This window comes from Bradyrhizobium sp. DOA1, assembly GCF_001593325.1.
GTDB lineage: Bacteria > Pseudomonadota > Alphaproteobacteria > Rhizobiales > Xanthobacteraceae > Bradyrhizobium.
Genome location: NZ_JXJM01000001.1, coordinates 5,299,532 through 5,356,865 on the forward strand (window position 1 = coordinate 5,299,532; position 57,334 = coordinate 5,356,865).

Here is a 57,334-nt window from a genome sequence, read left to right on the forward strand (position 1 = left end):
CTTCCATGAAGGCTTCGCAGAGCGGATCGCGCCAGTCCATCGTCGTGACGGTGAGGCTGCCCTCGCGGCCGCGATAAGCTTCCTCGCCCTCGCCGACCCGCTTCTCCAGCCGCCGGAAATAGGGCAGCACGTCGGCATAGCCCCAGCCGCGATTACCCATCTGCGCCCAGGTGTCGAAATCCATGCGCTGGCCGCGGTTGTAGATGTGGCCGTTGATCGAGGACGAGCCGCCGAGCGTCTTGCCGCGCGGCGCATAGATGCTGCGCCCGCCGGTCCAGGGCCCCGGCTCCTGCTGGTAGGCCCAGTTGATGCTCTTCATGTGGAAGGTCTTGATGAAGCCCGCCGGCAGATGAATGTAGGGATGCCAGTCGGAAGGCCCCGCCTCGAGCACGCAGACGCTCACATTCGGATCCTCGCTCAGCCGGCTGGCGAGCACGCAACCGGCGGAGCCCGCGCCGACGATCACATAATCAAATCTGTCCATGGTGCCTCGGCGCCTCTCAGCGCGGCTTGTCGTTGAGTTGAAATTCCAGATGTGCCTGCACCGTCGGCCATTCGGCGGCGGTGATGCTGTAGACCACGGTGTCGCGCAGCGTGCCGTTCGGCGCGATCTGGTGGCTGCGCAGAATTCCGTCCTGCTTGGCACCCAGGCGCTCGATGGCGCGGCGGCTCTGGTGGTTGAAGAAATGCGTGCGGAACTCGACCGCGATGCAGTTCAGCGTCTCGAAGGCGTGCCGCAGCAGCATGAGCTTGCACTGCGTGTTGAGCGGGCCGCGCTGCGCGCTCTTGCCGTACCAGGTCGAGCCGATCTCGACGCGGCGGTTGGCGGCATCGATGTTCATGTAGGTCGTCATTCCGACGATGGTGCCGGCGGCATCGAACACGGTGAACGGCAGCATCGAGCCGGCGGCCTGCAGGCCGAGGCGGCGATCGATCTCCTTGGCCATGTTCTCCGGCGAGGGGATCGCGGTGTACCAGAGCTTCGACAGCTCGCCGTCCTTGACGGCCTCGACCAGCCCCTCGCGATGATCATGCGCCAGCGGCTCCAGACGGGCGTGCTGTCCGCGCAGGGTGATGGGATCAGGCCAGGGCATTCGAGATACTCTCCGTTGTCATTGGGCAGCGAGGCATTCCAGGTGCCAGATCCTCATCCTGAGGAGCACGGAACGCGCGTCTCGAAGGATGAAGGCCCGGCTGGTGGCCTCGCCCTTCGAGACGCGCGCTCAGGGCGCGCTCCTCAGGGTGAGGGTCTGGCGGTTACTATGCCTCGCTCGCAATGACGGTAACTAGCACCGTTTATTTGTTTAGGAAATTGAGCGGCAAACCGCCGCGCGGCCAATCCATGGCAATCAGCTCGCCCTTGCCCGATAGCGTGATATAGGCGGTCTTCAGCTCGGGGCCGCCGAAGGCGATGTTGGTGGTGACGCGGTCGCCGGTCGGCACCTGCTCCACCAGGGTGCCGTCGGGCGCGATCACCGAGATGCAGCCGGAGACGAGGGTGGCGACGCAGACATTGCCATTCGCTTCTACGGCCAGCGAGTCGAACATCTGGTAGCCGCCGAGGCCGCAGATCGGCTTGCCGCGCTCGCCGCGATAGATCACCTCGCGCGGCTTCAGCGTTCCCGGCGCGGAGAGCTCATAGGCCCAGAGCCGGCCCGTCGGCGTCTCCGCGATGTAGACGGTGTTCTCGTCCGGCGAGAGCCCGATGCCGTTCGCGGGCAGGATGCCGTGCACGATTTCGACGATCTCCTTCATGCCGGGCTTGAGATAATACATGCCGCCGACGTCCATCTCGCGCGCGCGGCGCTTGCCGAGGTCGGAGAACCAGAGGCCACCGTGCTTGTCGAAGACGAGATCGTTCGGGCCGCGCAGATCGTGCGCGCCGCATTTGCTCACGACGGTCTCGACCTTGCCGGATTGCAAATCGACGCGCTGGATCGCGCCGCCGAGATAATCCTCCGGCTGCGGGCCCGGCATGATCATCTTGCCGGCCGGAAGCCAGGAGAAGCCGCCATTGTTGCAGATGTAGATCTTGCCGTCGGACCCCAGGGCTGCGCCATTGGGACCGCCCGGCACCTTCGCGACGATCTCCTTGCGACCGTCGGGGTAAACGCGCGTCAGGCGCTGGCCGCGGATTTCCACCAGCACGACCGAGCCGTCCGGCATCACGACCGGCCCTTCGGGAAATTCGAGGTCGGTGGCGAGAACACGAACGTTGGACATGGTGGGACCCTCCCGGCTGCTTGTTATGACTTGCACGGGATGTCCGGCATGGGCCCCGCAGGCAAGCTTTGCCTGCGGTTATGACAAAGTCACCGGGGCTTGCCAAGCAAGCGGGATGGTATGCCAGCCTTGCGGAAGCTCTACTCCCTCACCGGCAGCCAGATCTCGAATCCGCCATTGCCGGTTGCAGGATCGAACCTCTCATCGTAGCGCTCGAAGTTCGGCGCATCCGCAGCTTTGAGGCCAGATGCCGGCAGCCACTGATTCCAGATTGTGCTCACGGTGCGTCGGATCGACGCGACGTGATCCGTGTGCGTAAAGACGGCATAGCGCTGCTCGGGGATGCGGATGCGGCTGAAGCGGCGCGGCAGGTCCGAGAAATCGTTGACCTCGGCACCGGCGATGTAGTCGAAATTACCGGCATCATCGCCGTTGCAGCAGATGCCATAGGCGACGTTGCCGACGCGCGCGGGAACGTCGGCAATCTCCCGATGGAAGCGTTGCCACAGACCTGGGATCATGGCGCCGTTGTCACAGGCGATGCGCTCGCCGGGACCGGCGACGAGGAAGGCCTTTGCGGTTTCGAAACGCGGCGGGGCAAGATGGTCGAGCATGGTGGAGTCCATGAGGATCGGCTCCTGAAGCTTGAGATGGCTTACGCACGTTGCCGCCCTCACCGCTTCGGGCGTGGTGCCGAACTGGTCGCGGAACGCGCGGGTGAAGGCTTCGTGCGAGCCGTAATCGGCCTCCAGCGCCAGCGACAGGATGTCGGGTGCACCCTTTGCCAGACTGCGCGCAGCTTCCGTCAGCCGCCGCGCGCGCACGTAACGCATCACCGGGAGGCCGGTGGCTGCGGCAAACGCACGCACGATGTGGAACCGCGACACGCCGGATATCTCGGCGATCTCGTCGAGCGTCATCGGCTCGGCCAAATGGCTCTCGATATACCAGAGCGCGCGCTGGGCTGGATTCACGATGGTCGTCCTCGTTCGAAGCGCGGCAAGGGTGCGCCGGTCATTCCCCCTTCGCTTGATCGGCGTTGCTATCCCCGCAACAGGATAGTCTGGGAATGGCCACTGGCAACGTCCTTGCGTTCACGGCTACACTCCGCGAGTTTCTGAACCGCTCACAAGAAAGCACGGAGGAACCGCGTCATGGACATCACCGATGTGCGGGCGCACCATATCCGCATCCCCTATGACGCCGGCGTCGCGAGCTTCCGCCAAGGCGCGTCCGCCATCAGCGCGCTCGACATGGTGCTGGTCGAGGTCACGACCGATTCCGGGCTGACCGGCTGGGGCGATGCTTTCGCCTATGTCTGCCCGCGCACCACGCGCAGCGCCGTCGAGGAGATGATCGCGCCGCAGGCGCGCGGGCTGACGGTGCCGGATGCGGCCGGCATCCCGGCGGCCATGGAGCAGATCCAGCGCAATCTGCATCTGTTCGGCCGCTACGGCATCACCATGTTCGCGATATCAGGGCTCGACATCGCGCTGTGGGACCTGGCTGCGAAAATCAAGGGTGTTCCGTTGCATCGCTTGCTCGGCGAGACCAGGCGCCCAGCCATCCCGGCCTATGCGAGCCTGTTGCGGATCGGCTCGCCCGACAACATCGCGAACGAATGCAGGAAGGCTCTCGCGCTCGGCTATGGCGCCATCAAGCTGCATGAGACCACGGCCCCTGCGGTGTTCGCCGCGCGCGAGGCGATCGGGCCCAACATTCCGCTGATGGTCGACATGAACTGCCCGCTCACAGCCGCGCAGGCGATCGCCTTCGCGCAGACTTGCGCGGATGCGCAGCCGATGTTCCTGGAGGAGCCGGTGTGGCCGCCGGAGGATTTTGTTGCGCTCGCCGACGTCCGCAGCAGCGGCGGGCTCGGCATTGCCGCCGGCGAGAACGCCTGCACGGAATATCAATTCCGCCAGATGCTGGATGCGGGCGCGGTCAGCCACGCCCAGCCATCGGTCACCAAGGTCGGCGGCATCACGGAGTTCTTGAAGGTCGCGGCGCTGGCCGATCAGTTCGGCGTCAATATCGTTCCGCATTCCCCTTACTTTGGTCCCGGCCTGCTGGCGACGCTGCATTTGCTGGCAACGCGCGACGACGGGCTCGTCGAGATGTTCTATCTGAAACGCGAGGCCTGCCTCTGGGGCGGCCACGCCGATGTCGATGCGACCGGCCATGTCGCGGTGCCCACGGGTCCCGGGCTTGGCTACGAGCCCGACCGCGGCGTGATGGAGCGATACCGCGTGACGTGACAGGCGCGCTTACTTGGAATCCTTGGCCGGCGGCGCGTCCTGCTTCTTCTTCTGATCCTCGGCCGTCTTGGTCTGAGCAGACTGGAGATCGGCGAGCGTCTTCTGCAGACCGGCCAGCGTCGTCTTCAACGCGTCGATCTGGCGATTGGCTGCATCCAGCTTCTGCTGCTGATCGAGCGTGAGCTTGGTGATGGTCTTCTGGAGGAAATCGACATTGCTCTGAAGGCAGCTGGTGCGCCGCTCCATGGTCTTCTCGACGGTGCATATCTCGATACCGGGCACGTCCTGCGCGCGGACCGGCACGATCGCCAGCGTGGCGAGCAGCAACATCGCGAAACAGACGCCGGCGCTTCGGTACAGCATGCAGGTTCCTCGTCAGATCGATCACGGCAATGTGCGCTGTTTAAGCGCAGCAGCGTGAGGCTACCACACTCGTACCGCATTCTCGCGTTGAGCTTGCACCTGTTCCCTGGGACGGGAACGATGATCGGCACGCGAAAGATGTGGGCGCTCTTTCCGCGGCTTTGTTCAGGGGAGATTTTTGGAATGGCAACGCGCGATAGACGTCTGGCGGAATTCGACGGCGCCGGAGAACCGCCACCGGGTCTTGCGGTCGAAGTGCTGTGCGAAGACCACAGCGGCACGTATCAGCTGCCGTTCGCCTGCCGTTATGTCGAGGGACGCTGGCGGAACAACGAGGCCGGAATTGCGGTCGAAGCGACCGTCATCGGCTGGCGCCTGCCGCGCATGAAGCATTCGGGCGCAGCCTGAGGCATCGTATCTGTTTCAAAATGCGACGGGGCCGCGCTCAGCTTTAACCTTCGGAACGCGGCCCGAACGAATCACGTCCGAATCAGCCGCCAAGCTTCGTACGCACCTGTTCACGGCTAGATGTCGCCGGCCGGCCAACCAGTTCGCACAATATCTACTCAGCGCGGGATTCGGTTTGGGCTGATGCTTGGCGACAAAGGTTAACGGCATCAACGACATGAGCCGGACTCGCCGCCTGTCCTGGGGATGACGGTGCCCAGGCGCCGAAACAGGCAGGCGGCCGCAACGGCTGCCTAATATTCGACCTCGAGCTCCTCGATCTCGGCCGGCTCTTCCCGCGCGGCCGCGATCCATTCCTGCATCTCGGGCATGGCCATGATGGTGTCGGCATAGGCCTTCAGCGGCGGCGCGAGCTTGACGTCATAGGTGACGAAGCGCGTCACCACAGGCGCGTACATCGCATCCGCCATGGTGCGCTTCTCGCCGAACAGGAAGGGGCCGCCCGACTTTTCCAGGCAATCACGCCAGATGAACCAGACGCGATCGATGTCGGCCTGCGCGCGCGACCAGATCTTGAAGCCGGGAAAGTGCCCCTTCAGATTGACCGGAAGCGAGGCGCGCAACGTGGTGAAGCCGGAATGGATTTCGCCCGAGATCGAGCGGCAATGCGCGCGCTGGATGCGGTCATCAGGCAATAGACCGGCGTCCGGCATCGCCTCGTTGAGATATTCGGCGATCGCCAGCGTATCCCAGATCACGGCGCCCTCGTGCCGCAGGCACGGCACCAGGATAGAGGACGACAACAGAAGGATTTCGGCGCGGGCGGATGCGTCGTCGGGCGCCGTGACGATCTCCTCGAAATCAAGCCCGGAGAACTTCGTCAGCAGCCAGCCACGCAGCGACCAGGACGAATAATTCTTGCTGCTGATGGTCAGTGTCGCCTTCGCCATTTGGCCCTTCCCTGAACCCGACGCCTGCTCGACCCTCGGCGCGCGCCTACAAGCTGTGCTTTCGGCAAATTGAAGAGCAAGCGATGTGCCAATTCCAGGGGCGTCCGGCTCCCGCTTGGCTTCGATATTGCATAATGCCAGGGGGACAGGTGGGCATTTCAGTATGATGTCGATGTATTATCAGGCCTTTCAGAACCATATGGACCTCACCGCGCCCTGGCGGGCCGGCGCTTCATCCGCGCTCAGATTCCTCAATTTGGTGCCGCAGGGCGCGTCGGACCAGGTTGTCGGCCGGCTCTCGGCGGCGCTGGAGCTGATCTCGCGCTCCACCCTCACCTACGACCGTCCGGCCTACGGCATCGACAGCGTCATGGTGGGCAACCGCGAGATCGCGGTCACCGAGGAGATCGCCTATGCGACGCCGTTCGGCTCGCTGCTGCACTTCAGGAAAGACGGCGTCGGCGAGCAGCCACGCATGCTGCTGGTGGCGCCGATGTCCGGCCATTTCGCGACGCTTCTGCGCGGCACCGTGAAGACGCTGCTCCAGGACCACGACGTCTACATCACCGACTGGCACAATCCGCGCGACATTCCGCGCAGCGAAGGCCGCTTTGGGCTCGACGACTACACTGAGCATCTGATTGATTTCCTCGGCCAGCTCGGCCCTCGCCCGCACATGGTGGCGATCTGCCAGCCCTCGGTCTCGGCGCTCGCGGCCGCCGCGGTCATGTGCGAGGACAACCATCCCTCGCGCCCGGCGACGCTGACGCTGATGGCCGGACCGATCGACACACGGATACAGCCGACCAGGGTCAACGAGTTCGCCAAGAGCAAGCCGATCGAATGGTTCGAGCGCAATCTGATCAATTACGTGCCGGTGCAATGCCGCGGCGCCTTGCGCAAGGTCTATCCCGGCTTCGTGCAGCTCACGGCGTTCGTCTCGATGAATCTCGAGCGCCACATCAAGCAGCACATGGATCTCGCCAACCACATCGCCAAGGGCGAGAAGGAGAAGGCGGCGACGATCAAGACCTTCTACGACGAATATTTCGCGGTGATGGATTTGCCGGCCGAGTTCTACATCGAGACCGTGCGAGACGTATTCCAGGAGCACCTGCTCCCGCAAGGCAGACTGATGCATCGCGGCCGACCGGTGAACACCAAGGCCGTGAGCCGCATGGGGCTGATGACGGTCGAGGGCGAGAAGGACGACATCTGCGCGATCGGCCAGACCCTCGCCGCGCAGGACCTCTGCACCGGCGTGCGCGCCTATCGCCGCGTCCACCACATGCAGGCCGGCGTCGGCCATTACGGCGTGTTCTCGGGTAAGCGCTGGAACAACGAGATCTATCCGCTGCTGCGGGATTTCGTGCACGTCAATTCGTGACTGACATCCCCTTGTTTCCGAGCGGACAAAAGGGCGAAACGGCGCATGCCTAATGCTCTTGCGCGAGCAGCTCTTTTGCTTCCACGAATTCAGGAAGATTCTGCTCCATCTCGAATGCAGCCAGCACGGGAGCGAGCAATTCGGATACCGCGCCTGCACGGCCGTTTGTCTTGTGCAGGCGGGCAAGTCCAAGAGCGCTGCGCAGCTCGAAGGTCTTCGTCTGCTGTTGTCGCGCGATCTCCAGCCCTCGCCTGAGGTCGTCTTCGGCACTGGATTCGCCCGAAGATGCTTGGCGCGACAGGAGGTTGCTGCGGATACGATGCAGTTCGGCATCAAGCCAATGCTGGCCGGTCTGTTCGGTCCGGGCGATCAATTCGTTCAGGATTTCCAGTCCGGTTTCGACTTGGCCCATCTCTGCATTCGCCACGGCGACATGCATCCCCCAGAACGGCTCGCAGAGGTAGCAATCGTTCTCCTGCAGCAAGGTCCAGCCGTGACGCATGTCCGCCAGTCCGGCCATTCGATCCCCGGCACGCCACTTGGCCAGGCCATTCAGGTAGGTGCCCGCAGCCACGTACAGTGGCATCGTGTGGTCGCGCGCGAGACCGAGTGCCAGGATCGTCTCCGTCTGCTCCAACATGCCCCCGCATACCCCGTCGAACACAGCGCGATGAACCAGCGCGTTAGCCCGGGAAAGCGCCCGCTTTTCTCCCGAAGCCCCCACCGCTTCGGCAGCGAGCTTGCGCGCGCGCGCGATCATACCGAGCGGCCACAGCACCAGAGCAAGGAATCTCATGATCACGAACGGCAGATCCAGCGTCGAAGCCCGGAATGTCGCGGGATCCGGCTCGACACTGTAGATCGCCAGCGCCTGCTCGAGATGCGTCCTCGCGTTCAGATAGTCGCCCCCGAACCAGCAGGTGACGCCCCCCGTCCAATGGGCGACAACGGCGGCCACGGGTGAGTCCGGTCGTTGGTCAGCTGCGCTCCTGATGGCATCCGCCAGCTCCCGCATCGGAGCGAGTTCGCCGTGCGTCAAGCAGGCGTTGAAGAGTCCGGAATGAACAGGCGCGAGTTCAATGGGATCATCGATGTCGGCTGCGAACTGGCGCGCCCGCGTCCATGCCGCGATCGTTTCGGGAGCGCTGTGCCCGAGGCTGCCCCTCAGTGCACGGCCATACGAGATTTGAAGATGCAGCCTGCTCGTCATTCGGCGGGGCTCGTCAGGCAGCTCGTCAGCGGTCGAAATGGCCTTGCCTAGATGCGCGATCGCCTCGGAATAGGCCGAGCGTTTCAGTGCCTGCTGGCCCGCCTTGCGCCACCATTCGAAAGCGACCTCGCTCAGCCCCGCTTCGGTGAAGTGGTGCGCCAGAACTTCCGGCTCGGTCTCGGCGACGACTGGAAACCTCTCGCGCAGGACCTCGCCGATTCGCGTGTGCAGCAGCTGCCGTTTGCTCTTGAGCAGACTCTCATAGGCCGCTTCCTGAACAAGGGCATGCTTGAAATTGTAATTTGCCTCCGGCGGCGCTCCGCGGCGAAGCAGCAGTTCGGCCTCTTCAAGTTGTCCTAGCGCAGCGCTCAGCGTCAGATCATCGCGTCCCGCCACGTATTTCAGCAGTGCGTATGAGAAGTCGCGGCCAATGGCGGCGCCTATCTGTGCCACCTCCTTGACCGGAGCGAGCCGGTCGAGCCGTGCCATCAGTGAATCCTGCAGCGTGGCGGGAATAGCTAGCGGCGGGAGCGGACTGGTCAGGCGATAGCGCCCGGCATCTTCGATGAGCAGGCCGGACTCCAGCACCATCTTGGTCAACTCCTCGACGAATAGCGGCACGCCATCCGTCTTGTCGATGATCTGCTGCATCATCTCGCCTGGCAGCTGGCGACCAACGACCACCTGTTCGACCAGCGCGCGCGTATCCTGCCGATCCAGCCGGTCGAGCCGCAACAGACTGACATTCGCAAGGCCCGACCAGGAGGGCTCGAACTCAGGCCGGGAGGTCATGAGCACGAGTATCGGCAGGGCCCTGATCCGATCGACCGCGAGATCGAACAGTTCAAGTGTCGTGGCATCGGCCCAATGCATATCCTCGCAGATAATCAGCAGAGGTTGATCGCGTGCCAATCCCTCAAGCTGATCGAGCAGGACAGCAAATGTCTGTCGACGCTGCTGTGCCGGGCTCAGAGCGAGCGGCGGACAGCGGTTTCCGGGTGGAATCGAAAGGAGCGCCGCAATGAGCTGTGTTGCTGGAACGACCTGCTGTGTTCCGAGCACTAGCATCGCCTCGAGCTTGTCGAGCTTTTGCTCGGGCATGTCGTCCGAACGGATACCGGCGGCGCGTTCGAGCTGCGCGACAAACGGATGAAGCGCACTGTTGGTATGGTAAGGCGAACACTGATATCGCACCCGGCGGTGCGCCCCCAATGCGGGGCTTTCAGAGAGCGTTGCGACTATCCGCGACTTGCCGATGCCCGCTTCACCAGAAATCAATACCATCCGACCCTGGCCCTGCCAGGCCTCCCGTTGGCGCGAGAGAATGAATTCGATCTCGTTCTTGCGGCCGACAAAGCCGATCGAGCGCGCGGCGCGGACTGCCTCGAAGCGGCTCTCGGATGCGGTCGCACCTTCCACCGCCCAGACTGCAATGGGTTCTGCTATTCCCTTGACCTCCCGGCGACCGAGATTGCGAAGAGTGAAGAGATCGCCAAGCAGCCGGCGCGTCGACGAAGCAACGACGACGACCCCCGGCTCCGCCAAACTCTGGAGGCGAGCAGCGAGATTTGGTGTATCGCCGATGGTTGCGTGCTCCTCAGACGCATCTCCACTGATGAGGTCGCCGACCACCACAAGTCCGGTCGCGATTGCGATCCGCAGTTCAGCCCGTTCGCCAGCGCCCGTCTTGAGCTGGCGAATCGCCGCGATAATATCCAGGCCCGCGAGCACCGCGCGTTCCGCATCGTCTTCGTGGGCACGGGGATAACCGAAATAGACGAGTATTCCGTCACCGACGAACCGAGCTATTCTGCCATCATAGGCAGTAACAACGCTCGCGCAGGCAGCGCGGTAGGCCCGGATCACCTCCCACATATCCTCGGGATCGAGCCGCGCCGAGAGCGCGGTCGAGCCGACCAAATCGCAAAACATGACGGTGAGGTGGCGCCGCTCGGCGTCATGAGGGGGCGCAGGCGATGCGATCAACGCGGCCGGATCGAGGTTGGCGATGGCACGCAGCATTTTGCGGCGATGACCGAGCAAGACTCCGAGCTTGTCAAAGTCCTCGTCCATCAGTTCGGGGAGGACGCCCACGTCGATCCCATTTTGGGCAAAACGCTCGGCGTATTGTCCAAGCCCCAACTTCTCGAGCCACTCCGCAATCTGCATGGCTCCACCGATCTTGTGGCTAGCGGTTAGCAGAATGTTGGACCACGGCCGCGCGGAAACAGTATCTCAACATCACCACGATGGCACGTCTTGTCTGTTGTGTGAAAACTTAGGTTACTAGGTACCGGCACGGTGCGCACCAGAACACTTGTCGATGCGAACGACTGCACTACCAAACATCGCAGACGCGCAACGTTGGACGGCTGAGGTTGCGATGAGTCGGCATTGCGCACTCCAGACCCGAAGCCGAACCAGCACGGCGGCTTGTGCTCACGTGAGCGTGCTTCCTTCATTGCTCGTTCGTGGGTGCATCGTTGCTGCGAGCCATCGTGCCCGCCGCAACTTGAAGCGAAGAACCCACCACCCAACAGCCGGCAACAAAGCCTATCAGGCCGTTGGGCAGGTTTTGATCAAGGACAAGGATGCTGACGGACAGAGTAGCCGCAATGGCCGCGCCGAAGGTTCCGGCCGCACTCATGATCTCAGCCGGCTCGGAGCCGTTCCATTCTTCCGAGATGCTCGATGACGAATTCCGTGCGACTTTGCCGGACAAATCAATACCGACATAATAGCTCAGAGCTCCATAGACCATTGTTATCAGCACAATCCAGCCGCTTTCAAACAGCCCACCTTTCTGGCGCAGCAGGGTCGCACCCACATAGAGGCCGCAAGAGGCCCCAACGGCTCCCAGCCCAATTCTTTCAAGAATATGTGCCGACTTGATCAGACTGGAACGGGCGATCCGAATACTGCCGAGGCGCCTTGCTAAGGAAAAGATGTTGGAAGTTGCGCTGCTTATCTTCATTGGGGGCTCCTCCTGAGTAAGTAGCAGCCGGCCGCTCTCGAATAGAGCTGCCAGGACGCGTTTCTCGATGCCCTTGATTCCAATTTCTGAAAAAGCTGTGCTGAGTGATGGGCTGGCTTGCTCGTGAGCAAGACGAGGAGCCAATCCAAAGCTGCGAGCACGCGGCTGCGCAGGCATTGCATCTCACCCGCGTTCGTCAATTTGATCCGGGTGGGGCAATTTCTTGCGGGAGTGGTAGTTCAGAAAGAGAGTGATCGAGTATGAAGCGGTTCACATACCACTTTTTCCTGACGCTGCACCCGGTCACGATTTCCGGAGGACGCGCGAAACTCGCAGGTCAGGCCGATCACTTTTCGCCTCACACCTGCACCACGTGGCCAGGCGCCATCCAGGATCTGCCCCTGGTGACGACGCAGCCGCGCTAGAAGGTCTTCCGCCTCAACTCATCCTGCGCCGCAACGTCGTCGAAGGCGTCTCACCGAATTTCTCGCGGTAGGCACCGGCCATGCGGCCGAGATGTGTGAAGCCGAGATCGAAGGCGATCTCGGTGATGGAAGCATCGGGCGCAGCTTTCGCGAGGCGGGCGTTCAGAGCGGCGAGGCGCATATCGAGCAGCATCTGCGAGATCGACACGCCGAAGTGACGGCGGAAGCCGAGTTGGAGCGCGCGGATGCCGATGCCGGCTTCGCAGGCGAGCTGCGCGAGGTCGAGCGGCTCGCCCGCATTGTCCGCCAGATGGTCACGCGCGGTGCGGAGCGCGCGCGGCAGACGCTCGGCCCGCCCTGAGAACATTTGAATCGCATCCGACAGGCCATGGCGTTGGCCGTTGAGCAGGTGATCGAGCAGCACCTCGCGCCAGTCGGCCATCGCAACCGGCGACAGCCGGCCCGAGGGACCGAGACGCTCGGCCAGCGTCATCAGCTCGGCAAGGCGCATCCGTAAGGCCCGCCCGGACGGCGCGTCCAAATCGATCACCGGATCGAATTCGACTCTGCCTGCCGCCCTGCCCGACAGCGCCGCGGCGCGCTGCTCGACCATGCGGCGATCGAGCAGCAGGATCGCCTGCGCACAATCGCGCCACATCATCCGGGTCGGGATCGTCGGCGACAGCAGCGAGGCCGTCCGTTCCGGCGCGGCATCGAGCTCGCGGGCCCCGGCACGAATGCGGGCGCTGCCCGCGAGCGGGACCTGGACCAGGAAGAAGCGATCGAGACAGCCGGGGTCGATGCTGACCGATCCGCCATAGGCGACGTAGTTGATGGAAAAGCCTGCGAATGCCGCGCAATTGTGCCGCGCCGAGAAGCCGTCCGCGCGCGCTTGTGTCGGCTTGAGATCATGCGGGCAGAAGATGCGCCCGATTGCTTCGGCCGCCTCGTCGACATCATCGGTCGTGACGCGGGCAAAGGCCGCGAGCCGTTCGGCGGCGGGGACCCTCGCGCTCATTTCCAGCACGGCTGCGGACATCGTCGACCACGCTTCGCGTCACGGAATTGCTTTAAGCCTATAATAGTTCGCACGACGCGAAAAGGGCCGCGCCCGCAAAATCGTCTTGTTGCATGGCAATAGCGCGGTGCGGATTCGTTTAGCGGATAGACAGGGACCCGTCCCCGGGCCGATGCTCCGTCCTCGCCGGAATCCACGAGGAGGCGCGCATGACTGCACTCGAAAAGGGTATCACCGCGAACGGCACGGGCTATGGCGGCAAGACCTGGAATATCCTGGGCCAGGTCTATTTCCCCAAGGCCGTCACCGATTCCACCTTCGCATTCGAGACCAACAGCGATCCCGGCCAGTTCGTGCCGGTGCACATCCACCCGACCCAGGACGAGTTCATCCTGGTGCAGGAGGGCACGCTCGACCTCAAGCTCGACGGCAAATGGGTCAAGGCCCATGCCGGCGATCTCGTGCGCATGCCCCGCGGCATCCCGCACGGCTATTTCAACAAGTCCGACAAGCCGTGCCGCGCGCTGTTCTGGGTCTCGCCGATGCAGAAGCTGGAGGCGCTGTTCAACCAGCTCCACAATCTGACCGACCCTGCCGAAGTGGTGCGCATCTCGGCACTGCACGAGGTCGATTTCCTGCCGCCCGAGGCCAACGAGTAGGCGTCCGGCCTCTTCGTCTACCTTCACCTGTTGGCAGCTCGGTCGGCCGCGCCTTGCGGTCGAACGTCGCTGCTTGCGCGCGAAACATCTCGATTGCGAGCAACCCCATGGTCAACCCAAAACATGTCTGCGTGATCGGCGGCGGCGTCTCCGGCCTTGCTGCCGCCAAGGCGTTCTCCGCCCGCGGCCACCGCGTCACCATCGTCGAGCGCAGCGGCGATCTCGGCGGCGTCTGGGAGCCGGCGCGCTCCTATCCGGACGTGCAGACACAGAGCCCGAAGGAGCTCTACCGCTACACCGACCGCGCCATGCCCGATGCCTATCCGGAATGGCCGACCGGCCCGCAGGTCCATGCCTATCTCGCCGATTACGCCATGAGTTTTGGCCTCGACCGCATGCTGCGTTTCAATACGGCGGTCGCCGGCATGGCGCGGCGCGCCGACGGCAAGCCGGGCTGGACGCTCGCGCTGACCGGCAAGGACGGCGCGACCACGAACGAGGACTTCGATTTCGTCGCGGTCTGCACCGGCCAGTTCAACGAGCCGCGCGAGCTGCATTGCCCCGGCGAGGACGGCTTTCTGGCCCGGGGAGGCCAGATCCTGCATTCGTCGACATACAACGATGCCGCCCTGGCGAACGGGCGCCGCGTCGTCGTCCTCGGCGGCTCGAAATCGGCGACCGACATCGCGGTCAACGCGGTGAAGGCGGGCGCACGCGAGGTGACGATCGTGATGCGCGAGCCGGTCTGGCGCATCCCCTACTTCATCGGCGGGCTCGTGAACTTCAAGCGCATCCTCTACATCCGCGCGCAGGAAGAGATGTTTCCGGGCTGGGGCATCGGCCCGATGGCGCGGCTCGCGCATCGCCTGGCCGCACCGCTGGTCTGGGCGAATTGGCGCGGGCTGGAGAGCCTGCTGAAGACGCAACTCAAGCTTGGCCGCTGCAACATGGTGCCGAAGGAGCGGATCGAGGACGGCGTCAACTGCTCGGTGCCGATCGCAACGCCGGGCTTCTATCCGATGGTCGCCGACGGCCGCATCAAGGCGGTGTTCGGCACGTTCGATCGTTATGACGGCGACAGCATCGTGATGAGCGGTGGCGAGCGCATCAAGGCGGACGTCGCTGTGCTCGCGATCGGCTACAAGCTCGGCGTGCCGTTCCTGCCTGCGGCCTACCAGCAGAAGCTGGTCGATGCCGACGGCCAGTACCGGCTCTATCGTCTGATCGCCAACCCCGATCTGCCCGAGCTTGGCTTCGTCGGCTTCAACTCGTCGTTCTGCACCGTGCTCTGCGCCGACCTCGCCGCCAACTGGCTGGTACGCTATGCCGACGGCCGGCTCGCCAATCAGCCGACGGCGCAGCAGATGCGCGACAACATCGAGATGATGCTGCACTTCAAGCGCGTCGAACGGCCGGCCGCGGGCGTCTATGGCGGACTGTGCGTCGCGCCCTACCACTACCGCCATTTCGATGAGCTGATGGCCGACATCGGCGCGAAGAACCAGAAGCGCGGCGGGCTCGCCGGTCGCTTCGCACCGCCCGACGCGGACGCCTATGCCAAGTTCCTGGCCACGGCGCCGGACTACCGGGCAGCGTGAGGAGATCGCGGCTGAACGGGATTTGCATCTCGCCAGCCTGCGGCTTCGATGTTTACGATCTCCCAGGCCAGCGAATCGATGGGAACCGGCCATGGGATTGAGACGCCTTGCCGCCGCAGCATTTGCGGTGCTCGCCTTGCTCGTCATGGCACCCGCCTTCGGGCAGACTGGGCTTACGTCCCAGCAAGCGGCTGCGGTCGCTGCCTATGATCGCGCGCTCGCCGATTTCAAATCCATCCTGGCCGAGCGACGGCGTCAGATCGATGCGAAAGAGCGCTTGCCGAACCTACCCGGACAAGCGCTCTACCTGGCGCGCGTTGCCGTGATCAGCACCTACAAGGATCTCACGGACGCCATTCCTTCCCGAATTGGAAAGCCCAACAAGTTCGAGATACCTCCGGCCTATTTCGACGCCGCCATCGAGCCGCTGATCGACGAATATGCCGCATTGTTCGAGATCATGGAGGCGCCGCCCGCCGGCGCGCAGAAATCGCCGACGCCGTTCAAGGATGTCGTCGATCTCGCCGTCGCGATTGCACGCGCCAAGGGGCTGGCATCGCATCACGCGGAAATCGCTGGGCGCATCAGTCTCGGGCTGTTCTATGCGGAAACCAACGGCAAGCAGAACGTCCGCAATGCGCGCTCGAACACCTATATGGGCAGCTTCCAGACCGGCCCCTCCGAAGACCGCAACGGCCGGAAGAAATGGGACAAGATCAAAGGCGACATCGCGGCGATCGATCCCGAACTGAGCGCGCGCGACGACAAGGAAGAGGCGCGGGCCCGCGGCACCGATCATCGTTTCAACCACTGGACCAATGTGCGCGACGGGCTGATGAACGCGCATGCTGAAATTTTCCCCGAGATCCCGGGGATCGTGAAGACGCTGCCCGACCCGATCGACCAGATGAAACTGTTCCAGCTGATCCAGATCGTTCCGACCCCGACGCGGTCGGCGCTCAAATCGGGCGATCTCCTGAACTACAGGGTGTCCAGTCCCACGGTCATGAAGTATTTGCGCAACAACAGCATCTTCGCGTTCGGACAGGCCGACCGGGCAAGGACCTCGGCGAGCTTCCGCGAGATTCTCGCGGCGATGTGGCTGTTCAACCGCAAGTTCGAGAAAGCGATGGCGAAATATTCGGAGATCAAGGCGCGCTGAGGGATCGGTTGCAACTGCTACCGGACGTTGTAAGCTCTCGACCTCATCGGCGGCACGGAGCTTCCATGCGCCTCCTCATTCTCGGCGGCAGCCAGTTTCTCGGCCGGGCGATCGCAAGCCATGCCTGCGCTGCCGGTCACGACGTGACCTGTGCAGCCCGCGGGCTTGCCGGGCCAATTGCGGCAGGCGCGCGCTTCGTGCGAATCGATCGCGACGTCGCGGACGGTCTCACGCCACTGACCGGCGAGACGTTCGATGCCGTGGTCGACGTCTTGCGTCACCCCGGCCAGGTCCGCCGCGCGGTCGCAGCGCTGAAGCGGCCGGGTGTGCATTGGACTTTCGTGTCAACCGTCAGCGTCTATGCCGACAATCGCATATCGGGACAACGCGCCGACACGGCGCCGCTGCGCGAGCCCGCTTCGGCGGACATCGCGCACAGCACCGATGCCATCTATGGCGCGGCCAAGGTTGCTTGCGAGCAGGCCATCGGCGGCGATGCCTTCATATGCCGTGCCGGCCTGATCGCCGGTCCGGAGGACCCGACCGGGCGCTTTGCTTACTGGCCAGCGCGGCTCGCGCGCGGCGGCGAGGTGCTGGCGCCTGGATCGCCGGAGGACGCCGTCCAGCTCATCGATGTGCGTGACCTCGCGCAATGGATCGTGCATGCCGCAGAGGTTCGTCTCACCGGCATCTATGACGGGATCGGACCGGTGCGCAGGCGCGGTGAGTTCCTGGCCGAGTGCGCCTCGGCGCTGGACGCATCCTGCACGTTCACCTGGGTCGATCGCGCTTTCCTGGAAGCGCATGACGTGCGGCGATGGGCGGGTCCGCGATCACTGCCGCTCTGGCTGCCGCTGCCCGACTTCGCCGGCTTTCTGACACGAGATACCTCGCCGGCGCGCGAGGCCGGATTGACTGCTCGGCCGTTCGCGGCCACGGCGCGGGATACGCTTCATTGGCTCCGCGCCAGCAACGGGCCGGTGGTCGGTCTCAGCGCCGATGAGGAAGGCGCGGTGCTTTCCGCGTGGCACGCACGCGGCGTGACTGCCACCGCAATCTAGCCGGCCCGTAAGCTACTCCGTCCGGATCGGAGAATCCTTCAACCCGTTATTGTCATAGGCCTTGCGCAGCATGCCATTGGCCGTTGCCTCCGTCATGAATTTGGTGACGTAGGCCAAGGCCTGGCTGTGGCCGAGCGGGACGGCGACGGCGGTCACCGTTTTCTTGAAGGTTTCGTCCAGCACCTTCGTGCCCGGAATCTTCTGCGCCATCTTGTTGAGCTGGTCGCGCGACAGCGCGAAGGCATCAATGTCGCCGCTCTTCAGCAGGCCGAAAATTTCATCATAGGTCTGATAGCCCGTGACCTTCGCATGCTTCAGATGCGCGATGGCGCCGCGCATGGTGGTGGTGGCATTGACGGCCGCGACCTTGATGCCGGGCTGATCGAGCGCGGCGAAACTGGTGATGCTCGACCCCGGCTTGACGATGTAAGTGGCATCGGCGACCTCGTAGATCGGGCCGAACGACATCTTGGTCTCGCGCTCGGGGTCCTTCGGGAGCCAGGTGACGTCCCACGTCCCTTTTGACGCGGCATCGGTGATCTGACCGGAATTCTGGTGCACGACATATTCGACGGGTACGCCGAGTTGTGCCGCCATGACCTTGCCGAGGTCGACCGGAACGCCGGCATAGCCGGCGTCGGTCCTGGTCGACCAGAACGCTCCGCCCGCCGGGCTGATCGCGATCGCGACACGCAACTTGCCGGTCGGCGCGATCTCGTCTTTCAGGCCATCGGCTAGCGCGGGCATGGCGACCGCCGCTGCGAGAACGAGGCCGGCGAGGGCCGACCGGAATGGCGTTGGCATGTCATGCTCTCCGCACCTTTTCTTCTTTTGACCCATCACGTCGATCACACGGCCTTTGACACAATTCTGGTCGATCGTGCGCCCAGTGAAAAGCCCTTTGTCCTGACGAATCCGTCAAAGGGCACACCACCGTTTGCAGTGCAAGGCCCGTGACTGCCATGGCTATGGTGTTCCACGGCCGGGCATTTGTTGGTAGCCTGCCGCACCGACAGAGAGCAATCGGGGGCCACCGAATGACGCGCGCGAATCCCGCATCTTCCGCACGACGTAAGAAAGCGTGGAGCCATGTCGGGCGGGGCTTGGCGGCGGCATCCATCGTCGTTGCGCTCGCCGGCTGCGAGGACAAGAACACGTTCGTGGCTCCGCCGCCGCCCAAGGTGGACGTTGCAACGCCGGTGCAGCGTGCGGTGACGCGCTACATCGAGGCGACCGGCAACACCGCGCCGATCAAGAGCGTCGACCTCGTCGCGCGGGTGCAAGGCTTTCTGCAATCGATCGACTACCAAGACGGCAGCTTCGTCAAGCAGGGCACCCAGCTCTTCACGATCGAGCCGGAGACCTACAAGCTCAAGCTCGAGCAGGCGCAGGCGGCCGAGGCCGGCGCGCAGGCCTCGCTCAAGCAGGCCGAAGCCGATTTCAAACGGCAGGTCGAGCTGGTGCAGCGCCAAGCGGTTTCGCAGGCTACGCTCGACACCTCGACGTCGACCCGCGACAACGCTCAAGCCAGTCTTCAGCAGGCCCAGGTCAATACCAGGCTCGCCGCAGTCAACTACGGCTACACCAAGGTGACGGCGCCGTTCGACGGCATCGTCAGCGCCCACCTGGTCTCGATCGGCGAGCTCGTCGGCGTCTCCTCCCCGACCCAGCTCGCAACCATCGTCGCGTTGGATCCGATCTATGTGAACTTCACCGTCAACGAGCAGGACGTGCTGCGCATCCGCGCCGAGGCGGCACGCAGGGGACTGACGCCCGCAGACATGAAGCAATTTCCAATTCAGATCGGCCTGCAGACCGACACCGGCTATCCGCATGAGGGGCATCTCGACTACGTCTCGCCGACCCTCAATCAATCGACCGGCACGCTGGCGGTGCGCGGACTCGTTCCCAACGACAAGCGGGTGCTGCTCCCCGGCTATTTCGTCCGCGTTCGCGTGCCTTTCGACCAGGAGAAGAGCGCGCTCCTCGTCCCCGACACCGCGCTCGGCAGCGACCAGGGCGGCCGCTATCTCCTCGTCGTGAACGCCGACAACACCGTCGAGCAGCGCAAGGTGCAGATCGGCCCCGTCGACAACGGCCTGCGCGTGATCGAGAGCGGCCTGAAGCCGGAGGACCGCGTGATCATCGCCGGGCTGCTGCGGGTGATCCCGGGCCAGAAGATCGACCCGCAGGTGACGAAGATCGAGCAGCCCCAGGCGTCTGCCAAGTGAGGGAGCGCCAGCCATGATCTCGAAATTCTTCATCGAGCGGCCGGTCCTCTCGAACGTCATCGCGCTGCTGATGATCCTGATCGGCGGCGTCGCGCTGTTCAATCTCGCGATTGCGCAATATCCCGACGTGGTGCCGCCGACCGTGCAGGTGACGACGCGCTATCCCGGCGCCAGCGCCAAGACCGTGATCGACACCGTGGCGCTGCCGATCGAGCAACAGGTCAACGGCGTCGAGGACATGCTCTACATGCAGTCCTACAGCGGCTCGGACGGCACCTACACCCTGACCGTGACCTTCAAGATCGGCACCGACCTCAACTTCGCGCAGGTATTGGTGCAGAACCGCGTCTCCAGCGCGCTGTCGCAACTGCCGGCCTCGGTGCAGAACCAGGGCGTCACCGTGCAGAAGCGATCGACCTCGATCCTGTTGTTCGTGACCCTGACCTCGCCGGACTCCAGATACGACAGCCTGTATCTGAGCAACTACGCCACCATCAACATCCGCGACGAGCTCTCGCGCCTGCCCGGTGTCGGCAACGTCACCGTGTTCGGCGCCGGTCAATATTCGATGCGGGTGTGGCTCGACCCGAACAAGCTGCAGGCCCGGGGGCTGGTACCGCAGGACGTCATCAACGCAATCCAGCAGCAGAGCCAGCAGGTCTCCGCCGGCCAGGTCGGCGCGCCGCCGACGCCGCCGGGCCAGGCGTTCCAATATACGCTCAACGTCAACGGACGGCTCGAGGACACCGGCCAGTTCGAGAACATCATCGTCAAAACTGGCACCAGCGGCGACGTCACGCGCGTGCGCGACGTCGGCTGGGTCGAGCTGGGCGCGCAGACCTACAGCCAGATCTTCTCCCTCAACAAGCAGCCGGCGGTCGGCATCGGCGTGTTCCAGTCGCCCGGCGCCAACGCGCTCCAGGTCGAGCAGGCCGTCGAGAGGAAGATGGCGGAGCTCGCCAAGCGCTTCCCCGAGGGCATCAAATACGACACCCCGTTCGACACCACCAAGTTCGTGGAGGCCTCGGTGCACGAGGTCTACATGACGCTGATCGAGGCCGGCCTGCTCGTCCTGGTCGTGATCCTGGTGTTCCTGCAGGATTGGCGCGCGATGCTGGTGCCGGCAACGACGGTGCCTGTGACGATCATCGGCGCGTTCGCCGCGATGGCAGCGCTCGGCTTCACCATCAACATGTCGACGCTGTTCGCGATCGTGCTGGCGATCGGCATCGTGGTCGACGACGCCATCGTCGTGGTGGAAGGCGCCGCCCACAACATCGAGCAGGGCATGAACGGCCACGACGCCGCGATCAAGGCGATGGACCAGCTGTTCGCGCCGATCGTGGGCATCACGCTGGTGCTGATCTCGGTGTTCCTGCCGGCTTCGTTCCTCGCCGGACTGACCGGGCGTATCTATTCGCAATTCGCGCTGGTGATCGCCGCGACCGCGCTTCTGTCCGCGATCAACGCGGCGACGCTGAAGCCGACGCAATGCGCGCTCTGGCTGCGGCCGGCGGTGCCGCCGGAGCAGCGCAATTTCTTCTACCGCGGCTTCAACGCCGTCTATAACCGCGTCGAGCGCGGCTACACGCGGTTGATCACCTTTCTCGTCAAGCACGCCACTGTCTCCGTCGCGTTTGCGCTGCTGATCATCGCAGCCAGTGGCTATGGCCTGTCGCGGGTGCCGACCGGCTTCCTGCCGATCGAGGACCAGGGCTATCTGATCGCCGCCGTGCAGCTGCCCGACGGCGCCGCGCTGGAGCGGACGCAAGCCGTGCTCGACAAAGCGAGCGGGCTGATCAAGGACACGCCCGGCGTGGCGCAGGTCATCACCATCGCCGGCATCTCCGCACTCGATAACAGCGCCAGCCTTGCCAATGCCGGCGTCGCCTACATCATCCTGAAGGACTGGGACGCGCGCAAAGGACCCGGCGAGGATCTGCGCTCGCTGGTCTTTGGGCTGAACGACAAGCTCGGGACCATCATGGAGGCACGCACGATCGTGCTGCCGCCGCCGCCGATCCAGGGCATCGGCAACGCCGCCGGGTTCTCGATGCAGGTCGAGCTGCGCGACGGCAACAGCGATTTCGCCAAGCTGCAGGCGATCACGAGCGCGATGGTCAGCAACGCCGGGAGCCAGAGCGCGCTCCAGCGCGTGCAATCCTCGTTCCGCTCGTCGGTGCCGCAGTTCAACGTCGAGATCGACCGCGTCAAGACCCAGACCCTGCACGTCACGACCGATCAGGTGTTCTCGGCGCTGTCGACCTATCTCGGCTCGTCCTACGTCAACCAGTTCAACAAGTTCGGCCGCGTGTTCCAGGTCTACACCCAGGCCGATCCGGCCTTCCGCGTCACCGAGGGCGACATCGCCAACATGCAGGTGCGCAACTCGAACGGCGACATGATCCCGATCGGCACTATCGCCAAGATCACGCCGGCCACGGGACCGTCGCTGATCAGCCTCTACAATCTCTATCCGTCCTCGACCGTGATTGGCCTGCCGGCGCAGGGCTATTCATCGGGCCAGTCGCTGAAGCTGATGGAGGACATCGCGGACAAGACGCTGCCGCCGGGTACCGGCTATGAATGGACCGCGATGTCCTATCAGGAGAAGGCGGTCTCCAATCAGATCTATTGGGTGTTCGGCCTTGCCATGCTGCTGGTCTATCTCGTACTCGCCGGCCAGTACGAGAGCTGGTACGCGCCGATCTCGGTGATCCTCGCGGTGCCGCTGTCGCTGCTCGGGCCCATGCTGATCCTCAGCGCGCTCAAGATCGACAACAACCTCTATTGCCAGATCGGCCTGATCCTCTTGATCGCGCTGTCGGCGAAGAACGCGATCCTGATCGTCGAGGTCGGGCTCGAGCTGCACGGCCGCGACGGCAAGCCAATCCTGGAGTCCGCGATCGAGGCGGCGCGCGCCCGCTTCCGGCCAATCCTGATGACCTCGTTTGCCTTCATTCTCGGCGTGGTGCCGCTGGTGCTCGCGACCGGCGCCGGCGCCAGCGCGCGCAAGTCGATCGGCATCACCGTGTTCTCGGGCATGCTGGCCTCCACCTGCCTCGCGGTGCTGTTCGTGCCGGCCTTCTTCGTGGTGGTGCAACGTTTCGAGAACTGGCGCGCGAGCAAGAAGGCGCAGCCGGTGGCGGAGGCGAAGCCGTGATTATTCCGCAGCCTCAAAACAAGATGCGAAAACAACCCCATGCACAGTAGGGATGATGTTGAAATCGCTCGGAAAATTTTGGACTAGCCGAACCGGTTGCTTCGTCGGGCAAAACAGAGGCAGAATGGCATGATGGGCGGTATGCGTGTCTTGCCGCCGCAGCAACGCCTACACGTTGCAGCTTGTCCGGGACACGAGACCGGCGTCCTCACGCCGCCTGCGGCGTCCTGATCTCGCGGGGCAGGATCAGTGCAGCGGCGATGGCGAGCAGGCAGAGGGCGGCGAAGGCGTGCAGCATGGTGACGAAGCCGCCCTGCTCGTAGAGCCAGGCGACCAGGCCGACCGAAGCGCCGGCCGCGGTGAAGCCGACGAAATAGCGCACCGCATAGGCGCGCGAGCGCCACTCCTCCGTGGTGTATTTACCGACCATGGCGTCGTTGACCGTGACCTGCCCGAACGCCCCCATGACGATGCCGATCGAAACCACGATCAGCGGCAGGTTGGACAGGCTCGCGGCCAGATACAGGAACGGCGCCAGCATGAAGGACAGCGGCAGCGCCACCGTCTTCAGCGAATAGCGGTCGAGCAGCAGGCCGATCGTGTATTGCGTCATCGCGCCGAACACGTAAACGCCGGCCGCGATGACGCCTAACAGCGCCGGGCTCCTGGTGAGGTCCGCAAGTCGCTCCGCGAACAGCTTTGGCAGCGCCACGGTGACGGCGTTGAACGTGGTCGAGATCGCGATCACGACGATCAGCAGCGATAGAATCACGCGCCACATGTCCTGCTTGGCGACGCGGGCCTGGGCCGCCGCCTGCTTCGAGCCCTTGCGATCCTCGTGCACGACCATCATCGCGAAGGCGATACCGATCAGGATGGTGACGATGCCGGGGACGATGAAGGCGGCGCGCCAGCCGAAATATTGGCCGATCACCCCGGTGACCAGCGCGGACGAAGCGACCCCGAGATTGCCCCAGACGCCGTTGACGCCCATCTCGCGCCCGAGCCTGTCGGCGTAGGACACGATCATCGCGGTGCCGACCGGATGATAGATCGAGGCGAAGATGCCGATCGCCAGTAGCGCGGCGCCGAGCTGTGCTGGGGTCTGCACGAAGCCGACCGCAACCATGGAGGCGCCGATGCCGAGGAAGAAGATCAGCATCATGTGGCGGCGGCTCCAGCGGTCGCCGAGCCAGCCGGTCAGCAGCGAGCCTGCGCCGAAGGCGACGAAGCCCGGCGTCGCGTAAGGCAGGAGTTCCGAATAGGCCATGCCGAGGGCCGGCCCCATGATGATGACCGCGGCTGCAAAGATCAGCATCGAATAATGGTCGATGAAATGGCCGGCATTGACGAAACTGATGACCCGGCTTGGGCTGTTCATACGAATCCTCTCCTGCTCCGAAATGAGTTATATGTCTTGCCCATGACGGGGTGCCGCCAATGACTGTCTTGGAAACGCCAATCCTGCGGGAGGTCCGGAGCAACCACCGCTCCCCCGCAGGCGTGCATCTGGTCGCGCGCGATTACCCCAAAGGCATGCGGATCGACCCGCATCTGCACCGCGAGGCGCAGCTGATCTATGCGGCGAAGGGCACGATGCAGGTGACGACACCCGGGGGACGCTGGCTGGTGCCGCCGGACCGCGCGGTCTGGGTACCCGCCGGGCTCGAGCATGCCATTGACCTGCTCGCCGATATCGAGATGCGGACGCTCTATTTCGACCTGGCCTGGCTCAAGCGCGAAAAGCGCTATGACGGCCTGACCAGGGAGTTCGTGGTGCGGGTGTCGCCGCTGCTCAATCAGGCGATCCTCGCGCTGTTCGACGCGCGCAATACCGAGGAGCGCACCGAGCTGCTGGTTCGACTCGTGATGCTGGAACTGCACCAAGCGGAGGATTCCGCGACCTTCGTGCCGCTGCCGCGTGAAGCGCGCTGCAGGCGCGCCGCGATGATCGTGCTCGATGACCCCACAGGCCTGCACGACATCGACACGCTGGCGCGTGAGGTCGGAACGTCCGCGCGGACCTTGTCGCGGCTGTTCTCGACCGAGACGCAGCTGAGCTTCAAGAGCTGGTGCCAGCGCGCGAGGATTGCGGCCGCGATCCAGCTGATATCGACGGATGCAACCGTGTCAGTGAAGCAGCTTGCGACATCGCTCGGCTATGCCAGCGTGCCGGCGTTTTCGGCCGCGTTCCGCCAGGTGACGGGGCGCACGCCGACGGAGTTTGCAACACACTCGGTGTCATCGCCCGACTTGATCGGGCGATCCAGTACTCCGAGGCGGCGCGGCTAACCCCGAGAAGCCGCGGCGTACTGGATGCCCCGGTCAAGCCGGGGCATGACAGCGCACCGTCGGATGCATGGCGCCACTAAAGATACAAAGTTTACCTGCTTGATTGTGATCGGCTTCCCCCTAAATCCCGTGTAAGCTTCCCGCATCGCACAAACCTGATACGAAAGCCCAGATGGCCAATGCCTTCTTCTCCGACCTGCTCGCCACCATCTCCGAGCGCGGCCGCACGCTGCTGCGTCGCGGAGATTCCGCCGATACCAGGCGGGATGCCGACGGACTGATCGAGCTCTGCGATGCGCTGCTGTCAGGCCGGGGCGAAGCCTCCGGCACGGCGATGGCGCGTGAGGTGCTCGACATCTACCGGGAGCTCGACCCGGCCGGACGCCGCGCCTTCTTCGAAGGGCTGGTGCGCGATTTCGGCCCCGACCGGGAACGGCTGTCGAGGGCGATCGAGAAATGGCGCGCCAGGCCGACCGACGAGGACGCGAGCTCGTTGCACTTCGCCTCCGAGCCGCGGCGGCAGGAGCTGATCCGTCGCCTCAACCGCGCGCCCGGCGGCACCGGCGATCTCGTCAACATGCGCGCCGACCTGCTCGGCATGATGAACGGGCATACCGATCTCGCCGCGCTCGATCGCGACGTCTCGCATCTTCTCTCTTCGTGGTTCAACAGGGGGTTTCTCGTGCTGCGCAGGATCGACTGGTCGACCCCGGCCAACATCCTCGAAAAGATCATCCGTTACGAAGCCGTGCACGAGATCTCCGACTGGGACGATCTGCGCCGCCGCATCGATCCGGTCGATCGCCGCTGCTACGCCTTCTTCCACCCCGCAATGGTCGACGAGCCCCTGATCTTCGTCGAAGTGGCGTTGACCGAGACCATCCCCGGCGCGATCCAGCCCCTGCTCGCGGTCGACCGCCAGCATCTGCCGATCGAGCGCGCACGCACCGCCGTATTCTATTCGATCTCCAACACCCAGCGCGGCCTTGGCGGCATCTCCTTCGGCAGCTTCCTGATCAAGCAGGTGGTGGAAGAGCTGCGCCGCGAAACGCCGAAGCTCGACACCTTCGTGACGCTGTCACCGGTGCCCGGCTTCATGGCCTGGGTGAAGCAGGACAAGGATTTGCCGCTCTCGGACGAGGACCGCGAGGGGCTGAAGCGTCTCGACGATCCCAAATGGTTCGAGAGCCCCGAGACGACCGCGCTGCTGCGCGGCGTGATCGAGCCGCTCGCGGCGCACTATTTTCTCAAGGCGCGCACGCCGAAGGGCAAGCTGATCGACTCCGTCGCCCGCTTCCATCTCGGCAACGGCGCGCGGCTGGAGCGCATCAACTGGCTCGGCGATCTCTCGCCCAAGGGCGTGCGCGAATCCGCCGGCGTCATGGTCAACTATCTCTACCGCCTCGACGACATCGAGAAGAACCACGAAGCCTACGCCAATGACGGCGAGGTCGTGGCGTCGAGCGCGGTGAAGAAGCTGCTCAAGGGCGAAGGACGGCGGTTGCTGGATATGCGGCTGTCGTAGAAGGCAGCGCTAGTGGCCTGCGCTGATCCATAGCCACAACCTCAGTCGTCGTCCCGGACAAGCGAAGCGCAGGTCCGGGACCCATAACCACAGGGAGACGTGGTTACGGGGACTCGGAGTTTCCAGTTCGCGCCACGACTCCTCCTGGGGTTATGGGTCCCCGCCTTCGCGGGGACGACAGTGGAGAGTTGGGGACGCCGTCGCGTCCCACTGCCAGCCCGCCCTACTCCGCCAGCGCCTTCATCTCCTTGTAGAGATCGGACTTGCCTTCGAAGCCGATGCCGGGGAGATCGGGCATGGTGATGTGGCCGTTCTCGACGCGCACGCCGTCGGGGAAGCCGCCATAGGGTTGGAAAAGGTCGGGATAGCTTTCGTTGCCGCCCAAACCTAGGCCGGCAGCGATGTTGAGCGACATCTGGTGGCCGCCGTGCGGGATGCAGCGGCTGGGCGACCAGCCGTAGGTCTTCAGCACCTGAAGCGTGCGCTGGTATTCGCACAGGCCATAGGACAGCGCGCAGTCGAATTGCAGCCAGTCGCGATCGGGGCGCATGCCGCCGTAGCGGATCAGATTGCGGGCGTCCTGGTGGCTGAACAGGTTTTCGCCCGTTGCCATCGGGCCAGGATAGAACTCGGCGAGCGCAGCCTGCAGTGCGTAGTCGAGGGGATCGCCGACCTCCTCATACCAGAACAAGGGATAGTCGCGCAGCATCTTGGCATAGGCGATTCCGGTCTCGAGATCGAAGCGGCCGTTGGCGTCCACCGCGAGCTGCGCATCCTTGCCGATCTCCTTCAGCACCGCCTCGATGCGGGTGCGGTCCTCCTCGATCGGCGCGCCGCCGATCTTCATCTTGACGACATTGTAGCCGCGGTCGAGATAGCCGCGCATCTCGCCGCGCAGCATCGAGAGATCCTTGCCGGGATAATAATAGCCGCCGGCGGCGTAGACGAAGACGCGCGGGTTGGCGGTGACGCCGTGGCGCTCCGCGAGCAGACGGAACAGCGGCTTGCCGGCGATCTTCGCCACCGCGTCCCACACCGCCATGTCGATGGTGCCGACCGCGACCGAGCGCTCGCCATGACCGCCCGGCTTCTCGTTGGTCATCATCGCGGCCCAGACCTTGTCGGGATCGAGATTGTCGCCGGCAGCATTCAGCAGCGACTTCGGTTCGGCTCCCGTGATGCGCGCGGCAAAGCGCTCGCGGATCAGGCCGCCCTGACCGTAGCGGCCGTTGGAGTTGAAGCCGTAGCCGACGACGCGCTTACCGTCGCGCACGACGTCGGTGACGACCGCGACGAGGCTGGTCGTCATCTTGGTGAAGTCGATATAGGCGTTGCGGATCGGGGACGAGATCGGCTTGGTGATCTCGCGGACGTCGACGATGCGGACGGACATGGGATTTGGCTTTCTGGTTGACCCTCTCCACTCGTCATGGCCGGGCTTGACCCGGCCATCCACGCCTTTGCTACGGAGCGAGTTCGGAGACGTGGATGCCCGGGTCAAGCCCGGGCATGACGACGGAGGGTGTGGTGCGTCCCGAAGCGGAATAGCTACTTCTTATCCCTGAAATACGGCTCGACCGGGCCATGCACCTTGATGGTCAGCGGGTTGCCGTGGCGGTCCTTGGCGTTGCCTGCGGTGACGCGGACCCAGCCTTCGCTGATGCAATATTCCTCGACATTGGTCTTCTCGATGCCCTTGAAGCGGATGCCGACGTCGCGCGACAGGATGTCCGCGTTGTAATAGGGGCTGTTCGGATCGACCGACAGTCGATCAGGGAATTCGTCGCTCATGATTGTCTCGCTCACAACAGTGTTTCGATCTGGTTGCGCAATCCTTCGGGCCGCGCGGTCGGCGCGTAGCGCGCGATCACCTTGCCGGCACGGTCCACCAGGAATTTGGTGAAATTCCATTTGATGGCGGCGCCGAGAAGCCCGGATTGCTGGCGTTTCAGGTACTCATACAACGGATGCGCATTGGCGCCGTTGACGTCGATCTTTGCGAATAGCGGGAAGGTGACGTCGTAGTTGGTCGAGCAGAAGGCCTGGATCTCGCCCGCCTGCCCCGGCTCCTGCGCGCCGAACTGATTGCAGGGAAAGCCGAGCACCGAGAAGCCGCGCGGGGACAGATCGCGATAGAGATCTTCGAGGCCGCGATATTGCGGCGTGAAGCCGCATTTGCTCGCGGTGTTGACGATCAGGAGCACCTGCCCTTCGAACCGGCGCATGGCGACCTCCTCGCCGGCAAGCGAGTTGGCCTTGAAATCGTAGATGGCGCTCATCGCTAGCCCACGGGATCGATCGGCGACGGCGGCACGCCGCCGGCCTCGATCGCTTCGCCCGCGAGCAGGCACAGATCTTCGCGATAGCGGCCGGAGACCACGTGCACACCGACCGGCGCCTTGCCGACGAGGCCGGTGGAGACCACGAGGCCCGGCAATCCCATGAAGGGAATCGCGATCTGCGGCAGCTGCGCTTCCCAGACCCGCTTGAAGGATTCGTCGTCCTTGCGATCGAGATGATCGGGGAACGGCAATTCGCCGGAGACCGGCGTCAGCAGCACCGCGTATTTCTCGAAGAACAGCATCCATTCACGCGTCAGCGTGGCCCGTCGCGTCAGCGCCTTGGCATAATTGGCCTGGTCCATCGGCGTGACCCTGCCGCGGTTGCCGCGCAGGCACGCCAGCGCGCCGGGATCGCCCTCGCGTTCGGCCGCTTCCAGCTGCGCCTCGTAGCCGTCGCCGAGCCAGAGCTTGATCTGCCACTCGACCGCTTCGCGCATCGGCGGCGTGTCCGCGATGATATCGACGGTCCAGCCGGCGCGCTCCAGCCGCTTGCCGGCATCGCTTACCGCGGCCTTCACCTCCGGCGTGGTGGCAAGACCACCCGGATTGAGGCAGAGCGCGGCGCGCTTGTCCCTGTCAGGGCCTTGCAGCGGCACCGGCACGAACCAGGGATCGCGGATGTCGCGGGCGGACATGGCTTCGAGCGAGATGCGCAAATCGTTGACCGTGCGCGCCAGCGGGCCCGACACCGCCATGATCTGCGGCCCGATCGGGCGCTCCGGCAGCGCCGGATTGAAGGCGGGGATGCGGCCGAGCGTCGGGCGCAACCCATGCACGCCGCAGGCATAGGCGGGATAGCGGACCGAGCCGGCGATGTCGGTGCCGTGGGCGATGTGGCCGATGCCGGCCGCGACCGCCGAGCCGGCGCCGCCGGAGGAACCGCCCGGCGTCAGCGAGGCATCCCGGGGGTTCTTGGTGTCGCCGTGGATCAGATTGGTGGTGAACCAGCGATACGAGAAGGCCGGGCAATTGGTGCGGCCGAGCAGGATCGCGCCCGATTTCCGGAAATTGGCGACGACCGGATTGTCCTCGCGCGCGATGACGTCGCGCTGGAGCTTGAGGCCGTTGGTGGTGGCTAAGCCTTCCTGGTCGACATTGGCCTTGATGGTGACGGGCACGCCCGCGAGCACGCCGGGATCCTCGCCCCGCGCGATGGCGGCATCGACGACGTCGGCCTGCTTGAGCACGTCGTCGGGCCGGTGGTCGATTACCGCATTCAGCTGGGGATTGACGGCATCCAGGCGGGCGAGACCGGCCTTGGCGGCTTCCCTGGCAGACACTTTTTTGGATTTCACGAGGGTGGCGAGGTCGGCGGCCGACAGGCGCCAGAGATCTTGCATGGCTTGCTCCGTATGACCGGCGTGTTTTAGCGCCGGGAACGCGGCAAAGCCATGCGGATTTCGCGGGGGCGGACGGCGGGTGCGGCGCCGGTGGCGCCTCATGCCCCGTCATTGCGAGGAGCTCTTGCGACGAAGCAATCCAGACCGCCTCCGAGGAGGGATTCTGGATTGCTTCGTCGCTTCGCTCCTCGCAATGACGGGGAGAGAGCTGGAGCAGGTCTCACCAATCCCGCCGGCAGCCTCTAATGCCTGGTCGCGGACGGGTCCGGCATGTCCAGCAGGGCCTCGGTGAAGGGGAACTCCAGCACGATCTCGCCGTCGGCATCGGTCACCTCGATCACCGCTTCCAGCAGGGCCCGTTGCGTGCCTTCCGATTTCACGACTTCAAGGATCATCTGGCGGGCGACCTCCCAGGCGCGGTCGGGATTGCGCAGGTCCTCGCCGTCAGGATCTACGATCAATTCGTCGCCGATACGGGTGTTGAAGAAATATCTGGGCATCACGTGATCCAGTTTGGGTCGCTGTATCGGATTGGAAGCTGCACTGCACTCACAACCGCTTTATCAGGACAGGGTTCGCGACCGAATGCGCCATGCGCAAGGCAGCGTCCTCAGAAGTACAGTTCCAGCGTCATTTCGCGCCGCAGCATGCCCATTCTCGGGAAAATTTCACTGGCGAACTTCTGCGCCCGCATTAATTTACCCCGTGGGCGGATACGTCCGAATTCGCGAAAATGGAGAGCCAAATGGCCTGGAAAGCCCCGAAGATCGTCGAAGTGCCCTGCGGCATGGAAATCAACATGTATGTGAGCGCCACCCGCAAGTAAGCGGCGGCGACTGCATTCAGCGCAGGTGGATCTCTCGGTCACGATCGATTGCCGGAAGACATGATCTTTGTCAGCAACGATGTCGGCCCGAGATCCACCTCGCAGCGTTCCCTCCAGGAGACGGATCATGCTTCGCGTCGTCGTCCTGGGCGCCGCAGCCGGCGGCGGAGTGCCGCAATGGAATTGCGGTTGCGAGGGCTGCCGGGCGGCCCGTGCCAGCGGACATGACCTCGTGAGAACCCAGGCGTCGGTCGCCTTCAGCGGCGACGGCGAACATTGGTTCCTGATCAACGCCTCCCCCGACCTTCGCCAGCAATTGAACGCCACGCCGCAGCTGCATCCGAAGCTGGGCGCGCTGCGCCATACGCCCATTGCGGGCGTGATCCTGACCAATGGCGAGGTGGATGCGGTCGCGGGCCTGTTGTCGATGCGCGAAGGCTCGCCCTTCACGATCTATGCGCATGAGAAAGTGCTGGCGATCCTGAACAGCAACAGCATCTTCAACGTGCTGAACGGGAAGAACGTGCGGCGTCAGCCGACCGAAATCAACGAGCCGTTCGAGCCGCGGCTACCGGATGGCGCGCGCTCAGGCATCGAGGTGCTGCCGTTCGCAGTGCCGGGCAAGTCGGCCTGGTATCTGGAGGGCAAGGCGCATCCCGGCGGTGAGACCGGCGACGGGGACACGCTCGGCCTCAAGATCACCGACAAGACCACCGGCAAGTGCTTCTACTTCATCGCGGCCTGCGCCGAGGTGACCGATGCGCTCAAGGCCGAGCTCGACGGCGCGGCGCTGGTGTTCTTCGACGGCACGGTGTGGCGCGATGACGAGATGATCAAGGCCGGCCTCGGCCACAAGACCGGCAAGAGCATGGGCCATGTCGCGATGTCGGGCGAGGACGGCGCGATCGCGCGGCTGGCCGATCTCGATATCGACACGAAGATATTTCTGCATATCAATAACTCGAATCCGGCGCTGCTGCCCACGTCACCCGAGCGGAAAGCCACGGAAGCGGCGGGCTGGCAGATACCCGCCGACGGAACGGAGATCGTGCTGTGAATGCCGCGTCACTGACAGGAATGACCGCGCTCTCGATCGGCAAGGACATCAAGCTCAACTCCGCCGAGGAGCTCGAGGCGACGCTGCGCCATATCGGCGCGACGCGCTATCACAGCCTGCATCCGTTCCATAAGCTGCTGCATGGCGGCAAGCTGAACAAGGGCCAGGTGCAGGCCTGGGCGCTGAACCGCTACTATTACCAGAGCACGATCCCGATCAAGGACGCGGTGGTGATCTCGCGCTTCCGCGACCGCGCCACGCGGCTGGAATGGCGCCACCGCATCGAGGACCATGATGGCGATGTCGGCAGCGAGGGCGGCATCGAGCGCTGGCTGAAGCTGACCGAGGGCCTCGGCCTCGACACAGCCTATGTGGAATCGACCGAAGGCATTTTGCCGGCGACGCGCTTTGCCGTGGAAGCCTACGTGCACTATTGCCGCGAAAAAAGCCCGCTGGAGGCGATCGCCTCCTCGCTCACCGAGCTGTTCGCGCCGAACCTGCATGAGGAGCGCATCTCCGGCATGCTGGAGCATTACGACTTCGTCAATCCCGACATCATGAGCTATTTCAAGCGCCGCCTGGCGCAGGCGCCGCGCGATGCCGGCTTTGCGCTCGACTATGTCAAAGCGCATGCCACGACGCCGGAGCAGCGCGCGCTTGTGTGCAACGCGCTGATCTTCAAGACCAACGTGCTGTGGGTGCAGCTCGATGCGCTTCAGCACGCCTATGTCGAGGGCCACATTCCGCCGGGCGCATTCGTGCCCAAAACGAGCTGAGGGACAAGAGCAATGGCCGGGCCGCGCCATATCAGCGTCAGCGAGGCAAGCCGCCCCGTGCTGCCGCGGCATGCCAAGCTGAAATACGACGAGACGCGCAAAGTCTGGGTGATCCTGGCGCCGGAACGGGTGCTGGCGCCGGACGAGATCGCCGTCGAAGTCTTGCAGCTCTGCAATGGCGAACGCAATGTCGGTGACGTCGCCGATCAGCTCGCCGCGAAATATGCCGCGCCGCGCGAGGCGATCCTCACCGATGTCATCGCCATGCTGCAGGACCTCGCCGACAAGGGCTTCCTCACGGAGATCAGGGAGAAGACGCCATGAGCGACGTGCTCGGCAATCCCACGATCACGCCGGAGACAAGCGACAGTCTCGCGGTGCTGGAGAAGCAGCGCTCGACGGCGGAGACGTTCGGCATTCCGCTCGCGGTGCTGCTCGAAATCACTCACCGCTGCCCGCTGCAATGCCCCTATTGCTCCAACCCGGTCGAGCTCGATCGCTCGGGCAAGGAGCTGACGACAGACGAATGGAAGAAGGTGCTGAGCGAGCTCGCCGAGATCGGCGTGCTCCAGGTGCACTTCTCCGGTGGAGAGCCGACCGCACGGAAAGACCTGGTCGAGCTGGTCAAGCACGCCAGCGACGCCGGGCTCTACACCAACCTCATCACCTCGGCCGTGCTGCTGACGCGCGACAAGCTCAGCGATCTCGCCGATGCCGGGCTCTGCCACGTGCAGATCTCTTTCCAGGGCATCGAGGAAGGCCTCGCCGATCGCGTCGCCGGCTACAAGGGCGGCCACCGCAAGAAGCTCGAAGTCGCCAAATGGACGCGCGAGCTCGATCTGCCGCTCACCGTGAACGCGGTGATGCACCGGCAAAATTTGCACCAGCTCCCCGACATCATCCAGATGTCGCTCGATCTCGACGCCGACCGGCTCGAAGTCGCCAACGTGCAATATTACGGCTGGGCGCTAAAGAACCGCGCCGCGCTGATGCCGACCGTCGCGCAGCTCGACGAATGCACCCGCATCGTCGAGGAGGCGCGCGAGCAGCTGAAGGGCCGGCTGACGATCGACTACGTCGTCCCTGATTATTACGCGCTACGGCCGAAGAAATGCATGGGCGGCTGGGGCCGGCAGTTCTTCAACATCTCGCCCGCCGGCAAGGTGCTGCCCTGCCACGCCGCCGAGAGCATCACCGGGCTCGATTTCGAATCGGTGCGCTCCAACCATTCGATCGCCTGGATCTGGCAGAACTCCGACGCCTTCAACCGCTATCGCGGCACCGGCTGGATGAAGGAGCCGTGCAAGAGCTGCGAATTCCGCGAGATCGATTTCGGCGGCTGCCGCTGCCAGGCCTTTGCGCTGACGGGCGATGCCGCCAACACCGACCCGGCCTGCGCGCTGTCGCCGCTGCACGAGACCATCTTCAAGCAGGCGGAAGCCGAAGCCGAAGGCGAGACCAGCCGCTTCCTTTACCGCAACTTCGCCGGCGGTACTCTGGAATCCGAGAATGGCACCTGACGCCGACGCGGCCGCTTCCGTTAGACGTGCCGACCCCTTCGCTCCGCTGACCTCCGACATGCTCGACGTCGGCGACGGCCATGAGCTCTATGTCGAGAGCGTCGGGCGCAGCGATGGCATTCCCGCAATCTATCTGCATGGCGGGCCCGGCAGCGGCTGCCAGCTCGACCATCGCCGGCTGTTTGATCCGGACCGCTTCTGCGCCGTGCTGTTCGACCAGCGCGGCTGTGGTCGCAGCCGTCCCAAGGGGTCGCGCGCGCACAACACCACGGCGCATCTGATCGCGGACATGGAGAAGATCCGCGAAAAATTCGGCATCGACCGCTGGATGGTGGTCGGCGGCTCCTGGGGCGCGACGCTGGCGCTGGCCTATGCGGAGGCACATCCCGAGCGCGTGTCCGGCATCGCGCTGCGCGCAACGTTCCTCGGCACGCGGACGGAGGTCGAGACAGCCTTCACCTCGCGCCTGGCGCAATTCTATCCCGCACTGTACGAGGATTTTCTGAGTGTGCTGCCGCCGGAAGAGCGGGCGCGGCCGGTCGAGGCCTATTGGCGCCGCATTCTCGATGCCGATCCGGCCGTGCACGGTCCAGCCGTACGGGCCTGGCACGATACCGAGCGCGTCTTGTCCGAGCACAAGCCTGCCAAGACCCGGCTGGACCTCGCCTCGCTGAACGTCTGGCGCACGCTGCCGGCGACGCCGTTCATGGAGGCGCATTATTTCGTCAACGACAGCTTCATGAGTGACAGCCAGCTGCTGCGGAATGCGGCTCGGCTCGAAGGCATCCCGGGCATCATCGTCCAAGGCCGCTATGACCTGTTGTGTCCGCCCGAGACGTCGCAGGCCCTGACGAAAGTATGGCCCGGTTCCGAGCTTCGTGTCGTGGAAGGCGCAGGACATTCGCTCTATGATACCGGCGTGAGGGACGCCGTGATGAAGTCGATCGCGGACCTCGCATCGAAGATCGGGCGATGAGAGGACAAGAAGAATGCCGCTCGCCGGGAAAGGCATGCTGCTGACGTCGATGAACATCGACGCAGCGGACGAGGCCGATTTCAACCGCTGGTACGATCGCGAACATCTGGAAGAGCGCGTCGCAATCGAGGGATTCCTGGAGGCGCGGCGCTATGTCGCGCATGCCGCCAATCCCAAATATCTCTCGCTGTACTCGACCACGACGCTCGATGTGCTCGACAGCCCCACCTATCGGGCGCGGCTGGCCAACCAGACCGACTGGTCGCGGAAGAGCATGGCGCGCTTCAGGGACATGCTGCGCGTCGTCGCGCGTATCACCATCAGCAACGGCACCGGACGCGGCGCTGCGCTCGGCCTGGTGCGGCTGCGGCCGACGCCCGACAATGCGGCGTCCTGGCGTGATGCCCTGCAGGAAAAGCTGAGGCCCGAAACGCACGACGGCATCATCTCGATGCATCTGCTCGAAAGCGAGCCGGAATTGTCGGGCGCAACGGCCGGCATTCCGGCGCAGCGCAACGAAGGCGCGCGCGACTGGTTCGTGCTGATCGACGGCACGCATGTCAGCGCGGTCTCCGCCGTAATCGCCGAGCGCTTCACGGGTCCTGCCGCATCGCCGCTGCCTCCTCCCGTGTCCGTCGGTACGTACTGCCTGATGTGGGACCTCGCGAAGAGCGACATCGCGCGCGCCTGACGCGCTCACATCCATCGCAACATGCTGCACTGCCGCATGATGGATGCGGCGGCGTCGATGCTGCTGGCGCGCAGCTCCTATGAAAGGCGGTGATCTCGAAACTTTGCCGTTGTACTTCGGAACGGTTCTAATAAGCTAACCCAATGACGTCATTCAGAAACCAGATTGAAGCGCGTTAAGCGCTCGCCAAGCTCAAACAAAAAAGGCCGCGGGGTCTTTGGGCCAGCGCGGACAGGGTAGGAATGAAACCGACCGATATTGCGGCCCCCGACTACTTTCACAAAGTGGTCGATTGCCAATGGGCCTGTCCTGCGCACACCCCCGTTCCCGAATACATCCGTCTGATCGCCCAGGGCCGCTACAGCGACGCCTACATGATCAATTGGAAGTCGAACGTGTTTCCCGGAATCCTGGGACGCACCTGCGATCGTCCATGCGAGCCGGCGTGCCGGCGCGGTCGCGTCGAGGAAACCCCCGTCGCGATCTGCCGCCTCAAGCGTGTCGCGGCCGACTTCAAGGACGACATCAAGCAGCGACTGCCGAAGCCCGCGGCGAAGAACGGCAAGCGCGTCGCGCTGGTCGGCGGCGGCCCGGCCTCGTTGACCGTGGCGCGCGACCTCGCGCCGCTCGGCTATCACTGCACCGTGTTCGATGCCGATCCCGAAGCCGGCGGCATGATGCGCACGCAGATCCCGAAATTCCGCCTGCCCAATTCCGTCATCGACGAGGAGACCGGCTACATCCTGGGTCTCGGCGTCGAATACAAAGGCGGTCACCGCATCGACAGCATGAAGGCGCTGCTCGCGGAAAAATATGACGCGGTCTTCGTCGGCTCCGGCGCGCCGCGCGGCCGCGAGCTCGACATTCCCGGCCGCAAGGAGGCAGCTAGCAACATCCATATCGGCATCGAGTGGCTGGCTAACGTGTCTTTCGGCCATGTCGACAAGATCGGCAAGCGCGTCATCGTGCTCGGCGGCGGCAACACCGCGATGGATTGCTGCCGCACCGCGCGTCGCCTCGGCGGCGAGAAAGTCACGGTGATCGTGCGCTCCGGCTTCGAGGAGATGAAGGCCTCGCCCTGGGAGAAGGAGGATGCGCTCCACGAGGACATTCCGATCCTCAACTACATGGTGCCGGTGGCCTTCAAGCATGTCAGCGGCAAGCTCATCGGCGTCACTTTCCAGCACGTCAAAGCCGAATACGACGACAAGGGCCGCCGTAACCTCGTGCCTTCGGGCGACCCCGATCAGACCATTCCCTGCGACGACGTGCTGGTCGCGGTCGGCCAGGAGAACGCCTTCCCCTGGATCGAGCAGGATTGCGGCATCGCGTTCGACAAATGGCACATGCCGGAGGTCGATCCGAAGACCTTCGTCTCGACCAATCCGAAAGTCTTCTTCGGTGGCGACGCCGCGTTCGGCCCGAAGAACATCATCTGGGCGGTCGCCCACGGCCATGACGCCGCGCTGTCGATCCACAAGATGCTCTCCGGCGAGGACATCACCGAGCGCCCGCTGCCCGAGGTGAATGTCTCGTCGCAGAAGATGGGCATCCACGAATGGAGCTATGACAACGACATCTCCATCGACAAACGCTACAAAGTGCCGCATCGCGACAAGGTGATCGCGCTCAAGGACATCCGCGCCGAGGTCGAACTCGGCTACGACGTCAAGCTCGCGCTCGGCGAGGCGCATCGCTGCCTGAACTGCGACGTGCAGACCGTGTTCTCGACATCGCTCTGCATCGAGTGCGATGCCTGCGTCGACATCTGCCCGATGGACTGCATCACCTTCACGGCCAATGGCGAGGAAGACGATCTGCGCCATCGCCTGAAGGCGCCCTCGCTGCATCCGGACCAGGACCTCTACGTCTCCTCGGATCTGAAGACCGGGCGCGTGATGGTGAAGGACGAGGACGTCTGCCTGCATTGCGGGCTCTGCGCCGAGCGTTGTCCCACCGGCGCCTGGGACATGCAGAAATATTTCATCGAGATGACCCACGCAGGTTCGACATGTCCGACAAAAAGCCGCTCAGCAGCGTAAACGACTTCGTCGTCCGCTTCGCCAACGTCAACGGCTCGGGCTCGGCCAGCGCCAACGAGATGTTCGCGCGTGCGATCCTGCGCCACGGCGTTCCCGTATCCCCGCGCAACATCTTCCCCTCCAACATCCAGGGCCTGCCGACCTGGTACGAGGTGCGGGTGACGGAGGACGGTCATCTCGGCGCCCGCGGCGGGGTCGACATGATGGTGGCGATGAATCCGCAGACCTGGGACAAGGACGTCGCCGGCATCGAGCCGGGTGGCTATCTGTTCTATGACTCCACCAAGCCGATGCCGTCGACAAAATTCCGCGACGACATCACCGTGATCGGCGTTCCCCTCACCGCGATCACCAACTCGACCTATACCGATCCGCGCCAGCGCCAGCTGTTCAAGAACATCATCTATCTCGGCGCGCTCAGTGCGCTGCTCGACATGGATCCCAAGGTGATCGAGCAGCTGATCGGCGAGCAGTACAAGGGCAAGGAGAAGCTGCTCTCCTCCAACGTCCACGCGCTGCATCTCGGCCGCGACTGGGCGCTGCAGAACCTGAAATGCCCGATCGGGCTGCGGGTGAAGAAGTCCGACAAGGTCGGCGACCGCATCTTCATCGAGGGCAACAGCGCGGCCGCGCTCGGCGCGGTCTATGGCGGCGCCACGGTGTGCGCGTGGTATCCGATCACGCCGTCCTCCTCGGTGGCTGAGGCCTTCACCGCCCATTGCAAGAAATACCGGCACGATCCTGAGACGGGCAAGGCGAAATACGCGATCGTGCAGGGCGAGGACGAATTGGCCTCGATCGGCATCGTCATCGGCGCATCCTGGAACGGCGCCCGCGCCTTCACCGCGACATCCGGCCCGGGCATCTCGCTGATGACAGAGTTCATCGGCCTCTCATATTTTGCCGAGATTCCCGCCGTGATCATGAACATCCAGCGCGCCGGCCCCTCGACGGGCATGCCGACGCGCACCCAGCAATGCGACATCATCGCCTGTGCCTATGCCTCGCATGGCGACACCAAGCACGTGCTGCTGTTCCCGGAAGATCCGGCGGAGGCGTTCGAGTTCGCGGCGGCCGCGTTCGACCTCGCCGAGCGGCTGCAGACCACGATCTTCCTGATGCTCGACCTCGACATCGGCATGAACCATCGGCTCTGCCGACCGCTGAAATGGGACGACGCGCGCCAATACGACCGCGGCAAGGTGATGACCACGGAGATGCTGGAGGAAGGCCGCGACTTCGGCCGCTATCTCGACGTCGACGGCGACGGCATTCCCTACCGCACCTATCCCGGCACGCATCCGACCAAGGGCTCCTACTTCACCCGCGGCACCTCCCGTGATCGCTATGCGCGCTATTCCGAGGAAGGTTCGGTCTACGCCGACAACATGCAGCGCCTGGTGCGCAAGTTCGAGACGGCGCAGGACCTCGTGCCGCGACCGCTTCAAGCCAATGCGGAACGGCCGACCAAGTATGGCGTGATCTATTTCGGCTCGACCTCGCCGGCGATGGACGAGGCGATCGGGCTGCTCGAGGCGCGCGGGCATCAGCTCGACCGCCTGCGCATCCGCGCCTTCCCGTTCCATTCGAGCGTTGCAAGCTTCCTCGCCGAGCACGATTTCGTCTACGTGGTCGAGCAGAACCGCGACAGCCAGCTGCGACAGCTCATCGTCAACGAGAACGGCATCGACCCCGTCCGTCTCGTGCCGATCGTGCATTACGACGGCACGCCGATCACCGCCCGTTTCATCGCAAAAGCCATTGGCGACCATCAGGATCACCTCAAGGTGACCCCGCTCCGCAAGGCCGTGTCATGATTTGCGCGTCACTCTCTACGTCGTCATGCCCGGGCTTGACCCGGGCATCCACGCCTTTCTTTTTCCTGGCCAAGACGTGGATGGCCGGGTCACGCCCGGCCATGACGGCCTTGGGATCGCAGGTGCTGTCATGACCTATATTGCCAAGCCGAAATTCCATCATCCAGGGCTGAAGAAGAACGAGCTCGGCTACACCCACCGGGACTACGAGGGCAAGATCTCGACGCTGTGCGCCGGCTGCGGCCACGATTCGATCACAGCCTCGATCATCGAGGCCTGCTATGAACTCTCGATCGAGCCACACCGGGTGGCGAAGATCTCCGGCATCGGCTGCTCGTCGAAGACGCCGGACTATTTCCTCGGCAATTCCCACGGCTTCAACTCAGTGCACGGCCGCATGCCCAGCGTGCTGACGGGCGCCAACCTCGCCAACCGCGATCTGATCTATCTCGGCGTTTCCGGCGACGGCGATTCCGCCTCGATCGGCTTCGGCCAGTTCGCGCATTCGATCCGGCGCGGCGTCAACATGACCTATATCGTCGAGAACAACGGCGTCTATGGCCTGACCAAGGGCCAGTTCTCCGCGACCGCCGACCGCGGCTCGAAGAGCAAGAAGGGCGTAACCAACACCGACAACGCGATCGACCTCGTTGCCATCGCGCTGCAGCTCGGGGCCACCTTCGTCGCGCGCTCCTTCTCCGGCGACAAGACCCAGCTGGTGCCGCTGATCGCGGCGGCCATCCGGCACAAGGGCGCCTCCTTCATCGACGTCATCAGCCCCTGCATCGCCTTCAACAACCATGCCGGCTCGACCAAGAGCTTCGACTATGTCCGCGAGCACAACGACGCCGTGAACCGGCTCGACGTGCTGGTCGGCCGCGATCCTATCGCGGTGGACTATGCGCCGGGCACGGTGCAGGTGGTCGAGCAGCACGACGGCAGCAGGATCGCACTTCGCAAGATCGATGCCGATTACGATCCGCACGACCGTCTGGGGGCCCAGACCTTCCTCGCCCGGCACGCGGCCAAGGGCCAGATCGTCACCGGCCTGCTCTATGTCGATCCCGAGGCGGACGATTTGCACCAGCACCTCAACACGGTCGAAACGCCGCTCAACGCACTGGAAGCGGACACGCTGTGTCCGGGCTCCGCGGTGCTGGACAAGATCAACGCCAGCTTGCGGTGATCATCTTCGCGCCGACGCCGCCGGCCTGACGCGTATCGTGATCTTCTCTGACACGACGGGTGGTTCGAACGGATAGTGCTTGGCGTCGCCAAGCACCAGCTGCAGCGTGTGCGTGCCCGGCGGAAGCTCGAGGAACGTCTCGGTCTGTCCTGCTCCGAAATGCAGATGGGACTTGTCCTGCGGAATCGGCTCCTTGGCGTCGATGGGGTCTTTCACATCGATCAACAGATGATGATGGCCGGCATTGTGGTAGTCGTCACCGGCATGCGTCACGCCCATGTTGCGCAGGCCGAACCGGACCCAAAATCCACCACGGATCTTCTGGCCATTATACGGCGAAATGAAATAGAGCTTGGCGTCCTTTGGCGCAGTTTTGCCTTGTGGATAGGCCGCGCCGGGGAGCAATGCAATTGCAGCCGCCAGCGCGATACAGGAAACGATCTTCATCAAATTGACTCCAGTACCTAAGGACTGAGCGCGATCCGAAATCCATGCGTGGGGTAACGGACACCGGTATCGTATCCACCGCGGTTTGACGGCCGCACATATCCCGAATCGTTCTTCCAGGAGCCCGAGCGCAGGACGTGAGCACTGCAGTCAGCGGTAGTCCATGCCGAGCCGTCGCTGGGCGCGCCCTGATACGTCCGGTGCCAGCAGTCCGCGACCCACTGATCGATGCCGCCGCCCATGTCGTAGAGCCCGAATGGATTTGCCTTGAAGCTGCCGACCTTGGCCGGCTGCTCGGCCGCAAGTTCACCGCAATCCTTGCAGCCGGCCATGCCCGGCTGGAGCTTGTCGCCCCACCAATATTTGGTCTGCGTCCCACCGCGCGCCGCATACTCCCATTCGGCTTCGCTCGGAAGCCGGTAGGGCTTCTTCGTGGCCTGCGCGAGCCAGGCGGCATATTGCTGGGCATCGGTCCAGCTCACATTGCTGACCGGGGCATCGTCCTTGCCGGTGGCCGTGAATCCGCACGCCTTGGCGGCAGCGCATTCATTCCACTCCTGCACTGTCACCGGATATTTTCCGATCGAGAACGGCTTGATCGTGACCTGGTGGACGGGCCGTTCGGTCGGATCATCATTGCTTCCCATCGCGAAGCTGCCGCCGCGAATGGCGATCATCTCGGGCTCGCGAAGCGGCGTCGCCGATGGGCTGGGGGCCGGAGTTGGAGTCGGGGCCGAAGGCGACGAAGCCAATGACGGAGACGGTTGCGGCGTCTGGGTCGCCGCCTCGCTCGGCGGTGCTTGAGGACTCGGTGATGCGACCGGAGCTGCGGGCGGCGCGGCGGCCTGCTCGCCCCTCCTGCCGGGCTGCGCCAGCAAATACCAGAGCGCGCCGGTGGCTATTATCAGCACTGTAATGGCCAGCAAGAAGATCAGCGCGTTCTCGCGCCGGCTTCTTGTCTTGCCGACGGCATCCGCGTCCGGCAGCACACGATAGACGCGCACCGGATCGGTGATGTTCTTGACCTTGCGGTCGCCGAGCGACTCATAGCCGCATACCACCTTGTGCTTGATCTGCTCGTAGATCGCGCCCGAGATATAGACCTGACCGGGCTCGGCAATGCCCTCGATGCGCGTGGCGATGTTGACGCCGTCGCCGTAGACATCGTCCGACTCCACGATGACGTCGCCAAGATTGACGCCGATCCGGTATTCGAGCCGCGAATGCTTGGGGAGCGAAGCATTGCGGCCGATGAGGTTCTGCTGGATGACGATGCTGCATCGAACGGCCTCGACAGGGCTGTCGAAAATGGCGATGAAGCCATCGCCTGTCGTCTTCACCAGCGTTCCATGGTGCTCGACGATGCTGGGATAGATGAGGTCACGCTCGATCCGCTTGACGCGGACATGCGTCCCCTCCTCATCGGCCTGCATCATGCGGCTGTAGGAAGCGATGTCACCGACTATGATCGCTGCAAGGCGACGAGGCATGGAGCCGTGCGGAGGCGGCTCATCATTGCCGGATCTGAAGTTGCGAATTTCGCCCATTGCGGGGGACTCCACACACTGACAAGGCAGCCCCAGCTTACGACCGCCGAAGGCGGTCGTCTGTGAAGGCTATCACATTGACGAACCGAGACAATGTCCCAGCGATCGCAGGCGTCGAGTTCCGAAGGACCGCCCGCTTCACCGCTTGAACCTTCTTGATCCCATCGGTGACTAAGGCACGGTGTGAAGCCACTGGCCCGATTCCTCACCACGATGGCGGCACGAGCGACTTGCGAGGGTTGAACGCGAGGCATCACGTCTGCGTCTAACAGACAGCAGCTCTGTCCTGCTGCGGCAAAGCTTGTCATGCGCGCGAGGCCCTCATGAAGCTCGTCATCCTTGCTGTCCTCACTTTGGCTGCGCTGACCAGCGTCGGCCGCGCCGAGGACGTCGACGACATCCGCGAAGCCGGCAAGGCCGAAACCGAGACCTTCAACGCACGCATGTATGCGGGCCCGCCGGGCGAGAAGGCCTATGCCTGCTTCGTCCGCCGCTACGATGCCGACCATCTGGCACGGCACCCGAAGCAGAAGGTCGCCGCGATGAAGCTGCTGATCTCGGCGGAAGTCGACAAGGAGGACAAGGAGCTGCACCACTCCTTCCGCCTCGGCTTCAGGTACCGCCACCGCAGCGGCGATTTCGACTCCAGCGGCTCCTGCAACCACGCCGTATTCACCAGGAGCGGCGACGAAGTGCGCCTCGGCTGCGGCGTCGACTGCGACGGCGGCGGCATCGGCGTTGCGCTCTCCAAGGACGACAAGTCCGCGATCGTGCGGCTCGAACGTGTCAGGGTCTGGCAGAACAACAAGCCGGACGACGAGGCCGAGCATTCGCTGACCGCCGGCGCCGACGACAAGATCTTCCGCCTCGATCGCACCGACAACAGCGAGTGCGCCTCGCTGGTGACGGACCGCAAGGAACTCGCCGCGCTGCGCTCCAAGTGATATGTGTCCGGCGAAGTCAGGCCAGGAGATCGCCATGAACCGCCGGAACATCTTGTGGAGCGCCGTCTCGGCGCTGGGCGCAGCCTTTGGCGCCTCGCGTGCACAAGCCGCGACCGAAACGAGCGGCGGTAACAAGCTCAAGGTCGTTTATCACCTCAGCGACGCCGAGAAGGTCCATTTCGTGCTCGGCAACATCCAGAACCACATCGACGGCGTCGGCGGCCCCGAGCACGTCACGATCGCGCTCGTCATCCACGGACCGGCGCTGAAGGCATTTCACTCGGCCCAGGCCAACCCCGACGTCAGCAAGCGCGTCGGTGATTTCTCCAGGGGCGGCGTCGAGCTCGCGGCCTGCGGCAACACGATGAAGGCGCAGAACGTCACGCTGACGGATCTGCTGCCGGGCTTCGTCAACGCGGAGAAAGGCGGCGTGGTGCGCATCGCGGAGCTGCAATCGCAGGGGTATTTGTATCTGCGGCCATAGGGTTGCGCGAGGCGCCGCCATTTCCTCCGTCAATGCGAGCGCAGCGACTTGTCCGCCAAAGCCTCTGGCGAAGGCGGAAGCAATCCAGACTTTCTCTGCGGCGGTAGACTGGATTGCTTCGTCGCAAAGGCTCCTGGCGATGACGGTGGAGTAAGGTGCGCCGGAGAGGGTCGTATCCTCGCAATGTCGCTTGACTCACCCATAACCCCGCGGTTATGAATTAATCCATAACTCCCTGGTTATGGATTACCCATGCCCGCTGCCCCCGATCTCCTGTTCAGGACGCTCGCCGACCCGACCCGGCGGGCGATCTTCGAGCGGCTGTGCCGCGAGGGCGAGCAGACGGTCGGGGCCCTGACGCTGCGATCGGGCGTGTCCCAGCCGGCCGTCTCGAAACATCTCGGCGCCCTGAAGCAGGCCGGCCTCGTGCGCGACCGCCACGAGGGACGCCAGACCCATTACAGCGCGCAGCCCGGCGCGCTCGATCCGCTGGTCGACTGGACCAGCGAGATGACCGGGTTCTGGCAGCGGCGGCTCGACGCACTCGACGATCTCCTGAAGAGGATGGACCAATGACTGAAGCTTCGAGCGAGACGCGCTCCGTCGTGATCGAGCGCGAATTTGCCTTTCCGGCCGAGAAGATCTGGCGCGCGCTGACGCAGCCGCATCTGATCGAGGAATGGCTGATGAAGAACGATTTCAAGCCGGCCGTCGGCCACCGCTTCAATCTTCGCGGCGAATGGGGCGGCGTGCTGGACTGCGAGGTCCTCGCCATCGAGCCGCAGAAGACTCTCGCCTATACCTGGAATTTCTCGCATGAGGACGCGGCGTTCGATCTCAAGAGCGTCGTGACCTTCACGCTGACGCCGACTGGTGCGGGCACGCATCTGCGCGTCGAGCAGGCAGGCTTCAGCCCGACGCAGAAGCAGGCCTTTGGCGGCGCGCATGCCGGCTGGAAGCAGTTCTTCGCCAAGCTGGACGAAGTGCTGGCGCGCACAGACTAACTACACCGCCGTCCATTCCGATCATTTTCAAAGGAGGTCCCAATGAGCACCCACATGTGGATTCGGCAGGTTCATCGCTGGCTGTCGATGGCTTTTACGCTCGCGGTCATCGCCAACATCGCGGCGATGATCATGCAGGTCCCGGCCGTATGGATCGGCTTCCTCGCGCTCGTCCCGCTCATTCCGTTGCTCGCCACCGGACTCTATCTGTTCGCGCTACCCTATGTCGGCCGCAGCAACGCGTGAACGAGGCGAGACGATGAAGAAGGCGGTGACGGCGAAGAAGGCTGGCGCGAACGACGCGAAGGAGGCTTCCCCCTCCAAGCTGATCGACGGCAGGATCAAGGAGCTCGGTGACTGGCGCGGCGAGATGCTGGGACGGGTCCGCGGCCTGATCAAGCAGGCCGATCCTGATGTCGTCGAGGAGTGGAAATGGCGCGGCGTTCCCGTGTGGGAGCACGACGGCATCATCTGCACCGGCGAGACCTACAAGGAGGTGGTGAAGCTGACCTTCGCCAAGGGGGCGGCGCTGGAGGATCCGGTGGGCCTGTTCAACTCCAGCCTGGACGGCAACGTCCGGCGCGCGATCGACATTCGCGAGGGCGAGAAGATCAACGAAAAGGCGTTGAAGGCGCTGATCCGTGCGGCCGTTGACCTGAACGCATCCAAGAAGAAGCCGGCCAAGCAATCGGCGTAGGGCACATAGCTCGCGTTTAATGGATTGAGCACCCGCGGGAAGGCTGCAACATCTGCCGCTTGCGGGAGAGGTCGGCGCGTCGCGCCGGGTGGGGGCTCTCGCCTCTTGGGGAGTCCCATTGCGGAGAAACCCTCAAGCGGGGGAGGAAGTTCATCTCCCTCGCAGTGCTCAAAATGCTGGATTCAGGAGCTAACGGCGCTCCTCAGGCCGCCGCCGGGATCGGGCGCGGGCTCACGACGTATTCGCGCAGGACCTTATCGTTGGCATCGACCTCGACCAGCGAGACATCGTAGGTCCAGAGGTCGGCGAGATGCTGGAGCACGCGCTTGGCATCGGTCTCATTGAGCTGCGAGCCCTTGATGACGTGGTGATGCAGGATCAGCCGGCGGTCGCCGGAGAGATCGACGTCGACCACCTCGATATTGGCGTCGATGAAGCCGACGTCATGCTGCCGTGCCAGCTCGCGCCGGACCCGGCGGAAGCCGCGCTCATCGTGGATGGCATCGACCCGGATGCCGGCACGCTCCTCCGGATCGTCGTGCAAATGGAACATGCGGAAGTGCCGCATCAGCTTCGGACTCAGGAACTGGCCGATGAAGCTTTCGTCGCGGTAGTTGGCCCAGACGTCGCGCAGCACGCCCATCACGTCGTTCTTGCCGGCGATATCAGGGAACCATTCGCGGTCCTCGTCCTCCGGATTGGTGACGATGCGCTCGATGTCCTGCATCACGGCAAAGCCGAGCGCATAGGGATTGAAGCCGGAGAAGCGCGGATCATCGAACTCGGGCTGGAACACCACATTGGTGTGCGATCCCAGGAATTCGAGGAAGTTGCCGTCGGTGATGCGGCCCTGCTGGTGCAGCTGGGTCATGATGCGGTAGTGGACGTAGGTCGCCGTCCCCTCGTTCATCACCTTGGTCTGGCTCTGCGGATAGAAATATTGCGCGATGTGGCGGACGATGCGCAACAGCTCGCGCTGCCAGGGCGCCAGCCGCGGCGCGCTCTTCTCCAGGAAATAGAGCAGGTTCTCCTGCGGCAGGCCGAGCAGCTTGCGGCGGCGTTCGATGCTGAGCGCGGAGCGGCTCTTGGCGGCGCCCTTGGGCACGGTGCGCCAGAGATCGTTGAAGACCTCCTCCTCGTGCTGGCGGCGGCGCCCTGCCCGCTTCTCCTCGGCGCGCAAATCGAGCTTCTTCTTGCCGGGATAGCGGTCGATGCCATGCGACATCAGCGCGTGCGCGGCATCCAGCGTGCGCTCGACCTCGATGCGGCCGTAGCGCTCCTCGCAGGTCGCGACATAGTTCTTGGCGAAGTCGAGATAATCCAGGATGCCGTCGGCATCGGTCCACTGCTTGAACAGGTAGTTGTTCTTGAAGAAGTGGTTGTGGCCGAAGGCGGCGTGCGCGATCACCAGCGTCTGCATCGTCGCCGTGTTCTCCTCCATCAGGTAGGAGATGCAGGGCGAGGAGTTGATCACGATCTCATAGGCGAGGCCCATCAGGCCCTTGCGGTAGGACGCCTCGTGAAACGCGAAATGCTTGCCGAACGACCAGTGTTTGTAGAACAGGGGCATACCGACCGACGAATAGGCGTCCAGCATCTGCTCGGCGGTGATCACCTCGATCTGGTTCGGGTAGACGTCGAGCCCGAGATCCTTCAGCGCCACCTCCTCGCAGGCATCCGTGATGCGCTGCAAGGTGTGGAAATCCCAATCCGCGCCTTCGAACAAGCGTTCCGTCATGGAGCGGCCTTCTCCTGAGTGGTTTCGCGGCGCTGGAACAGGTCGTGGAACACCGGGAAGATCTCGCTGCGCTCGGAGACCTTGCGCATCGACAGCGGCGCGCCGCTGTTGCGTAGGCGGTCGTACAAGCTCCAGAGCGAGGAATCGGAGAGATCGAAAGCGCTGCCGCCGGATTCCCCGACCTCGAGATAGGCAAAAAACTGGCAGACCGGCAGGATCTTGTCGGTCAGCAGCATGCCGGTGAGCTCGCCGTCGGAATAGGAATTGTCGCCGTCCGAGGCTTGCGCAGCGTAGATGTTCCAGTCCGAGGGATTGAAGCGCTCGCGCACGATCTCGTGCATCGCCTGGAGCGCGCTGGAGACCAGCGTGCCGCCGGAGGCCGGACCGTAGAAGAAGGTCTGCTCGTCCACCTCCTCGGCGCGGTCGGTATGGCGGATGAAGACGATCTCGACATGCTTGTAGCGCCGCTTCAGGAACACATAGAGCAGCATGTAGAAGCGCTTGGCCAGATCCTTCATGTGCTCGGACATCGAACCGGAGACGTCCATCAGACAGAACATCACGGCTTGCGCCACGGGCCGCGGCACCTTCTCGTAGCGGCGGTAGCGGATATCGAGCGGGTCGATGAAGGGAATGCGCTTGGACTTCGCCTTCAGCTTCGCGAGCTTGTCCAGCAGCTCGATGCGAACATCCTCGTCGGTGCACGCGGCGATCTCGGCCTCGAGCTCCTCGATCTCGCTCTTGCGGGGACGGCGGAGCGCGATGCGGCGAGCGAGTGCGAGCTGCACCGTCCGGCTCACCGAGATGTTGGCGGGCGAGCCCGAGGTGGTGTAGCCGGCGCGCTGGATGCCCTCGCTCTCGGTCTGCGCGATCTTGCGCTTGGCGAGATCCGGCAGTTCGAGGTCGTCGAGGAAGAGGTCGACGAATTCGTCGCGGCTCAGCACGAAACGGAAGGCGTCCTCGCTGTCGCCCTCGCCCGGACCTGAATCCTTGGCACTGCCCTGACCGGAGCGCTGGAGATAGTCGCCCTCGATGAACTTCTTGTTTCCGGGCAGCACCATGTCGCGCGTGCCGCCTTCGCGGCGGAAGCGCGGCTCGTGCATGCCGTCGAGCGGGATCGTGACCTCACCACCCTCCAGGACGTCCTTGATGTCGCGTTCCTGCGAGGTCTTCTTGACGGCGCCCTGCACCAGGGACTTGGCCCGACGCAAGAACCGCTGCCGGTTCTCAAGACTCTTGCCGCCTGGATTCAGGCGCCTGTCAATGATGTGAATGGGCACTTGACCATTCGCCTCCCATCCCGCCTCAACCGGCCTGCTTCACGCGCATGTACCATTCGACGAGCCGGCGAACCTGACGCTCGGTGTAGCCGCGCTCCACCATGCGTGCAACGAACTCGCCGTGTTTCTTCTCCGTCTCGCCGTCCTTCTTCGACCCGAAGGAGATGACCGGAAGCAGGTCCTCGACCTGGGAGAATATCCTCTTTTCGATCACGTCGCGAATCTTCTCGTAGGAGGTCCAGGTCGGATTCTTGCCGCCGTTCTGGGCCCGGGAGCGTAACGAGAATTTGACGACCTCGTTGCGGAAGTCCTTGGGGTTTGCGATGCCCGCCGGCTTCTCGATTTTCGTCAATTCCTGGTTCAAAAGCTCGCGATCCAGCAGCTGGCCGGTGTCGGGATCCTTGAAATCCTGATCCTCGATCCAGGCGTCGGCATAATCGACGTAGCGGTCGAACAGGTTCTGGCCGTAGTCCGAGTAGGATTCGAGATAGGCCTTCTGGATCTCGTTGCCGATGAACTCGGCATAGCGCGGCGCGAGCTCTGCCTTGATGAATTCGAGATAACGTTTCTCGGTTTCCTCCGGCAGCTGCTCGCGGCGGATCGCCTGCTCCAGCGCGTACATCAGATGCACGGCGTCGGCGGCGACCTCCTGCGGATCGTGGTTGAAGGTCGCAGCCAGGATCTTGAAGGCGAAACGGGTGGAGACGCCGTCCATGCCCTCGTCGACGCCGGCGGCGTCGCGATATTCCTGGACGCTGCGCGCCTTCGGATCGGATTCCTTCAGGCTCTCGCCGTCATAGACCCGCATCTTGCCGAACAGCGTGGAGTTCTCGTGCTTGCGCAGACGCGACATCACCGAGAACCGTGCCAGCGTCTCCAGCGTCGAGGGCGCGCAAGGCGCGGCCGCGAGCTCGGAGCCCTGGATCAGCTTCTCGTAGATCTTCTGCTCCTCGGTGACGCGCAGGCAGTACGGCACCTTGATCACGCAGATGCGGTCGATGAAGGCCTCGTTGTTCTTGTTTGCCTTGAAGCTCGCCCACTCGGCCTCGTTGGAGTGCGCGAGGATGACGCCGGTGAAGGGAATCGCGCCGATGTTCTCGGTGCCGATGTAGTTGCCTTCCTGCGTCGCCGTGAGCAGCGGATGCAGCATCTTGATCGGCGCCTTGAACATCTCGACGAACTCGAGCACGCCCTGATTGGCGCGATTGAGGCCGCCGGAATAGCTGTAGGCGTCGGGATCGTTCTGCGCGTAGGTCTCGAGCTTGCGGATGTCGACCTTGCCCACCAGCGAGGAGATGTCCTGGTTGTTCTCGTCACCCGGCTCGGTCTTGGAGATCGCGATCTGGCGTAGCCGCGACGGCTGGATTTTTGCGACCCGGAACTGGGAAATATCGCCGCCGAAGGCTTCGAGCCGCTTGTAGCACCACGGACTCATCAGGCCGGTGAGGCGGCGGCGCGGAATGCCGTACTTCTCTTCCAGCATCGGGCCGAGATGATCGGGATCGAACAGGCTGAGCGGGCTCTCGAACACGGGCGATAGTTCGTCGCCGGCCTTCAGCACGTAGATCGGATGCACTTCCATCAGCGACTTCAACCGCTCGGCGAGCGAGGATTTGCCGCCGCCGACCGGGCCGAGCAGATAGAGGATCTGCTTGCGCTCTTCGAGGCCTTGCGCGGCGTGGCGGAAGAAACCGACGATGCGCTCGATGGTTTCTTCCATGCCGTAGAAGCCCGCGAAGGCCGGATAGGTACGGATCGTGCGGTTCAAAAAAATACGGCCAAGGCGGGTATCCTTGGCCGTGTCGATCGTCTGGGGGTCACCGATGGCAGCTAGCAGTCGTTCGGCCGCGTTCGCGTATTTCATGGGATCGCTTCGACACGATTCCAGATATTCCGCCATCGACATGTCGTGCTGGCTTCTCGCCTCGAACGACCGAGCGAAAGCGTTGAATAGAGAATCGTTGTACATGATCCCTCTCCGCGTGAAGTTCCGCTACAAGCTGAAACGAAAGCAGTTACCGGACCGTTCCTCAGGCCGTTTCGAATCAGCGTGAGCACATGACGATCATTGGACACCTTGGTGCCGGCTCGACGCAACGCACAACGTAGGCACTCGTTGAGTTACGAACAGGCACATGCCTGTAATTTGAGCGAATCTACATCCATATTGGCTCATTTCCAGAAAATGTCACTCGCTCGCAACATCCGGGCATTACCGGGGATGCGTTCATCCGGCGCTGCAGCATAGCGATCTGCCAGCGGCGATCTTATGACGCTTGTACGGCGAAGCCTTGAGCGGTCGTTCATCTTCCTGCTGCAATGCAGTGCACAGACCGCCGACGGTGCGACGATCATGGCAAGCGCAGCGATGTATCGAAATCAGTCGCCGAGTCCTGCGACAAACGAACCATGCGAACGCCTCGCGCACAACGCGACGCGCTCGGCTCTGCCGCCGCAGGACTGCGTCAGCAGGATCATCCTGCGACTTGCGTCACGCCTCGGTCAAAACTTCCGCCACTAAAGTCGTACAGCAGTCATTCGTTGCCGTCGCGACCGTTGCCGCTGCGACGATCGCGGATGCCAACGGAATGACGAACACCACCCTCCCAGTTCGGCAGGGCCGCCTGGATCGCCATGATCGCGACGGAGTTACCGCGCAGGGTATGACGCCCATGCCCTTGATTGGTTCCCACAAGGAAGCATGTAGGCTACAGGATAGCGCGTCAGGACCGGCGCGGAAACCCCTCGCCCGCAGGCTTGGAGACAATAAACATCATGAATCCCGTCAAAGAACTGGAAAAGCACGGACAAGCCGTCTGGCTGGACTTCCTCGCCCGCGGCTTCATCGCCAATGGCGATTTGAAGCGGCTGATCGACACCGACGGCGTCAAGGGCGTCACCTCCAATCCTTCGATCTTCGAGAAGGCGATCGGCAGCTCGGACGAGTACGACGCCCCGGTCGGCAAGGCGCTGAAGCGCGGCGACCGGACCGTGGCAGAGTTGTTCGAGGCGGTCGCGATCGAGGACATCCAGAGTGCCGCCGACGTGCTGCGCCCGGTCTATGACCGCCTCAAGGGCGGCGACGGCTATGTCAGCCTGGAAGTGTCGCCTTATCTCGCGATGGACACGTCGGGCACGGTCGCCGAAGCGCGGCGGCTCTGGAAGGACGTTGGTCGCAAGAACCTGATGGTGAAGGTGCCGGCGACGCCCGAGGGCCTGCCGGCGATCGAGCAGCTGATCGGCGACGGCATCAGCATCAACATCACGCTGCTGTTCTCGAAGGAGGTTTATCTCCAGGTCGCCGAGGCCTACATCGCCGGGCTCGAGAAATACGTCGCGGGCGGCGGCGACCCCTCGCATGTGGCGAGCGTCGCGAGCTTCTTCGTCAGCCGCATCGACTCGGTCGTCGACAAGCAGCTCGACGAAAAGATCGCCCGCGTCAACGACCCCTCCGAAAAGGAGCGGCTCGCCGCGCTCAAGGGCAAGGTCGCGATCGCCAATGCCAAGCTCGCCTATCAGGACTACAAGCGCCTGTTCTCAGGACCGCGCTGGGAGAAGCTCGCTGCCAAGGGCGCCAAGCCGCAGCGCATGCTGTGGGCATCCACCGGCACCAAGAACAAGGACTACAGCGACGTCCTCTATGTCGAGGAGCTGATCGGCCCCGACACCGTCAACACCGTGCCGCCGGCGACGCTCGACGCCTTCCGCGACCACGGCAAGCCGCGCGACAGTCTGGAAGAGAATATCGAGGATGCGCAGCGCGTGCTGGAGGAGCTGGAGCGCTCGGGCATCTCGCTCGATGCGATCACCGAGGAGCTGGTCAAGGACGGCGTCAAGCTGTTCGCCGACGCCGCCGACAAGCTCTATGGCGCCGTCGCCCACAAGCGCGTCACCGTGCTGGGCCCCGCGCTCGACCGCCAATCTCTCTCGCTCGGCGACGGGCTCGGCAAGGCGGTGGTGGAGAGCACCGAGGAATGGCGGGCGTCAGCCAAGATCCGCAGGCTGTGGCAGCGCGATAAGTCGGTCTGGACCGGCGCGGACGAGGACAAATGGCTGGGCTGGCTCGACAGCGCGGCCAAGGCCGATATCGCCGACTACGAGGATTATGCGGGCCGGGTGAAGGGCCAAAAGTTCTCCGACGCCGTCGTGCTCGGCATGGGCGGATCGAGCCTCGGGCCGGAGGTGCTCGCCGAAACCTTCGGCAAGAAGCCCGGCTTCCCGAAACTGCATGTGCTTGATTCCACCGATCCGGCGCAGGTGCGGGCGATGGAGGCCCGGATCGACATCGCCAACACCGTCTTCATCGTCTCCAGCAAATCCGGCGGCACGACCGAGCCGAACGCGATGAAGGACTATTTCCATGCGCAGGTGGCCAAGGCGGTCGGGACCAAGGTGAAGACCGGCCATCGCTTCATCGCCGTGACCGATCCCGGCTCGTCGCTGGAGAAGGCAGCGAAGAAGCTGAACTATGCCCGCATCTTCCACGGCGAGCCCTCGATCGGCGGACGTTACTCCGTGCTCTCGCCATTCGGTCTGGTGCCGGCGGCGACCGCCGGCATCGACGTCAAGACCTTCATCAAGCATGCACTGGCGATGGCGCGCTCCTGCGGGCCGGACGTGCCGCCGAGCGAGAATCCGGGCGTGCAGCTCGGACTTGCCATGGGCCTGGCCGGCCTGGAAGGCCGGGACAAGGTGACGATCCTGGCCTCGAAGAAGATCGCCGATTTCGGCGCCTGGGCCGAGCAGCTCATCGCGGAATCCACCGGCAAGGAAGGCAAAGGCCTGATCCCGATCGAGGGCGAGCCGCTGGGCGATCCTTCCGTCTACGGCAGCGATCGCTTCTTCATCGATATCCGTATCGAGGGCGAGGCGGATGCGGCCCACGACTCCCAGCTTGCCGCCATCGAGGCGGCCGGCCATCCCGTGGTCCGTATTGTCATGAAGTCGATCGAGCATCTCGGCCAGGAGTTCTTCCGCTTCGAGATGGCGACGGCCGTGGCCGGCAGCATCCTCGGCATCAACCCGTTCGACCAGCCGGACGTGGAAGCGGCCAAGATCAAGACGCGCGAGCTCACGTCCGCCTTCGAGAAGACCGGCGCGCTGCCGGAAGAGCAGCCGGTCGTCAGCACCACGGACGCCGATCTCTACACCGACGAAGCCAACGCCACGGCGCTCCGCGCCGCCGGCGCCAATGGCGACCTCACCTCCTGGCTGAAGGCGCATCTGTCGCGCTCGGGCGATGGCGATTATGTCGCCCTGCTCGGCTACGTCGAGCGCGACAAGGCCACGATAGACGCGCTCCAGGCCATGCGGCTCGAGGTGCGCGAGAAGCGGCATGTCGCCACCTGCGCCGAGTTCGGCCCGCGCTTCCTGCACTCGACCGGACAAGCCTACAAGGGCGGACCCGACAGCGGCGTGTTCCTCCAGATCACGGCCGACGACGCCAAGGACCTCGCGGTGCCGGGCCAGAAGGCCAGCTTCGGCGTGATCAAGGCGGCGCAGGCGCGCGGCGATTTCGACGTGCTCACCGAGCGCGGCCGGCGTGCGCTGCGCGTGCATTTGAAAGGCGGAGTCAAGAAAGGTCTCGCCGCGCTCAATGCGGCGCTCAACGACGCGCTGAACTAAGGGAATCTCTCACATGCAACTCGGCATGATCGGCCTCGGCCGGATGGGCGGCAACATCGTTCGCCGCCTGATGCGTCACGGACATTCGACCGTGGTCTATGACAAGGACCCCAAGGCCGTCGCCGGCCTTGCCGCAGACGGCGCCGTCGGCGCGGCGACGCTCGAAGAGTTCATCTCGACACTCGAGCGGCCGCGCACCGCCTGGGTGATGCTGCCGGCGGGGCGCATCACCGAGACCACGATCGAGACCATCGCGGGGGTGATGCAGGCAGGCGACGTCATCATCGACGGCGGCAACACCTTCTGGCAGGACGACGTCCGCCGCGGCAAGGCGTTGAAGGAGCGCGGCATTCATTACGTCGACGTCGGCACGTCAGGCGGCGTGTGGGGGCTCGAGCGCGGCTATTGCATGATGATCGGCGGCGAAAAGCAGGTGGTGGACCGGCTCGATCCGATCTTTGCGGCACTCGCGCCCGGCGCCGGCGACATTCCGCGCACCGAGGGACGCGAGGGCCGCGATCCCCGCATCGAGCAGGGCTACATCCATGCCGGCCCGGTCGGCGCCGGCCATTTCGTCAAGATGATCCATAACGGCATCGAATACGGCCTGATGCAGGCCTATGCCGAAGGTTTCGACATCCTCAAGAATGCGAACATCGACGCATTGCCCGCGGACCACCGTTACGATTTCGAACTCGCCGACATCGCCGAAGTGTGGCGGCGTGGCAGCGTGATCCCGTCCTGGCTGCTCGACCTCACCTCGACCGCGCTCGCCGACAGCCCGCAGCTCGCGGAATATTCCGGCTTCGTGGAGGATTCCGGCGAAGGGCGCTGGACCGTGAACGCGGCGATCGACGAGGCCGTGCCGGCCGAAGTGTTGACGGCCGCGCTCTACACACGTTTCCGTTCCCGCAAGGAACACACCTTTGCCGAGAAAATTCTCTCCGCGATGCGCGCGGGGTTCGGCGGCCACAAGGAGCCGAAGCAGCCAGGCGCTTCGAAACCGAAGTAAGCGTAACCAAGCGAAGGCAAATCGTTCGTGACAAAAGACCCGCAATCAAAGCGCAAGCCGGAAAATTGCGCCTTCGTCATTTTCGGTGTCACCGGGGATCTTACTCACCGCCTGGTGATGCCTTCGCTCTACAATCTGGCGGCCGAACACCTGTTGCCGGAAAAGTTCTGCGTCGTCGGCGTAGCGCGCAGGGGCCAGTCGGACGACGAGCTGCGCGACAGCCTGTTGAAGGGCCTGCGTCAGTTTGCGACCCGCCCCGTCGACGACGACATCGCCAGGAAGCTGCTGGAATGCGTCACCTTCGTCGAGGCCGACGCAAAGGATCCGCCCTCCTTTGATCGCCTGCGCAAGCATCTTGATTCGCTGGAATGCGCGCAGGACACCGGCGGCAACCGGCTGTTCTACCTGGCCACGCCGCCCGCCGCCTTCGCGCCGACCGCGCGCGAGCTCGGCCGCACCGGCATGATGAAGGAGAACCGCGCCTGGCGTCGTCTCGTGATCGAGAAACCGTTCGGCACCGATCTCGCCTCGGCGCGCGCGCTGAATGCCGAGCTGCTGAAGATCATGGAGGAGCACCAGATCTACCGGATCGATCATTATCTCGGCAAGGAAACGGTGCAGAACATCCTGGTGCTGCGCTTTGCCAACGGCATGTTCGAGCCGATCTGGAATCGCAACCACATCGATCACATCCAGATCACGGTTGAGGAGAAGCTCGGCGTCGGCCATCGCGGCGGCTTCTACGACGCTACCGGTGCGTTGCGCGACATGGTGCCGAACCACCTGTTCCAGCTGATGTCGCTGGTCGCGATGGAGCCGCCGGCGCGGTTCGACGCGCATTCGGTGCGCTCCGAGAAGGCCGATGTGCTCACCGCGATCCAGCGGCCAAGCCGGGAAGAGGCGCTGAGAAATTCGGTCCGGGCGCAGTATCTGGCAGGCCGTGTCGGCGACGAGGAGATCCCGGATTATCGCAAGACCGAAGAGGTCAAGCCCGGCAGCACGACCGAGACTTTCGTCGCACTCAAGCTGATGATCGACAACTGGCGCTGGGCCGGCGTTCCCTTTTATCTGCGCAC

The 57,334-nt window shown here is 63.9% G+C and carries 51 protein-coding genes (2 of these 51 cut by a window edge); 30 read left to right on the forward strand and 21 right to left on the reverse strand.

The window, feature by feature from the left end; translation table 11 throughout:
- From SE91_RS24700 to SE91_RS24715, 4 genes are all read right to left on the reverse strand, one after another.
- On the reverse strand, window positions 1-484 hold the beginning of the coding sequence (locus SE91_RS24700) for a GMC family oxidoreductase (protein WP_061849458.1). 1,163 nt of this gene lie to the left of the window's left edge; only the first 484 of its 1,647 coding nucleotides appear in the window; the start codon lies at window positions 482-484; its stop codon lies off the left edge, out of view.
- A gap of 16 nt (window positions 485-500) precedes the next feature.
- The gene (locus SE91_RS24705) at window positions 501-1,094 is read right to left on the reverse strand and encodes a GNAT family N-acetyltransferase (protein ID WP_060735145.1); all 594 of its coding nucleotides are present in this window, start codon (window positions 1,092-1,094) and stop codon (window positions 501-503) included.
- Between the two features lie 202 nt (window positions 1,095-1,296).
- Complete coding sequence (locus tag SE91_RS24710) at window positions 1,297-2,223, reverse strand: SMP-30/gluconolactonase/LRE family protein (RefSeq protein ID WP_061849459.1); 927 nt, start codon at window positions 2,221-2,223, stop codon at window positions 1,297-1,299.
- Window positions 2,224-2,363: 140 nt separating this feature from the next.
- Window positions 2,364-3,197, reverse strand: coding sequence for an AraC family transcriptional regulator (locus tag SE91_RS24715; RefSeq protein WP_061849460.1), 834 nt, complete (start codon window positions 3,195-3,197; stop codon window positions 2,364-2,366).
- 180 nt (window positions 3,198-3,377) lie between these two features.
- On the opposite strand from SE91_RS24715, the gene SE91_RS24720 reads away from it, so the two are divergent.
- Entirely contained in the window at window positions 3,378-4,481 is a 1,104-nt protein-coding gene (locus tag SE91_RS24720; RefSeq protein WP_061849461.1) for a mandelate racemase/muconate lactonizing enzyme family protein, read from the forward strand.
- 9 nt (window positions 4,482-4,490) lie between these two features.
- Here the strand turns inward: SE91_RS24720 and SE91_RS24725 are convergent, their stop codons facing one another.
- A complete protein-coding gene (locus SE91_RS24725) occupies window positions 4,491-4,844 on the reverse strand; it encodes a hypothetical protein (RefSeq protein ID WP_061849462.1) in 354 nt (117 codons plus the stop codon).
- 183 nt (window positions 4,845-5,027) lie between these two features.
- Here SE91_RS24725 and SE91_RS24730 point away from each other — a divergent pair, with 183 nt between their 5' ends.
- Entirely contained in the window at window positions 5,028-5,252 is a 225-nt protein-coding gene (locus tag SE91_RS24730) for a hypothetical protein (protein WP_008559707.1), read from the forward strand.
- Window positions 5,253-5,545: 293 nt separating this feature from the next.
- On the opposite strand, the gene SE91_RS24735 is transcribed toward SE91_RS24730, so the two are convergent.
- Entirely contained in the window at window positions 5,546-6,202 is a 657-nt protein-coding gene (locus tag SE91_RS24735; RefSeq protein WP_060735143.1) for a glutathione S-transferase family protein, read from the reverse strand.
- A 163-nt stretch (window positions 6,203-6,365) separates the two neighbouring features.
- On the opposite strand from SE91_RS24735, the gene SE91_RS24740 reads away from it, so the two are divergent.
- The gene (locus SE91_RS24740) at window positions 6,366-7,589 is read left to right on the forward strand and encodes a polyhydroxyalkanoate depolymerase (protein WP_156489762.1); all 1,224 of its coding nucleotides are present in this window, start codon (window positions 6,366-6,368) and stop codon (window positions 7,587-7,589) included.
- A 49-nt stretch (window positions 7,590-7,638) separates the two neighbouring features.
- Here SE91_RS24740 and SE91_RS24745 read toward each other — a convergent pair whose 3' ends face one another.
- The 3 genes from SE91_RS24745 to SE91_RS24755 all read right to left on the reverse strand — a co-directional run bounded on the left by SE91_RS24745 (window position 7,639) and on the right by SE91_RS24755 (window position 13,237).
- Window positions 7,639-10,968: an AAA family ATPase gene (locus SE91_RS24745; protein WP_061849463.1), complete on the reverse strand. Its 3,330-nt coding sequence runs from the start codon at window positions 10,966-10,968 to the stop codon at window positions 7,639-7,641.
- Between the two features lie 289 nt (window positions 10,969-11,257).
- Window positions 11,258-11,950 carry a hypothetical protein gene (locus SE91_RS24750; RefSeq protein ID WP_245318519.1) on the reverse strand — a complete coding sequence of 231 codons (693 nt, stop codon included), beginning with the start codon at window positions 11,948-11,950 and terminating at the stop codon, window positions 11,258-11,260.
- A 261-nt stretch (window positions 11,951-12,211) separates the two neighbouring features.
- Window positions 12,212-13,237 (reverse strand): AraC family transcriptional regulator, encoded by a 1,026-nt coding sequence (locus tag SE91_RS24755; RefSeq protein WP_061849464.1) that lies wholly within the window; start codon window positions 13,235-13,237, stop codon window positions 12,212-12,214.
- 188 nt (window positions 13,238-13,425) lie between these two features.
- Between SE91_RS24755 and SE91_RS24760 the strand changes: the two genes are divergently transcribed.
- From SE91_RS24760 to SE91_RS24775, 4 genes are all read left to right on the forward strand, one after another.
- Window positions 13,426-13,875, forward strand: coding sequence for a cupin domain-containing protein (locus SE91_RS24760; protein WP_008559739.1), 450 nt, complete (start codon window positions 13,426-13,428; stop codon window positions 13,873-13,875).
- A gap of 107 nt (window positions 13,876-13,982) precedes the next feature.
- Complete coding sequence (locus SE91_RS24765; protein WP_061849465.1) at window positions 13,983-15,473, forward strand: flavin-containing monooxygenase; 1,491 nt, start codon at window positions 13,983-13,985, stop codon at window positions 15,471-15,473.
- Between the two features lie 91 nt (window positions 15,474-15,564).
- Complete coding sequence (locus tag SE91_RS24770; protein WP_061849466.1) at window positions 15,565-16,635, forward strand: hypothetical protein; 1,071 nt, start codon at window positions 15,565-15,567, stop codon at window positions 16,633-16,635.
- A gap of 65 nt (window positions 16,636-16,700) precedes the next feature.
- A complete protein-coding gene (locus SE91_RS24775; RefSeq protein WP_061849467.1) occupies window positions 16,701-17,696 on the forward strand; it encodes an NAD-dependent epimerase/dehydratase family protein in 996 nt (331 codons plus the stop codon).
- Between the two features lie 12 nt (window positions 17,697-17,708).
- On the opposite strand, the gene SE91_RS24780 is transcribed toward SE91_RS24775, so the two are convergent.
- Window positions 17,709-18,500, reverse strand: coding sequence for an ABC transporter substrate-binding protein (locus SE91_RS24780; protein ID WP_061851295.1), 792 nt, complete (start codon window positions 18,498-18,500; stop codon window positions 17,709-17,711).
- A gap of 233 nt (window positions 18,501-18,733) precedes the next feature.
- Here SE91_RS24780 and SE91_RS24785 point away from each other — a divergent pair, with 233 nt between their 5' ends.
- A complete protein-coding gene (locus tag SE91_RS24785) occupies window positions 18,734-19,927 on the forward strand; it encodes an efflux RND transporter periplasmic adaptor subunit (protein WP_061849468.1) in 1,194 nt (397 codons plus the stop codon).
- 13 nt (window positions 19,928-19,940) lie between these two features.
- Window positions 19,941-23,090, forward strand: coding sequence for an efflux RND transporter permease subunit (locus SE91_RS24790; protein WP_061849469.1), 3,150 nt, complete (start codon window positions 19,941-19,943; stop codon window positions 23,088-23,090).
- Window positions 23,091-23,298: 208 nt separating this feature from the next.
- Here the strand turns inward: SE91_RS24790 and SE91_RS24795 are convergent, their stop codons facing one another.
- Window positions 23,299-24,471, reverse strand: coding sequence for an MFS transporter (locus SE91_RS24795; protein WP_061849470.1), 1,173 nt, complete (start codon window positions 24,469-24,471; stop codon window positions 23,299-23,301).
- A 59-nt stretch (window positions 24,472-24,530) separates the two neighbouring features.
- Here SE91_RS24795 and SE91_RS24800 point away from each other — a divergent pair, with 59 nt between their 5' ends.
- A complete protein-coding gene (locus SE91_RS24800; RefSeq protein WP_061849471.1) occupies window positions 24,531-25,382 on the forward strand; it encodes an AraC family transcriptional regulator in 852 nt (283 codons plus the stop codon).
- A gap of 172 nt (window positions 25,383-25,554) precedes the next feature.
- Window positions 25,555-26,907, forward strand: a complete 1,353-nt coding sequence (locus SE91_RS24805) for a malonyl-CoA decarboxylase (RefSeq protein ID WP_061849472.1) — start codon at window positions 25,555-25,557, stop codon at window positions 26,905-26,907.
- Window positions 26,908-27,130: 223 nt separating this feature from the next.
- Here SE91_RS24805 and tarD read toward each other — a convergent pair whose 3' ends face one another.
- The 5 genes from tarD to SE91_RS24830 form a co-directional block, all read right to left on the reverse strand.
- A complete protein-coding gene (gene tarD / locus SE91_RS24810) occupies window positions 27,131-28,300 on the reverse strand; it encodes a D(-)-tartrate dehydratase (RefSeq protein ID WP_061849473.1) in 1,170 nt (389 codons plus the stop codon).
- A gap of 155 nt (window positions 28,301-28,455) precedes the next feature.
- Window positions 28,456-28,698 carry a DUF3297 family protein gene (locus SE91_RS24815; RefSeq protein WP_008559805.1) on the reverse strand — a complete coding sequence of 81 codons (243 nt, stop codon included), beginning with the start codon at window positions 28,696-28,698 and terminating at the stop codon, window positions 28,456-28,458.
- An 11-nt stretch (window positions 28,699-28,709) separates the two neighbouring features.
- Window positions 28,710-29,186, reverse strand: a complete 477-nt coding sequence (locus SE91_RS24820) for a glutathione peroxidase (protein WP_061849474.1) — start codon at window positions 29,184-29,186, stop codon at window positions 28,710-28,712.
- A gap of 2 nt (window positions 29,187-29,188) precedes the next feature.
- The gene (locus SE91_RS24825) at window positions 29,189-30,589 is read right to left on the reverse strand and encodes an amidase family protein (RefSeq protein ID WP_061851296.1); all 1,401 of its coding nucleotides are present in this window, start codon (window positions 30,587-30,589) and stop codon (window positions 29,189-29,191) included.
- 242 nt (window positions 30,590-30,831) lie between these two features.
- Window positions 30,832-31,089, reverse strand: coding sequence for a DUF6894 family protein (locus SE91_RS24830; protein ID WP_008559811.1), 258 nt, complete (start codon window positions 31,087-31,089; stop codon window positions 30,832-30,834).
- A 245-nt stretch (window positions 31,090-31,334) separates the two neighbouring features.
- Between SE91_RS24830 and pqqA the strand changes: the two genes are divergently transcribed.
- The 10 genes from pqqA to SE91_RS24880 all read left to right on the forward strand — a co-directional run bounded on the left by pqqA (window position 31,335) and on the right by SE91_RS24880 (window position 41,480).
- Window positions 31,335-31,415: a pyrroloquinoline quinone precursor peptide PqqA gene (gene pqqA / locus SE91_RS24835; RefSeq protein WP_007595659.1), complete on the forward strand. Its 81-nt coding sequence runs from the start codon at window positions 31,335-31,337 to the stop codon at window positions 31,413-31,415.
- 127 nt (window positions 31,416-31,542) lie between these two features.
- Entirely contained in the window at window positions 31,543-32,472 is a 930-nt protein-coding gene (pqqB, locus tag SE91_RS24840; RefSeq protein ID WP_061849475.1) for a pyrroloquinoline quinone biosynthesis protein PqqB, read from the forward strand.
- Entirely contained in the window at window positions 32,469-33,248 is a 780-nt protein-coding gene (pqqC, locus tag SE91_RS24845; RefSeq protein ID WP_060735136.1) for a pyrroloquinoline-quinone synthase PqqC, read from the forward strand. Before pqqB ends, pqqC begins: the two co-directional genes overlap by 4 nt.
- 12 nt (window positions 33,249-33,260) lie before the next feature.
- The gene (gene pqqD, locus SE91_RS24850; RefSeq protein ID WP_060735135.1) at window positions 33,261-33,572 is read left to right on the forward strand and encodes a pyrroloquinoline quinone biosynthesis peptide chaperone PqqD; all 312 of its coding nucleotides are present in this window, start codon (window positions 33,261-33,263) and stop codon (window positions 33,570-33,572) included.
- Window positions 33,569-34,768 carry a pyrroloquinoline quinone biosynthesis protein PqqE gene (pqqE, locus tag SE91_RS24855; protein WP_061849476.1) on the forward strand — a complete coding sequence of 400 codons (1,200 nt, stop codon included), beginning with the start codon at window positions 33,569-33,571 and terminating at the stop codon, window positions 34,766-34,768. The genes pqqD and pqqE overlap by 4 nt, the downstream gene beginning before the upstream one ends.
- A complete protein-coding gene (gene pip, locus SE91_RS24860) occupies window positions 34,758-35,744 on the forward strand; it encodes a prolyl aminopeptidase (RefSeq protein ID WP_061849477.1) in 987 nt (328 codons plus the stop codon). The genes pqqE and pip overlap by 11 nt, the downstream gene beginning before the upstream one ends.
- A gap of 13 nt (window positions 35,745-35,757) precedes the next feature.
- A complete protein-coding gene (locus SE91_RS24865; protein ID WP_061849478.1) occupies window positions 35,758-36,435 on the forward strand; it encodes a DUF4286 family protein in 678 nt (225 codons plus the stop codon).
- Between the two features lie 242 nt (window positions 36,436-36,677).
- Complete coding sequence (locus SE91_RS24870; protein ID WP_061849479.1) at window positions 36,678-38,477, forward strand: FAD-dependent oxidoreductase; 1,800 nt, start codon at window positions 36,678-36,680, stop codon at window positions 38,475-38,477.
- Window positions 38,447-40,294: a 2-oxoacid:acceptor oxidoreductase subunit alpha gene (locus SE91_RS24875; protein WP_060735133.1), complete on the forward strand. Its 1,848-nt coding sequence runs from the start codon at window positions 38,447-38,449 to the stop codon at window positions 40,292-40,294. The genes SE91_RS24870 and SE91_RS24875 overlap by 31 nt, the downstream gene beginning before the upstream one ends.
- A 130-nt stretch (window positions 40,295-40,424) precedes the next feature.
- Complete coding sequence (locus tag SE91_RS24880) at window positions 40,425-41,480, forward strand: 2-oxoacid:ferredoxin oxidoreductase subunit beta (protein WP_061851297.1); 1,056 nt, start codon at window positions 40,425-40,427, stop codon at window positions 41,478-41,480.
- Here the strand turns inward: SE91_RS24880 and SE91_RS24885 are convergent, their stop codons facing one another.
- Together SE91_RS24885 and SE91_RS24890 are read right to left on the reverse strand one after the other, a co-directional pair.
- Window positions 41,481-41,927, reverse strand: a complete 447-nt coding sequence (locus tag SE91_RS24885; RefSeq protein WP_008559856.1) for a DUF4399 domain-containing protein — start codon at window positions 41,925-41,927, stop codon at window positions 41,481-41,483.
- Between the two features lie 17 nt (window positions 41,928-41,944).
- Window positions 41,945-43,474 (reverse strand): SUMF1/EgtB/PvdO family nonheme iron enzyme, encoded by a 1,530-nt coding sequence (locus SE91_RS24890; protein WP_061849480.1) that lies wholly within the window; start codon window positions 43,472-43,474, stop codon window positions 41,945-41,947.
- Window positions 43,475-43,797: 323 nt separating this feature from the next.
- Between SE91_RS24890 and SE91_RS24895 the strand changes: the two genes are divergently transcribed.
- The 6 genes from SE91_RS24895 (at window position 43,798) to SE91_RS24920 (ending at window position 46,603) form a co-directional block, all read left to right on the forward strand.
- On the forward strand, window positions 43,798-44,418 hold the full coding sequence (locus tag SE91_RS24895) for a hypothetical protein (RefSeq protein WP_008559872.1): 621 nt from the start codon (window positions 43,798-43,800) through the stop codon (window positions 44,416-44,418).
- 34 nt (window positions 44,419-44,452) lie between these two features.
- Entirely contained in the window at window positions 44,453-44,902 is a 450-nt protein-coding gene (locus SE91_RS24900) for a DsrE family protein (RefSeq protein WP_061851298.1), read from the forward strand.
- 252 nt (window positions 44,903-45,154) lie between these two features.
- Complete coding sequence (locus SE91_RS24905; RefSeq protein WP_061849481.1) at window positions 45,155-45,478, forward strand: ArsR/SmtB family transcription factor; 324 nt, start codon at window positions 45,155-45,157, stop codon at window positions 45,476-45,478.
- The gene (locus tag SE91_RS24910; protein WP_061849482.1) at window positions 45,475-45,906 is read left to right on the forward strand and encodes an SRPBCC family protein; all 432 of its coding nucleotides are present in this window, start codon (window positions 45,475-45,477) and stop codon (window positions 45,904-45,906) included. Before SE91_RS24905 ends, SE91_RS24910 begins: the two co-directional genes overlap by 4 nt.
- A 42-nt stretch (window positions 45,907-45,948) precedes the next feature.
- Entirely contained in the window at window positions 45,949-46,152 is a 204-nt protein-coding gene (locus tag SE91_RS24915; RefSeq protein ID WP_061849483.1) for a hypothetical protein, read from the forward strand.
- A gap of 13 nt (window positions 46,153-46,165) precedes the next feature.
- The gene (locus tag SE91_RS24920) at window positions 46,166-46,603 is read left to right on the forward strand and encodes a DUF1801 domain-containing protein (protein WP_061849484.1); all 438 of its coding nucleotides are present in this window, start codon (window positions 46,166-46,168) and stop codon (window positions 46,601-46,603) included.
- A 202-nt stretch (window positions 46,604-46,805) separates the two neighbouring features.
- Here the strand turns inward: SE91_RS24920 and SE91_RS24925 are convergent, their stop codons facing one another.
- From SE91_RS24925 to SE91_RS24935, 3 genes are read right to left on the reverse strand one after another with little or no spacing between them, the layout of a single operon-like run.
- Window positions 46,806-48,341 carry a SpoVR family protein gene (locus tag SE91_RS24925; RefSeq protein ID WP_061849485.1) on the reverse strand — a complete coding sequence of 512 codons (1,536 nt, stop codon included), beginning with the start codon at window positions 48,339-48,341 and terminating at the stop codon, window positions 46,806-46,808.
- Window positions 48,338-49,615, reverse strand: a complete 1,278-nt coding sequence (locus SE91_RS24930; RefSeq protein ID WP_193409783.1) for a YeaH/YhbH family protein — start codon at window positions 49,613-49,615, stop codon at window positions 48,338-48,340. Before SE91_RS24930 ends, SE91_RS24925 begins: the two co-directional genes overlap by 4 nt.
- Before the next feature lie 31 nt (window positions 49,616-49,646).
- On the reverse strand, window positions 49,647-51,590 hold the full coding sequence (locus SE91_RS24935; protein ID WP_060735126.1) for a PrkA family serine protein kinase: 1,944 nt from the start codon (window positions 51,588-51,590) through the stop codon (window positions 49,647-49,649).
- 806 nt (window positions 51,591-52,396) lie between these two features.
- On the opposite strand from SE91_RS24935, the gene SE91_RS24940 reads away from it, so the two are divergent.
- The 3 genes in view from SE91_RS24940 to zwf are tightly spaced (at most 27 nt apart) and all read left to right on the forward strand, a layout consistent with a single transcriptional unit that may run on beyond the window.
- Entirely contained in the window at window positions 52,397-55,246 is a 2,850-nt protein-coding gene (locus tag SE91_RS24940; RefSeq protein WP_061849486.1) for a bifunctional transaldolase/phosoglucose isomerase, read from the forward strand.
- Window positions 55,247-55,259: 13 nt separating this feature from the next.
- Window positions 55,260-56,258, forward strand: a complete 999-nt coding sequence (gene gnd / locus SE91_RS24945; RefSeq protein ID WP_061849487.1) for a phosphogluconate dehydrogenase (NAD(+)-dependent, decarboxylating) — start codon at window positions 55,260-55,262, stop codon at window positions 56,256-56,258.
- Window positions 56,259-56,285: 27 nt separating this feature from the next.
- On the forward strand, window positions 56,286-57,334 hold the 5' portion of the coding sequence (zwf, locus tag SE91_RS24950; protein ID WP_061849488.1) for a glucose-6-phosphate dehydrogenase. Its footprint extends 463 nt past the window's final position; the window shows 1,049 of its 1,512 coding nt (coding positions 1-1,049); it begins with the start codon at window positions 56,286-56,288; the stop codon falls past the right edge of the window.

Bases quoted from the DNA above. Each gene is read 5' to 3' on its own strand.
- pqqB (WP_061849475.1), top strand. From the start codon at position 31,543: ATGCTTCGCGTCGTCGTCCTGGGCGCCGCAGCCGGCGGCGGAGTGCCG.
- SE91_RS24795 (WP_061849470.1), bottom strand. From the start codon at position 24,471: ATGAACAGCCCAAGCCGGGTCATCAGTTTCGTCAATGCCGGCCATTTC.
- SE91_RS24800 (WP_061849471.1), top strand. From the start codon at position 24,531: ATGACTGTCTTGGAAACGCCAATCCTGCGGGAGGTCCGGAGCAACCAC.
- SE91_RS24785 (WP_061849468.1), top strand. From the start codon at position 18,734: ATGACGCGCGCGAATCCCGCATCTTCCGCACGACGTAAGAAAGCGTGG.
- SE91_RS24875 (WP_060735133.1), top strand. From the start codon at position 38,447: ATGTCCGACAAAAAGCCGCTCAGCAGCGTAAACGACTTCGTCGTCCGC.
- SE91_RS24890 (WP_061849480.1), bottom strand. From the start codon at position 43,474: ATGGGCGAAATTCGCAACTTCAGATCCGGCAATGATGAGCCGCCTCCG.
- pip (WP_061849477.1), top strand. From the start codon at position 34,758: ATGGCACCTGACGCCGACGCGGCCGCTTCCGTTAGACGTGCCGACCCC.
- SE91_RS24865 (WP_061849478.1), top strand. From the start codon at position 35,758: ATGCCGCTCGCCGGGAAAGGCATGCTGCTGACGTCGATGAACATCGAC.
- SE91_RS24740 (WP_156489762.1), top strand. From the start codon at position 6,366: ATGATGTCGATGTATTATCAGGCCTTTCAGAACCATATGGACCTCACC.
- SE91_RS24940 (WP_061849486.1), top strand. From the start codon at position 52,397: ATGAATCCCGTCAAAGAACTGGAAAAGCACGGACAAGCCGTCTGGCTG.
- SE91_RS24720 (WP_061849461.1), top strand. From the start codon at position 3,378: ATGGACATCACCGATGTGCGGGCGCACCATATCCGCATCCCCTATGAC.
- SE91_RS24825 (WP_061851296.1), bottom strand. From the start codon at position 30,589: ATGCAAGATCTCTGGCGCCTGTCGGCCGCCGACCTCGCCACCCTCGTG.
- SE91_RS24770 (WP_061849466.1), top strand. From the start codon at position 15,565: ATGGGATTGAGACGCCTTGCCGCCGCAGCATTTGCGGTGCTCGCCTTG.
- SE91_RS24820 (WP_061849474.1), bottom strand. From the start codon at position 29,186: ATGAGCGCCATCTACGATTTCAAGGCCAACTCGCTTGCCGGCGAGGAG.
- SE91_RS24895 (WP_008559872.1), top strand. From the start codon at position 43,798: ATGAAGCTCGTCATCCTTGCTGTCCTCACTTTGGCTGCGCTGACCAGC.
- SE91_RS24730 (WP_008559707.1), top strand. From the start codon at position 5,028: ATGGCAACGCGCGATAGACGTCTGGCGGAATTCGACGGCGCCGGAGAA.
- SE91_RS24735 (WP_060735143.1), bottom strand. From the start codon at position 6,202: ATGGCGAAGGCGACACTGACCATCAGCAGCAAGAATTATTCGTCCTGG.
- SE91_RS24870 (WP_061849479.1), top strand. From the start codon at position 36,678: ATGAAACCGACCGATATTGCGGCCCCCGACTACTTTCACAAAGTGGTC.
- SE91_RS24880 (WP_061851297.1), top strand. From the start codon at position 40,425: ATGACCTATATTGCCAAGCCGAAATTCCATCATCCAGGGCTGAAGAAG.
- SE91_RS24790 (WP_061849469.1), top strand. From the start codon at position 19,941: ATGATCTCGAAATTCTTCATCGAGCGGCCGGTCCTCTCGAACGTCATC.
- SE91_RS24780 (WP_061851295.1), bottom strand. From the start codon at position 18,500: ATGCCAACGCCATTCCGGTCGGCCCTCGCCGGCCTCGTTCTCGCAGCG.
- SE91_RS24710 (WP_061849459.1), bottom strand. From the start codon at position 2,223: ATGTCCAACGTTCGTGTTCTCGCCACCGACCTCGAATTTCCCGAAGGG.
- SE91_RS24755 (WP_061849464.1), bottom strand. From the start codon at position 13,237: ATGTCCGCAGCCGTGCTGGAAATGAGCGCGAGGGTCCCCGCCGCCGAA.
- tarD (WP_061849473.1), bottom strand. From the start codon at position 28,300: ATGTCCGTCCGCATCGTCGACGTCCGCGAGATCACCAAGCCGATCTCG.
- SE91_RS24815 (WP_008559805.1), bottom strand. From the start codon at position 28,698: ATGAGCGACGAATTCCCTGATCGACTGTCGGTCGATCCGAACAGCCCC.
- SE91_RS24925 (WP_061849485.1), bottom strand. From the start codon at position 48,341: ATGACGGAACGCTTGTTCGAAGGCGCGGATTGGGATTTCCACACCTTG.
- SE91_RS24920 (WP_061849484.1), top strand. From the start codon at position 46,166: ATGAAGAAGGCGGTGACGGCGAAGAAGGCTGGCGCGAACGACGCGAAG.
- SE91_RS24915 (WP_061849483.1), top strand. From the start codon at position 45,949: ATGAGCACCCACATGTGGATTCGGCAGGTTCATCGCTGGCTGTCGATG.
- gnd (WP_061849487.1), top strand. From the start codon at position 55,260: ATGCAACTCGGCATGATCGGCCTCGGCCGGATGGGCGGCAACATCGTT.
- pqqE (WP_061849476.1), top strand. From the start codon at position 33,569: ATGAGCGACGTGCTCGGCAATCCCACGATCACGCCGGAGACAAGCGAC.
- SE91_RS24765 (WP_061849465.1), top strand. From the start codon at position 13,983: ATGGTCAACCCAAAACATGTCTGCGTGATCGGCGGCGGCGTCTCCGGC.
- SE91_RS24830 (WP_008559811.1), bottom strand. From the start codon at position 31,089: ATGCCCAGATATTTCTTCAACACCCGTATCGGCGACGAATTGATCGTA.
- SE91_RS24725 (WP_061849462.1), bottom strand. From the start codon at position 4,844: ATGCTGTACCGAAGCGCCGGCGTCTGTTTCGCGATGTTGCTGCTCGCC.
- SE91_RS24805 (WP_061849472.1), top strand. From the start codon at position 25,555: ATGGCCAATGCCTTCTTCTCCGACCTGCTCGCCACCATCTCCGAGCGC.
- SE91_RS24885 (WP_008559856.1), bottom strand. From the start codon at position 41,927: ATGAAGATCGTTTCCTGTATCGCGCTGGCGGCTGCAATTGCATTGCTC.
- SE91_RS24705 (WP_060735145.1), bottom strand. From the start codon at position 1,094: ATGCCCTGGCCTGATCCCATCACCCTGCGCGGACAGCACGCCCGTCTG.
- SE91_RS24745 (WP_061849463.1), bottom strand. From the start codon at position 10,968: ATGCAGATTGCGGAGTGGCTCGAGAAGTTGGGGCTTGGACAATACGCC.
- pqqA (WP_007595659.1), top strand. From the start codon at position 31,335: ATGGCCTGGAAAGCCCCGAAGATCGTCGAAGTGCCCTGCGGCATGGAA.
- SE91_RS24910 (WP_061849482.1), top strand. From the start codon at position 45,475: ATGACTGAAGCTTCGAGCGAGACGCGCTCCGTCGTGATCGAGCGCGAA.
- SE91_RS24905 (WP_061849481.1), top strand. From the start codon at position 45,155: ATGCCCGCTGCCCCCGATCTCCTGTTCAGGACGCTCGCCGACCCGACC.
- SE91_RS24760 (WP_008559739.1), top strand. From the start codon at position 13,426: ATGACTGCACTCGAAAAGGGTATCACCGCGAACGGCACGGGCTATGGC.
- SE91_RS24775 (WP_061849467.1), top strand. From the start codon at position 16,701: ATGCGCCTCCTCATTCTCGGCGGCAGCCAGTTTCTCGGCCGGGCGATC.
- SE91_RS24935 (WP_060735126.1), bottom strand. From the start codon at position 51,590: ATGTACAACGATTCTCTATTCAACGCTTTCGCTCGGTCGTTCGAGGCG.
- SE91_RS24750 (WP_245318519.1), bottom strand. From the start codon at position 11,950: ATGCCTGCGCAGCCGCGTGCTCGCAGCTTTGGATTGGCTCCTCGTCTT.
- pqqD (WP_060735135.1), top strand. From the start codon at position 33,261: ATGGCCGGGCCGCGCCATATCAGCGTCAGCGAGGCAAGCCGCCCCGTG.
- SE91_RS24900 (WP_061851298.1), top strand. From the start codon at position 44,453: ATGAACCGCCGGAACATCTTGTGGAGCGCCGTCTCGGCGCTGGGCGCA.